Here is a 57,671-nt window from a genome sequence, read left to right on the forward strand (position 1 = left end):
AAGGCGTTGCCGTCGTAGCCGAGCCCGACTCGGATGTCCGATTCCAGCACGCCGTTCGCGAAGATCCGGCGGTTCTCGCCATCGTCCGCACGCGCCCCCGCAGGAGCAGCGGGCAGGAGGGCCAGGAGCGCCAGCGGCAGCATCCGCAGCGCGGTCATCGATCTTTCCATGTCTGTTCGAGATCTCCTTCGAGAGGCGGACCCGCCGTCGGGCGGGATGGCGTCCCCCCTGGCGGCGCGGCGGGCGCCCGCGCCGATCGTGGGCCATATTAGGGCGAGATCGCCGCCGGCCCCAGCCGGGCGGTCGGCCCCCGGCTCGCCCGGGCCGGGTCAACCCTGGACTCTGCATGCGCTTACGCGACAAGATCGCCGTGCTGGCGCTCGTCGCCGCCTGCTTCGGGCTCGCGTTCCTCCGCGTGTCCCTGCTCGGACCGGCCGGCGGCGCGCTGGCTCCCGAGCGGCACCGGGAGCTGAGCATCGACATGCGCGTCGTCGGGCACGGCGACGACATCGTGGTGAAGGCGGCGCTGCCGCTTTCCAACGAGCGCCAGCGCGTCACCGACGAGCTGGTCAGCTCCGGCGATTTCGATTTCGAGGTGCGCGCCAGCCGCGACGCGAGGATCGGCGTCTGGAGGAAACGCGCCGCCCTTGGCCCGGCAACGATCGTCTACTCGGCAACCGTGCGCACCGAGCCGCGCCGCTATTCCCTCGACCCGGTCATCACGCGCCCCGCACACTACCCTCCCGGGCTGCGCCGGTACCTCGAGCCGACCGAGCTGATCCAGTCCGACGCCCCGGAGATCCGTCAGCTTCTCGACGAGCTGGTTCCGGCCCCCGAGAGAAGCAATGTCACCGCCGTCGTCAGGAAAGCCTTCGAGTACGCCAGGTCCACCATCAAGGCGCAGAACTTCACGGGCACGACCGACGCGCTCACCTGCTACCGCCTGGGTGAGGCCTCCTGCGGCGGCAAATCGCGGTTGTTCGTGGCTCTCCTCCGAGCGGCGGGGATCCCGGCGCGCCTGGTGGGCGGCTTGATTCTCAAGGACGGAGCCTGGAGGGCGAGCCATGTTTGGGCCGAAGTCTGGATCAGGGGCCACTGGGTTCCTTTTTGCCCCCTGAACGGCTACTTCGCCGAGGTGCCGGAGCACTACCTCGTCACCTACTATGGAGATCTTCCACTCTTCACGCACACACCGGACGTGAATTTCCAGTATGTCTTTCACGCCCGCAGGATCCTCGCGCCTCCGGCGGAGTGGTCCGTCTCGCGGCGCCTGCTGTCCTCCGGGCTCAATCTGTGGGCCGCTTTCGAGCGAGTGCGGATTCCGGTCAACCTCCTGAAGATCATCCTCATGATCCCGTTCGGCGGGCTCGTCGTGGTCTTCATGAGGAACGTGGTGGGCATCGAGACCTTCGGCACGTTCATGCCGGCGCTGCTCGCCGTCGCCTTCCGGGACACGGGCCTCGCCTGGGGCGTCGCGCTCTTTCTCGCGATCATCGCCCTCGGGACGGTGCTCCGGTTCGTCCTGGGATGGTTCGAGCTGCTCCATACGCCGCGACTCGCGGTCATCCTGACGGCGGTGGTGATGTTCACGCTCGCGGTCGTTCTCTTCGGGGCGGCCACCGGAACACTCCTGCCCACGCGCGCGAGCCTGTTCCCTCTGGCGATCCTGACGCTCACCATCGAGCGGTTCTCCACGATGCTCGAGCAGGACGGCACGCGGCGGGCCCTCACCGTGGCGCTCGGCACGGTGGTGGTCGTCTGCTCGACCTTCGCCGTGATGAACTGGGAGCCTCTCCAGATCGCGGTGCTGACCTTCCCCGAGCTGCTTCTCCTCGTCGTGGCGGCCTTTCTGGTGGCCGGCCGCTGGTTCGGAATCCGCCTGACGGAGCTGCTGCGCTTCCGCGAGCTGCTCTACCCGGCGCGGAGCGTCTGATGGGCGGCCTCCTGGACCGGTGGCGGCGCTTCCGGCGCGAGGTGCTCGGCATCAACGCGCGCAATCTATCCCTCGTCTACCCGCTGAACCCCCGGCGCGAGATGCCGCTGGCGGACGACAAGCTGCTCGCCAAGACACTGTTCGAGCGTGCGGGTGTCCCTGCACCGCGAACGCTGGCGGTCTTCGAGAAGTTCTCCGACCTTCCCCGCGTGGACGGCCTCCTCGACCACCCCCGGGGGTTCGTCGTGAAACCGGCCTCGGCGTCCGGCGGGAACGGGATCCTGGTCGTCAGGAGATCCGAGAGCGGGGAGCTGGTCTCTCCGGGACCCAGGGGAGAGATCGCGGTCGGGTGGCGGGAGATCCGGGAGCACGTTTGCCAGATCCTCTCGGGAATGTGCAGCCCCTCGCGGGTGTGGGAGAGGGCCTTCGCCGAGGAGCTGGTCGAGGCGGACGAAGTGCTGGGATCGATCGGCGTGGGCGGCCTGCCCGACCTGCGCGTCCTCGTGCACCGGGGCGAGCCGGTGATGGCGATGCTGAGGGTTCCCACCCGCCGCTCGCGGGGCAAGGCGAACCTGCACCAGGGCGCCGTCGGTCTCGGGATCGACATGGAGAGCGGGCGGACCACCGGGGGGATCCTCGGAATTCGCCGGATCGACGAGCACCCGGACACCGGCACGAAGCTCCGCGGGATCGCCATCCCGCACTGGCCGGAAGTCCTCCGGTGTTCGCGGTGGGCGGCGGAATGCGTGGATCTCGGCTACCTCGGCGTGGATGTCGTGATCGACCGTGAACGCGGCCCGATGGTGATCGAGGTCAACGCGCGCCCCGGCCTGAACATCCAGCTCGCCAACGGAAGAGGGCTGCGGTCCGTCCTGGCGGCGAGGGAGGCGTCGTGACGCGCGGCCGGCAGGACGCCCTCTTCCTCCTCGCGGTCGCCGTCATGTCCGCGATCGGGGTCGCGCTGCTGTGGCAGTCCGTGCGCCCCCCCGCAGACGCCGGCGTGATCGCGATCCACGACGGCGATCCGCTCCCCTCGGCGCTGCGGGCCGACGCCGACGCGGACGCGACCGTGGACGCGGAGTCGGCGATTCCCGGCGATCCGGAGCCGGCGGACGAGTCGGCGGCGCGGGACACCGGCGTGCCTCGCGCCGTGGCGCAGGCCCGCCGGCTGTGGCGCGCCGGGCGCATCCACGAGGCTGTCGGATTGCTCCGCGACGCTCTGGAGAGCGGCCCCGGCGATCCCGCGACGAAGGCGGAGCTGGGCACGATTCTTCTCGAAACGGGGGCGGCCGAGGAGGCGGCCGATCTCCTCGCCGAGGCGGTCGCGGAAGGCCAAGCCGACGCGCGGACTTGGTTCAACCTCGGGGTCGCGCGTTCCGCCGCCGGCGATCTCGAGGGGGCGCGGCGCGCCTATCTCGAGGCTCTCGCGAAAAAGCCGCACTACGTGAGCGCGGCCTACAACCTCGCGATGACGAGCCTGGCGTCCGGCAACCTGGAGCGCGCCGAGCGGGAGTTCCGGCGAGTCACCGAGATGGACCGTTCGGCCTCCTGGGCCAAGGCGCATTTCCAGCTCGCGTTCGTGCTCGCCCGGCTGGGCCGGACCGAGGAGGCGATCGCCTCGTACCGCCGGGCCATCGCGCTCAAACCGGACTATGCCCCGGCCTACAACAACCTCGCGCTGCTCTTGGAGAAATCCGGCGATGTCGACGGCGCGATCCGCTCCCTGGAGAAGGCGGCGCGTCTCGACCCCGGGATGGCGAGTGCGTGGTTGAACCTCGGGCGGCTGCGGGCGGAGCGGGGAGACCACGAGGGGGCGCTCGAGGCGTACCGAAGAGCGTCGGAGGCGGACCCGAAGCTCCTCAAGCCGCGTCTGAGAGCCGCGGAGCTCCTCGAGGCCCTCGGCCGCCTCGACGAAGCGCGGGAGGCCTTCGCGGAGGCCGCCGCGATCGACACCGACAACGCGCGGATCCTGGTGGATCTGGGCTCGATCGAGCGGAAGCTCGGCGATCTGGACTCCGCCGAGCGGCATCTCTCCGAGGCCGTGCGGCTCGATCCGAGCCTGGCCAGCGCCTGGAACGCCCTCGGCATCGTGCGCGCCCAGCGGGGGCTCTACGAACAGGCGATCGCGGCGTACCGGCGGGCGATCGCCCTGGAGCCGGAGCGGGTGGCCGCCCGTTTCAACCTCGCCCTAGCCCTGGAAAAGTCCGGCCGGCCGCGCGCCGCCCTCGACCGGTTCGAGGAGGTCCTCTCGCTCGAGCCGAAGCACGTGCGGGCCCGCGAGCACCTCGTCCGGCTTTTAGCCCAGCGCGGCGAAGACGCGGCGGCGCTCGAGCAGGCGGAGAAGCTGGCGCGCCTCGCTCCCGACGATCCGTCGGCCCTGTTCGCCGCCGCCTACGGGTTCTCGAAGGCGGGCGATCCCGGGCGCGCGGTCCCCCTGCTGCAACGGGTTCTCGAGCTCGAGCCGGCGAACGCCACCGCTCTGCTCAACCTCGGCGTGGCCTACGCGAAGCTGGGCCGATACGAGGACGCGGTCGGCAGCTACCTCCGGTACCTCGAACGCCGCCCCGACGACGCGAAGGCGATGCGATACCTGGCGAGGGCCTACGAGCGCCTGGGGAACGCCGAACAGGCCGCTCTCTACCGCCGCCGCGCCGAGGCGCTACCGCGGAAGGGCGGCTGAGCCCGGCGCGCGCGAACCTCAGACGACGAGGATCACGTCCACGTCCCCTTCGCGGTCGAGCACGGTCACGCTCGCGCTCGTGCGCTGCCGCGTCAGCGCCACGTGGACCTTTCCCTGGCCCACACGCAGGTTGTGGAGGACGACCTCCTCGAGGAACGGGGGGAGCACCGGGCGGCGGAAGGTCACGCGGGGCGGCTCGGCCGTGATCGTCAGGCCGAGCGTGGCGGCGAGAAGAGCGAACACCGAGGCGCTCGCCCATGCCTGCGGGGCGCAGGCCACCGGGTAGAGCGTCGGCGCCTCCGCCGGCCGCCGGACGAAGCCGCAGAAGAGCTCCGGCAGGCGCGGCATGTCGAGGAACAGCGTGGCGTCGAAAAGACCGGCGAGGATCGGCTGGATCTGCTCCTTGAAGTCGTAGCGGGACAACCCCAGCGCGATGAGGGCGTTGTCGTGGGGCCATATCGAGCCGTTGTGATAGGACATCGGGTTGTACCGCGGCGCCGACATGGCGAGCGTCCTGATGCCCCACCCCGAGAACATGTCGGGATCGCACAGGGAAGCAGCCACCTTCCGCGCCCTCGACGGCGAGCAGAGCCCCGACAGGAGCAGCTGCCCCGCGTTCGAGCTGTGCACGGTGCAGGGGCGCTTGCCGCCGTCGAGCGCGAGAGCGTAGGTTCCCAGCTCGGGAATCCAGAAGCGCTTCTCGACCGCTTGCCGGACGTCCCTGGCCCGCTCCGAGAGTCGGGTCGCCATTTCGCCCCGCCCGAGCGCCCGCGCCAGCCGCGCGCCCGCCCTGAGGGCCGCGTAGACGTAACCCTGGATCTCGACCGTGGCGATCGGCGGCGGCGCGAGGGTGCCGTCCGCGTGCGAAATCGAGTCGTTGGAGTCTTTCCACCCCTGATTCTCGAGCCCGTGGGGCGCCCGGCGCCGGTACTCCACGAGGCCGTCGCCGTCGAGGTCGCCGGACTCTTCGATCCACCGCAAGGCCCGCTCGACGTGCGGCCACAGGGTCTCCATGAACTCCCTGTCCCCCGTCTGGCGGTAGTACAGGCCGGCGAGCCAGACGAACAGCGGGGTGGCGTCCGCGCTGCCGTAGTAGCGGGCGAACGGCACCTCGCCGGTCGCCGCCATCTCGCTCAACCTCAGTTCGTGCAGGATCTTGCCCGGCTCGGCGTCCTGCTCGGGGCGATCCTCCTCCGCCTGGGTGGCGGCCAGGAAGGAAAGAACCCCGCGGGCGATCCCCGGGTCGACCCAGAGCATCATCAGCGCGGTGATCAGCCCGTCGCGTCCGAACGGCGTGTTGTACCAGGGGACGCCGGCGAACGGATACGGCCCGTGTTCGGTATCGGTGACCAGGGTGTGCAGGTCGGCCAGCGATCGATTGCACCAGTGATTGAACTGCTCGTTCGAGGTGTCGATCCGGCAGACGGAGTCCTGCCACGACCTGTAGCGGCGCTCGAGCCGGTCGCGCGCCTCCACGAAGCCGCGGGGTGCCCGCGACGAGCTCCGCGCCGGTTCGAGGAGGACCTCGATTCCCAGATCGACCGGCGTCCTCGGCGGCAGCCTCAGCGTGAACTCCGCCGCCTCCGGCGTCAGCTCCGCCGGCCGTCGCGAAAACCGGATGCGGGTGACGCGCCGCACCCCGTCGAGGCCGTCGTAGCCCAGGACGACCTCCTGCTGCCCGGCGACCTCGCGGCCCGATACCCCGCGCTGCCGGCGGGAAACGCCGCGCACCTCGAAGATGTCGGCGAAATCGGCGGCGAATTCGATGGCGGAGCGCACGACGACGGGCTGGCTGCTGAAGTTGCGGAAGCGCCACCGCTCGAGCAGGATCCCGTCCCAGACCACGAGACCGCGGAACAGGTGGACGGTGCCGCGGGGAAGGGTGCCGCCGTCGAAGGCGACGTCCGGATTGGTCAGGTCGACCGCCGCGAAGGTGTTGTCCTCGCGGAGCGTCGAGCTGAGGAGAAGCGGTCGCGACTCCCCGAAACGGAAATGCCAGCGCGACAGCATCCGCGTGCCGCGGTGGTAGAGGCCCTGCTCCTGGGCGCCGATCGGGAGAATGTCCCCGTAGGGATCGAAGACCGCGAACGTTTCGCCGTGCTTGAGGGTCAGCGTCCGGGTCTCGAGGCGCGGAGAGGTGGCCCGGACGTAGAAGTGCCCCCCCTGATAGATGATGTCGTCCGGCATGGCGCCTCCGGGCGGGCGTCGGGCCGTCCGGGCCTGGTGACCCGGGCGGCCCTCGGCACTCCGCGGCCGTCACGCGACCTGGGGATGGCGCGCCGCCGCGAGCCTCCCGTAGATGTGAAGATAGTCCCGCGCCATCCGTTCGGCCGTGAAGCGTCTTTCGAACTCGGCCCGGCAGCGCCGGCGGTCGATCGAGCCGATCCGTTCGACGGCCCGCACAGCCTCCCGCTCGTCGCTCACGACGAATCCCGTGACGCCGTCCTTCAGGACCTCGGGCACCGATCCGCAGGGCCAGGCGATGACCGGCGTGCCGCAGGCCATCGCCTCGATCATCAATAGGCCGAAAGGCTCGGGCCAGTCGATCGGGAAGAGCAAGGCGGCGGCACCGCCGAGAAGCTCCTGCTTCCCGCGGTCGTCGAGCTCGCCCACGAACTCGACGCCGGGCTCGCGCAGCAGTGGGCGGATCTTCTGCTCGTAGTACTCCCGGTCGGCGCGGTCCACCTTGGCGGCGATCAGGAGAGGGATCCCCGCGCGGCGCGCGATCCGGATCGCGCGGTCCGGCCTCTTTTCCGGAGAGATCCGGCCGACGAAGGCGAGGTGCCGGCCGGGCTCGTAGGAGGGCCGGTACAGATCGGGCGGAAGCCCGTGATACACGGTGCCCACCCAGTTGGCGAACGGGAGAGGCCGCCGCTGGGCGTTGGAGATGGAGACCACCGGATGCTCCCTGAATTCACGGAACAGCGGCTTCAGCTCCCGGATGTCGAGGCGGCCGTGCAGGGTCGACAGCGAGGGCGTCGCGAGGCGCCTCGCCCAAGGGAACGCCAGGTAGTCCACGTTGAAGTGAATGACGTCGAACTCCGAGGCCCGCCGCGAGACTTCTTCGAGCATCAGGACGTGAAGCGCGACGGGATCCTGGCACATCGGGTCGAGTCTCGTCGCGCGGCGGCAGGGCGAGACGAGACGGGCCCGCGTCTGCGAATCGCCACTCGCGAACAGGGTCACCTGGTGACCCTTTCGGACCAGCTCCTCAGTGAGGTACGAGACGATCCTCTCCGTGCCGCCGTAGGCCTTCGGGGGGACCGCCTCGTACAGAGGCGAGACCACCGCGATCCTCATGACCGCCTCCCGAGAACCTAGGAAACTCGTGCAACGCCCGCCGGCGACACGCCGCGGCGCCGAGCGTTTCTATAACGACGGCGTGGCCGGGCGGCAAGTGATCGAGGACAAGCGCGCTCGGGTCAGCTCCCGCCGTCCCCCGAGACCCTCGCGAACAGGGCAGCGAGCCGCTCCCGCGGCGGGGGAAGCACGAGGAAGTCGCCCGCGCCGTTGGCCTTCGCCTCGACGACCAGATCGCGCGTCGGCCGGTCGCTGCAGGCCACCACCATCCTCGGGGGTGCCGGGGTGGAGGCCAGCTTCCGGAGCCGGGTGGCCAGATCGGACGGCGACCGGCTGACGACCAGGAGGACGTCGGGACGCTCCCCGGGCTCGGGCTCGGAGTAGAGGGGCACGAGGCGCGCCCCGCAGGCACGGACGACCTCCGCGAGGGCCACCTGACTCGGGTCGGCCGGCGGTCCCGTGATCTGCACGAGCAGGTGCTCGTAGGTGCGCTCCCCCTGCGGCTCGGGCTCCGCTCCCGCCTCGGCGCCGCCGGGCGCGGCGGCCAGGAGCACCGCACCCAGCCGGTCTTCTCCTTCCGTGACGATCCCCACGGCGGCGGCCCAGTCCTCTCCGCCGCCGCCGGCCGTCAGCACGGCCGGCCAGGCTCCGGGGGTCGCCAGCTCGAAGTCGTCCCCGACCCGGACCTCGAGCCCGCACGCCTTTCCCACGGCGGCCGCGAGGAGCCTGGCGGCCTCGCCGATGGACTGGTGAAGCTCCGGGGGAACTTCCCGGCTCTCGCAGACCTGCTTTTGGGTCTCCTCGTCGGTCATCGCGAGCGCGCCCCCGGCGAGGACGGCCACTTCCAGTTCGAGGGCCAGCAGGGCGATCCTCCCTTCGCCCGCCGAGATCCGGAAGAGGTAGACCGGTCGCTGGCCGAACCCCTCCCGGGCCTCGTCGCCGGCGGGATCGATGCCGAGCTCTCGGCCTGTCAGGGAGGAGAGGCTCTCTCCCAGCGCCCCCAGAAGCTGGCCGGCCCCACAGGGGAGCCGGCCGAGACCGGTTTCGGTCGCCGTCTGCACGGTAGGCCCTCGGGATCCCTTGTCGGCCGGAGCCCCTCCCGCTTGAGGGGCGCGGCCCCGTCCGGGCGGCCCTACACTGGCCGCATGCGGCTCGCGACCACGCACCTCAACGCCGACGCCGACGGTCTGGCGGGGATGGTCGCGCTGCGGCGGCTCTACGGCCCGCTGGAGCTGGTCCTTCCGGGGGGCGTCGAGCCGACCGCGCGCCGCATCTGGGAGGAGCTCTCCCCGGGTCTTCCGGAGATCGGGCCGCTGCCCCCGATCCTCGAGCGACTGGACCGGGAGGGAGCCGATCTCCTCCTCGTCGCGGACACCGCCCGCGCGGAGAGGCTCGGCCCGCTCGGCGACCGCCTGGGGAGGGTGAAGAAGGTGCGGGCGTTCGACACCCACGGGGAGGCCGGGGCCGACCTTCCGCGCGCGCGGCTCCCGCGGGCGGCCTCCTGCGCCGCCGCGCTCGCTCTCCGCCTCCACCGGAGGGGACTCGTGCCCCCCGCCGCGGAGGCCACGCTCTTCCTGCTCGCGATCCACGTCGATTCGAAGGGGTTCACCGCTCCCGAGACCACGGCGGCCGACCACAGAGCGGCCGCGCTGTGCCTGCGCTGGGGCGCCGACCCCTCCGCGATTCCGCGCCTGCTGCCCTCGGGGCTCGACCGGCGCCGGCTGTCCCTGCTCGAGGAGATGGCCCGCTCGGCCCGGATCGTGGAGACCCCCGCCGGCCCCGTGGCCCTGTTGACCGTCGAGCGGGAGCGCTTCGAACCGGACCTCTCGACTCTGCTCGGCCAGCTGCGGGACGCCGAGGGGTGGCCCGCGGCCTTCCTCGTCGCTTCCCTCGGCGGTCGGCTCTACCTGATGGCTCGTTCGACCGGGCAAGTCGACGTGGGAGCCGTCCTCCGCTCCCTCGGCGGCGGTGGTCACCCCAGCGCGGCGGGGGCCACGCTCCGCGGGATGACGCTGCGGGATGCCCGGGAGGTGCTCGCGGAAGCAATCCGAGCGCACCTGGGACGGCGCCCCACGGCCGGAGAGCTCGCGGTGCGCCCCTTCGTCTCGCTCGCGGCCGACCGGTCGATCGGCGATGCGGCCGACCTGATGGACCGTCACGGTCTCAACGCGCTCCCTCTCCGAGCGGCCGGAAAGCGGGAGTTCGTCGGGGTGGTCACGCGCCAGGAGGTCGACGCCGCGCTCCGGCACGGCCTGGCGGAGCGACCGGTCTCCGAGATCGCGGCGCGGCCCCCTGCGTGGGTCGCCCCGGAGGCCGATCTGGCGCAAGCGAGGCGAGCGCTGTCCCGCGGGGGCCGGATCCTGCTCGTTGGCGAGCCGCCCGACCGGGCGGTGGGCATCCTCACTCGGACCGCCCTGCTCCAGGCCGAGGCCGGGCCGGCCCCGCCGGGCGATCACGGTGCCCGGTCGAGGAGGTCCGTACTCGAGCGGACCCGGCGGGCGCTCGGATCCGCCTGGGGGCCGGTCGAGCGCGTCGGGGCGGTGGCGGCCGAACTAGGCTTCGCCGCCCACCTCGTGGGCGGCACCGTCCGCGACCTGCTCTTGGGCCGCAAGGTGCGCGACATCGACGTCGTGGTGGAGGGAGACGCCCTTCGGCTCGCGCAGGTCCTCGCGGAGCGGGAAGGCGGGGAGCTGCGGCTGCACGAGCCGTTCGGCACCGCTCGCTGGACCCCTCCCGGCGGGCCGCCGATCGATCTGGCCACCGCACGGGCGGAGTACTACGAGCGGCCCGGCAGCTTGCCCAGCGTCCACCACGCCGGTCTCAGGCGCGATCTGTACCGGCGCGACTTCACCATCAACGCGATGGCGATCTCGATCGATCCCGCCGAGGCGGGTCTGCTGCGCGATCCCTTCGGAGGCTACGAGGACCTCAAGCGCGGACTGCTCCGCGTCCTCCACGGCCTGAGCTTCCAGGAGGACCCGACGCGCGCCTTCCGCGCCGCGCGCTTCGCCGCGCGGCTGGGTTTCCGCCTCGCCCCCCACACCGAGGGTCTGTTGCGGGGCGCGCTCCGGTCCGGGGCGTTCGATCGCGTCTCCCCCTCCCGTCTCGGGCGCGAGATCGATCGCATCCTGGCCGAGCCGGAGGTCTCGGCCGCGTTGCGGCTCCTCCGGGAGTGGGACCTGATCGAGACGATCCACCCGGCCCTCCGGTCCGACCGGGGGCTGCTGGAGCGGGCGACGGCCGTGCGGAACGCATGGCATGAACTCTCCGGCCTGTGGGCCGGAAGCGGGGACGCGCCGCCGCCGCCGTCCGAGCCTCTCTGGATCGCCCTCGCCGCGGCGATTCCCCTCCGGGAGCGCGAGGCGAAGCTCGACCTGGTGCCGCGCGGCCGGGAGCGCCGGCGGCGCTGGCTCGAGGGGCCGGAGAGGGCGGCGGCCGCTATCGAGCGGGTCGAGCGGGCCGCCGACAGGGCCGAGGTGGCGGAAGCTCTGGAGGGACTCGACGCGGCCGAGCGAACGTTCGCGCTCGGGACCGCCTCCGGCGAACACGTCCGGCGGCGGCTTCGCTGGTGGGAACGGGAGGGGCGGCACATCCGGCCGGCGATCGGCGGAGAGGATTTGATAGGTATGGGGATCCCCCCTGGCCCGCGCCTCGGCCGCGCCCTGCGCGCCGCGCAGAGACTGGCCTGGAACGGCGCCTCCCCGGAGGAGCAGAAAGCGGCGGCACGTGCCTACGCGGAGAGCGGAACGGAGCGCTAGGGACCGCCCGGCGCCGGGGACGGCGCACTCCCCCGGGGCTCGCTCCGGCCAGGGGCGCGGAAGGGCCACGGGTGGCGGTCGAGGTACCGGAGCGCCAGATCGGCGACCCTCCGGTAGCTGCGGGTACCGCCGCGCACTCCGTGAGCCTCCAGGTAGGCGCTGTAGACCCGCCGAACCACCGGCGCCTCCCTTCCGCGGTGCTTCTTGAAGAAATCGAGCATCGCGCGCATGTCCCGGCGGACGCCGGGAGTCCTTCCCTTGGGACCGCGTCCCAGCTCCAGCCACACGGCGAGCCAGCCGGCGTACCGCAGCTCCGGCTCCGGGGCCCGCCACAGGGTGAGCAGCGCGACGAAGCTCGCCGCCTCCTCCCACGCGAACCCGGCCAGGTGGGCCCGCTCGTGGGCGATCACGAAGGGGAGCTGTCCCGGAGGTGCCGGATCGACCACGTTCACCTCGGCCGTGAACGGGCCGTAAACCCCGGAGACTCCCCACCGGAGCAAGAGGGGACTGGCGAGGAACCGCTTCGCCCGCGGGGCACCGATCGCCGGCCATCCCTGCTCCGCGAGAGCCTCGAGCTGGAGGTCGCGCACCCTCCGGTCCACGTCCTCGAATCGGCCGAAGGCGACGACCCCGGAGCCGTCCTCCGGCGAGGCGATTCTCGCCGCGTCGAGCGCCGCGCCGACGCGCTCGATCAGCGCCGGCGCCCTGTCCGCGCCCACCGTACCGCCGAGGCCGAACAGCTCCCGGGGATCGGGGCGCGCGTAGTTGAACCCCCAGAGGATCAAGAACGCGCACCAGATCCAGCCCGCCTCCCCGAGAAGGCGCAGCGCCCCTTCCCCGAGCGCCGCCGCACGCGTCCCGCCCCGGCGGCGGCGGTTGTAGCCCACGGCGGCCGAGGCGATCAGCGCCAGGGGGATCGCGACGAAAACGGGCTCGGCAAGGGAGAACGGGACGCGCGAGGTGATCCGGGAGAGCGGACCCACGAGGGCCGGGTACAGGCCGTGCGCGTAGAGGCGTTCCGTCGCGGCCGGGGCGAGACGGGCGGCGGTGAACGAGAGCAGTCCCGCGACTCCGGCGAACAGGCCGGCGCGGATCCTGCGCGGCAACCGGGCCCGGGAGCGCATGCCGGGCCGAATTATGAGGCTCTCCCCGAGGGGCCGCCGGAGAAGGGAACGGGCTCTTCGACCCTTCGGGCCAGCGAGCTCGACCGGCACAGCAGGAGTCCCGGCAAGGCGAGCAGAGCGGTCGCCGAAAACCATCCCGCGTAACCGAGCGCCGCCACGCCGATCCCGCTGACGGCACCGGTGAGATCGCGCGTCGCGGCGAACAGGGCGGAGAGCAACGCGTACTCGACGGCCGCGCGGCTCTTCTCGCAGACCCTCATCAGAAGGGAGATGAAGGCCGCGGTCGCCAGGCCACCCCCGAGGCTCTCCACCACCGCCGCCGCGAGGACCGAGCCCGTGCCACCGTTCCAGCGGTCGACCGCCGCGTAGGCGAGGTTCGTCAGCGCCTGGGCCCAGGCCATCCAGAACAGAGAGCGGAGGATTCCGAGGCGGGCGACGATCAGACCTCCCGCCACCGCCCCGGCGACGGTCGCTCCGAGGGTCGCCGGGCTGAAGACCATCCCGATCGTCACCGGGTCGACCCCGTGGTCCACCCAGAACGTCCGCACCATCGGCCCGAGCGCGGCGTCCGGCCACCGGTAGAGCAGCACGGTGGCGGCGAGCGCGAGCCCTCCCGGTCTCTTCGCCCAGCGCCACAGCCCCCATGTCAACCGGCGTGCGCCTTCGCGGCGGTCCGGACTCGGAGCGAAGAGAAGGACGCCGGCGCCCAGTGCGGCCATGACGGCCGCCGCGCCCACCAGCACGGCGCTCCACGGAAAGAATCCCGCCAGCGCCACGCCGGCCCCGCCCGCGAGCCACAGGGCCGCCCGGTAGGCCGCCACCCGCACCGAGTTCGCCGGACCTTCCTCTCCCTTTCGGATGATCCCGATCGTGTAGGCGTCCACCGCGATGTCCTGTGTCGCGCCGGCGAGGGTGAACGCCCCGAGCAGGACGGCGAGGAGGGGGAGCCGGCGGGCTCCGGCGGCCGAGGCGGCGGCGAGCGCCGCCGCGCCGGCGGCGAGGCTGCCCGCGATCCACGTCGTGCGCCGTCCGGTCTTGTCGACCAGCGGGGACCACAGGACCTTCAGCGTCCACGGGAGCGCCAGCGCGTTCAAGCCCCCGATCGCCTGCAGGGGAGCGCCGCCGAGCCGGAGCCACACCGGGAGCAGCTCCTTGAAGACGCCGAACGGAAGCCCGGATCCGATCGAGACGAGCCCGACCCAGAACAGCCGCCGCGTCCGGCCCCCCGAAGGGGACTTCACCGGGAACGCCCCCGGTGGTGCGTGCCGGCGGCGGATCCGCCGGACGCTCGTCGCCTCTCGATCCGACCGCCCGCTCGCCCCCCGCGGGCGCGTGGCACCTCCCCGCGGCTCCTGACTCCTCGGCGGTCCGCCGCGCCGGGGCGGGGGACTCTCCCGCGCGCGCCGGCCGCCGGGAGCGGCCGCGCGGCCCGGCCGAGCGCCGGCGGTGCCGCCGGGAGGACGGGGGGGACGCCTCCGCTGCGCCTCCGGCTCGCCGGGACGGCGCGCCCGCCGGAAAACGCGAGCGGGACCGCGGCACGGGAGCGGAACGTCGCGGGGGAGGCGGACCGCGCGGGCGCTTTTGCCCCTCGCGTGCTGGCCTCCAGGTTGGACTTCGCCGATCGGGACATCGGCCCTCCGCACCCGCCGACTCTAGGGGGAAACGGAGCCCCGGGACAACGGAGCCCGCGGCTCGGGGCCCTAGAATGACTCCCATGCCCGTGCTCGGGATCGAAACATCCTGCGACGAAACGGCCGCCGCGGTCATCGACTGGAGCGGAACGGTTCGGTCTTCGGTCGTGGCCTCCCAGGTCGTCGAACACGCCCCGTTCGGGGGGGTCGTTCCGGAGATCGCCGCCCGGCGGCATCTCGAGAACCTCGACCGCGTCGTCGAGGAGGCGCTCGAGCGCGCTGGGATCGCGTTGCGGGAGCTGGAGGGGATCGCGGTCACTCGCGGCCCCGGGCTGATCGGCTGTCTCCTCGTCGGGGTCACGTTCGCCCGCACCCTCGGATGGGCTTTGGAGCGTCCCGTGGTGGGGGTGAACCATCTCGAGGGGCACATCGCCTCGGGCTGGCTGACCGCGCCCGACCTCCCGTTTCCCGCCCTGGCGCTGGTGGTCTCGGGAGGGCACACGGCGCTGTGGCGGGTCCGCGGCGCGGGCGACTACCTTCAGGTCGCGCGCACCAGGGACGACGCCGCGGGCGAAGCCTTCGACAAGGTGGCCAAGATGCTCGGACTGCGCTATCCGGGTGGCCCGGAACTCGACGCCCTCGCCGAGAGCGGTGACCCGCACGCGTTCCCCTTCGGAGCGCTGCGGCTCAAGGGCGCGCCCGGCTTCTCCTTCTCGGGCTACAAGACGGCGGCGCGGCAGCACATGGAGCGAGCCGGACTCGACCCGCTGCAGTCGCCGGACGACCCGCCTCCGGCCGGGGTGCGCGACCTCGCCGCGTCGTTCAGGCACGCGGTGGTGCGGGAGATCGTGCGGGTGGCCCGGAAGGCGATCGCGGAAGAGCGCCCGCGTTCCCTCGTCCTGGCCGGCGGTGTCGCGGCGAACCGGCTCCTCAGGCGCGAGATCACATCTCTCGCCGACGAGTTCGGCCTGGCCCTCGCCATCCCCCCGCTCGAATACTGCGGCGACAATGCGGCGATGATCGCGCTCGCCGGACTTCCTCGCCTCCGCCGCGGCGAGAACGACCTCGAAACGCTCGACGCCGCGGCCCACCTCCCGCTCGGCGGGCCCGAAGCGGCCCGGACGTCGAGGAGGCACCGGTGAGCCGCCCCGGTGCCATCGACCCGGAGACCCTCATGCGAACGGCCTGCGAGGCGGTGCGCGCGGGAGGCCGGGCGCTCGCGCCCTTCGCGTCGCGTTCCCGGGACCTCGAGGTCGAGGAAAAGGCGCTCCACGACCTGGTCACGGCGGCGGACGTGGCGTCGGAGCGCGCCATCGTGGCCCTGATCCGCGAGCGCCATCCCGATCACGCGGTGCTCGGCGAGGAAGAGGCGCGCGCGGGGCTGGACACCGACCGGCCGCGGTGGCTCGTCGATCCGCTCGACGGCACCGCCAACTTCGTGCACGGCTACCCCGTGTGGGGCGTGTCGGTCGCCTGCACCGTCGACGGGCGCGTGGTGGCCGGAGCGATCCTGGATCCGAACCGCGGGGAGCTCTTCGCCGCGGCGCGCGGCCTGGGAGCCCGGCTCGACGGCGAACGGCTCCGGACGAGCGGCCGATCGTCGCTGAAAGGCGCCCTGATCGCGACCGGTTTTCCGTTCCGGCGGCTCGCGCGGCTCGAGCCGTTCCTCGACACGCTGAGGGCGGTGCTTCCGGCAGCCGCGGGGGTGCGCCGGGCCGGTGCGGCCTCGATCGACCTCGCCTGGGTGGCAGCAGGCCGGTGCGACGGGTTCTGGGAGGAAGGTCTCGGTCCGTGGGACATCGCCGCGGGCTCCCTGCTCGTGGAGGAAGCCGGCGGCGTCGTGACCGATTTCACCGGAGGCGACCGTTTCCTGGAGACGGGCGCCGTCGTGGCCGGCCCGCCCGGCGTCCACCGGGAGCTCCGGCAGATCGTCGAGCGCTGCCAGGGAGCCGGGGCATGAGCGGCGGAGCCGTTCGGCTCCCCCCGGCGATGCCGGTCAGACCTCGACCCCCAGCACCCGGCGGAGCAGCCAGCCGACGCCGAAGCTGATCAACGCGACGCCGAGCGAGATGGCGGCCATCTCGGAAAACCGCCGCACGAACGAAAGGCCGCGCGCGGTGGCGATGTAGAAGGTATAGCCGGCGATCACCGCGAGCGCGGCGACGAGCATCGCCGCCAGCGCCGTCGCCGTTCGTTCGAAGACGAAGTACGGTGCCGTGAGGAGCGCCACCGTCGCCACGTAGGCGGCGCCGGTGTAGAGCGCCGAGAGCAGGGGCGTCTTGTTCGCGCCCGCGTCCGCTTCCTCGCGGGAGGAGAGGAACTCGGACGCGGCCATCGACAGGGCCGCCGCCACCCCCATGACGAGGCCGGTGAGAGCGATCAGCCGCGGCCGGCCGATGGCGAGCGACAGCCCGGCGAGGGTTCCCGTCAGCTCCACGAGCGCATCGTTGAGCCCGAGAACGATCGAACTGGCGTACTCGAGCCGCGATTCCCGGAGCATGTCGAGCAGCTCCCGCTCGTGCCGGTTCTCCTCGGCGATCATCTCCACGGCCTGAGGGATGTCGGGCCCCAGGCGCCGGTAGGCCTCGGTCGCGGCCGACTCTCCTCGCTCGAGCAGTTTGAGGGCGAAGGTGAGTCCCAAGAACCGCGCGAGGAACACGTACAGCGCGACACGGAACCGTGAGGGGCGCAGATCGACACCGGTGAGCTCGCGCCAGGTGTCGTGATGCCGCTGTTCGTCGGCCGCGATCCGCTCCAGCACCCTGCGGTTGCCGGGGTCGGCGGCCCGCGCCGCCAGGCGGCGGTAGATCTGGCACTCGGTGATCTCGTTGGCCTGCGCCGCCAGAATGGCGCGGCGCTGCGGCCCGCTCAGCCGGACGCCCCTGCCGGTCGCCATGGAGCCCTCCTGGGAGGGGGATTATTCAACACGGGCCGGGACTTCTCACCGGCTTGCCGGCGCCCGGCGCGGCGTGGGAGACTACCAGCACACCCCGGGGTGTCCCACGTCATGGAATCGTCCGCCCTGACAACCTCGCCTCGCGCCGACGGCCTGGGCGCCGGGAGAAGACCGTGAGCTCTGGCGAACGACCGGCGGGGGCTCTGACCGGCAAGACGCTGGCCGGGTACCGGATCCTCGAACTCATCGGTGCGGGCGCGATGGGGGAGGTGTACCGCGCCTACCACATGCGGCTGCGGCGGACGGTCGCGATCAAGGTCCTGCGCGACGAGGAATTCGCGGGGTACCGATCGCGGCAGCGTTTCATCCGCGAGGTGAGGCTCGCCTCCCGGATCATGCACCCGTACGTCACGACGGTTCTCGACGTCGTCGAATCGGAGGCGGGAACGCTCCTGGTCCAGGAGTACGTCGACGGGCGCCGGCTCGACGCACTCCTCCGCGAGCGCAAGCTGTCTGCCGAGGAAGCGCTCCGGTACGCGCTCGAGCTGTGCGAAGCCCTCTGCGCGGTGCACGACGCGGGGTTCGTCCACCGCGACATCAAGCCGGCCAACGTGATGATCACGAAGTCCGGCCACGTCAAGCTGCTCGACCTGGGCATCGCCCGCCGTATTCGCCCGCCGGCGTTGAGGGCCGTCGAGGCGGACGACCAGACGACGATCGACCCGACGCTCACGGAGCCCGGGGGCCAGCCGGGCACCGTCCCGTACATGTCGCCCGAGCAGGCGCGGGGAGAGCCTCCCGATCCGCGGAGCGATCTGTTCGCTCTCGGAGTGGTCCTCTGGGAGATGCTCACCGGGGAACACCCGTTCGCCCGAGCGAGTGCGCACGAGACGGTCGCCGCCATCCTCACGGAACCGCCCGGTCGGGGCGCCGTCCCGCGCTGCTTCACCGAGTTCCCCGCGGTGCGCGTCGTGCTCGACCGGTTGTTGGCCAAACGGCGGGAGGACCGGTACCCCGACGCCCGGACGGCGGCGGCGGCTTTGCGCGGCGCGCTCCCCGCCGTGACCTCTCCCGGAACGACGTCGGAAGGGTGGCCGGGCACGATCCGGACCAGGCCGGTGCGGTGGATCGGCGTTTCGCTGGCTTTCCTCGCCGTGGCGCTGGCGGCGGCGGGCGCCTGGTGGTGGCGCGAAGCGGCGAGCCGGGCGGGGCCGCAGCGCCCGGCGCTCGCCGTGCTGCCGCTCGCCGACCGGACCGGTGAACCGGAGGGAGACCTCCACGCCGCGATGCTGGCCGGCCTGGTCACCGCCGATCTCGGTGGCCTGCGGTCCCTGCGCACGATTCCACACGAGCGAATCCTCGAGATCCTCGCCGGCGCGGCCGACGAGCCGCTCGCCGCGAAGATCGAGCGCGTGCGGCGGGAAACGTCCGCGCGGTGGGTCGCCGCCGGCACGCTCTGGCGGGAAGGCTCGTCCTATTTCGCGACGTTCGACGTGTACGGCCCGTCGGGCACCGAAGCGGAGACGACCTTCCGGGTGGGGGCGGGCGGCGTCGTCGGCCTCGCGGACCAGGCCGGTCCGCGGATCCTCCGCGCGATCGTCCCCGAGGCGGCGCCCCCGCCGCCCCAGCCGGCCCGGCCCGCGTCCGACGCCGCGGCCCAGGCGGCCTACGAGGGGGCGCAGGCACTGCGCGAGATGCGGCTCTCGCGCGCGATCGGCCGGCTGGAGGAGTCGGTCCGGCAGGACCCCGAATACGCGGAGGGCTGGCTCCTCCTGGCGCGCGCGCTCGACGAGGCCGGATTCGGCGAGCGGGCGCGCCGTGCCGCCCGCCGCGCCGTCCGCCTCCTCGAGGAGAGCCGGGACGGAAGCGATCCTCGTCTCGTCCGGGCCCGCGCGGTGGCGGCGAGGATCGAGCAGCGGCGCGAAGAGGAACTCGAGGCCTGGCGCGCTCTCGTGCGCGATTATCCCGACGACCCGGAGTTCCACACGGAACTCGCGGAAGCGCTGCTGGCCGATGGCCGGCGCGAGGAGGCGCTGGCGGAAGCGGAGCGCGCCGTCGCCATCGAGCCGCGCTCGCCACGGGCTCTGCTCGCGCGCGCCCGGGCGCTGGCCTTGACCGGCGACCCGGAGAGCGCCCGCCGGGACCTCGACCGCGCCGAACGGATCTTCCGGGAGCTCGGCAGCCCCGCGGGCCAGGCCGCGGTGCGCATCGGCCGGGGACACCTCGCGAGATCGGAAGGCGATCTCGCCGGTGCGCTCGAGCTGTACGCGGAGGCGGCCGATCTTCTCCGCGATGCCGGCCTGGAGGCGCGGGCGGTGCAGGCGGACCTGGAGGCGGGATTGATGGCGTTGCGGCTCGGTCGGCTCGACGAGGCGAGGCGCAGGATCGATGCCGCGATCGGCCCGGCGCACCGCTTCGGGACCTACCGGGCGATCGTCCATTCCCGGGCCAGTCTCGGTACCTACGCCTTCGCCGCCGGCGACTACGGCACGGCGGAGCGCGAGCTGCGGGCCGCCCTCGAAACCGCCGCCACACTCGAGAATCCGGCCGTCGCCCTCGACCCTCTGATCAATCTCACCAGCCTCCTGCTCTATCTCGGCCGGAGGGCCGAGGCCCGCAGCCGGGCGGAGGAGGCGTTGTCGGCCGCCCGCAGCCTCGGTCACAAACCCGCCGAGATGCGCGCGCTCACGCTGCTCGCCGAAACGGAGCTCGAGGAGGGACACCTGCAGGAAGGAATCGCCGCCGAGCGGGAGGTGCTCCGTCTGGCGGCCGGCGTCCCGGAGGCGCGCCAAACCCTGGGCTACACCCACAGCTCCCTGGCGCTCGCCCTCGAGGCGGCGGGGAACGTCGGCGAGGCGCTGGAGGAGATCGACGCCGCTCTCGCTCTCGACGCCGAGCACGGGCTGTCCGAGGACGTGGCCGCGACGCGCATCGAGAAGGCTCTCATCCTCGCGCGGTACGGCGACGCCGAGAGCGCCCGGGCGGAGATCGACGCGGTCGAGGCCTCGGGAGTGGCGGAGCAGGACCCGTCCGGCGAGTTGTCGGTGTGGATCGCGCACGCGCGCTCCGTGCTGGCGTGGTCCTCGGGGGACCTGAGCGAGGCGGAGCGGCAGTTCCGGGTCGCGATCGAGCGGTCGCCGACCACTCTGCCGCTCGCCGGCGAGGTGAACCGGTTGGGAGCACGCCTCGCGCTCGCGAGAGGGCGGTACCGGGAAGCGGAGAAGCTGGCCCGCGCCGTTCTCGAGAATCCCGGGGCGGGCGCCCTGGTGCGGAACGATGCGCGGACGCTGCTGGCGCGCGCGCTCGCCGCCGGTGGGAGGATGGAGGAGGCGCAGCGGCTGGCACGGCTCTCGCTGGAGGAGGCCGAACGGTTCGGTGCCCCTCGGCTCGCCGCCTCGGCGGCGGCGGCCCTGCTCGAAGCGGGAGAGGTCGCGGACCGGCAGGTCGTGCGCGAACGGGGGCTTCGCGCGTTGAGGCGGGTCCTCGACGGGATCCCCGAGGACCGGCGGGCCGCGGCGGCGCGTCAGACGGAGCTGGCACGCGTGATCGAGATTCTCGAACGGCGCACGGGAAGGGGCGCCGGGGAGGGTGATGCATGAGCGGTAAGTCGGACGTCGTCGGCAGACCGAGGAAATCGATCTGGGTCGATCCTACGCCCACGGGAACCCAGGTCTTCCTGGACGGGGAGACGGCCTCGCCGCGCATGGTCGGGCCGGGCGACCGGACGCTGAACGGGAACGCCTTCGGCGAGATCGTCGAGTTCCGCGTGGAGGCGCCCCCGGGGACGCCGGTGGCGGACCTCGACGCCGCCACGCTGGAGCTCTCGGGGCCGTTCGGGGGCACGGTGATCCTGAAGGTCGAACGGGCCCTGGACGAGACGATCCGGTGGAGCATGGTGCAGGACGGGACCGAAACGGAGCTGGTCGCTCGCGAGGCGGACGGCCGGTGGCGCGAGGATCTGCTCGGCCCGGCCCAGCAGGGGAGCTTCCGGCGCCGCGGGGCACCTGCCGGCACGACGGAGCCGCTCCCCCCGGGCGCCCGCCTCGTCGTCCGCACCCAGGCGGCGTTCTGACCGCGAGCCCCCGGATCTGCTGGCCGGAGGGCTTCGCCCTCAGAACAGCACGGGATCGAGCAGGGCCCGCGGGTCGAACGGTTCGGTTCCGATCTTCGCGCCCCAGTGCAGGTGAGGGCCGGTCACGCGGCCCGTGGCGCCCGATGCGCCGATCCGCTGGCCGGCGCGGACCGCCTCCCCCTCCCGCACCTCGATCCGGTCGAGATGGGCGTAGATCGTGAACAGACCGGCCCCGTGGTCGATGATCACGGTGTTGCCCGAGTAGTAGAGATCTCCGGCGAGCGCCACGACGCCGGGGCCCGAGGCGCGCACCGGGGTCCCGCGCGCCGCTTTCAGGTCGAGCCCGGGATGGGGATCGCGTGGCTTGCCGTTGAAGAACCTGCGCGTCCCGAACACCGAGGTCGGCTCCCCGGGGACGGGTGCCACGAAGGGGCCCAAAGGGCCGGGCGGCGCGGTGCGGCGAGCGTAGATCCGCTGCAGCCGGGAGCGCTCGCGCTGGAGGCGCTCGCGAACGCCCGCCGGCGGCTCGACGTAGCGCGGAGCGACCCGGATCTCCTCCCGCGGAAAGTCCCGCGCAACCACATCGACGGCGCGGGCGCCGGCCACGGGCCGCCCCGCCTCGGTCCGCCCGGAAACCTCGATCACCGCCGGTCCCGGGTCCGCGTCGAGCGGCACGAGGGCCCAGGACCACCAGCGCGCCCGCCCGCCCGGCGACGCCACGAAGCTCAGCGGGCGGCCCAAGAAATGGCCCCGAAGATCCTCGAGCGGTACCGGCGACGCGACGATCACCCGGAGCGGCTCGCCGGGAGCGATCGCTCGCGCCCTGACCTCGATCGACAGGCCCGCTCCCCCCGAGGCCGCCCCCGCACCGAAGCCGGCGGCGAGCGCCGCCGCGAGCGCCGCCGCCCGGATCACCGGATCCCCTCCTCGTCGAGCCGTTCTCCGGCGAGCCTCGCCACCTCCGCGTAGTAGGCCGCGCCGATCGGAAGAACGGCCTCGTCGAAGTCGAACCGGCTCGTGTGGGGAGGATGGACCTCCGCGCCGGCGCGCCGCGCCCCGAAGCGGACGTAACAGCCGGGGATCTTCTCGAGGTAGCAGCCGAAGTCTTCCGCGCCCAGATTCGGTTCGCTCATCGCAGCGAGACCGGCCTCCCCGCAGATCCGGCGGACCGCTTCGCGGGCCAGCGCCGCAAGCCGCGGGTCGTTGACCACCGGCGGCGTCCCGCCGGCGAACTCCAGCGCGCCCCGGCACCGATGCGCGGCGGCGATTCGCTCCGTGACGCGCCCGAGCGCCGTCTTGATCGCCTCGCGGACCTCTCGATCGAGTGCTCGAACGGTGCCGCTCAGGACCGCGTCGCCGGCGACGACGTTCGCCGCCGTCCCGGCTTCCATTCTCCCCACGGTCACCACCGCCGGGCGTCCCGGCGCGATCTCGCGCGCCACGATCGACTGAATCGCCACGACGAGATGGGCAGCGGCGAGGAGGGCGTCTCTTGCCTCCTGCGGGCGCGCGCCGTGGCCTCCGCGGCCCGACACGCGAATGGTGAACCGGTCCGAAGAGGCGTTCACCGCCCCGTCGGTCACCGCGATGACGCCGGTATCGAAACGCGGATCGATATGCCCGCCGAAGATCGCCGCGGCGCCTTCCAAAACGCCCGCCTCGATGAGGGCTCGGGCTCCTCCGCCCCGCTCCTCCGCCGGCTGCCAGAGCAGCCGGACGGTGCGAGGTGGAGGATCGCCTGCCGCGAGCAGCTCGGCCGCTCCGACGAGCATCGCCGCGTGCCCGTCGTGGCCGCACGCGTGCATGACTCCCGGATGCTCGGAAGCGAACGGCAGGCCCGTCTCTTCCGCGATCGGCAGTGCGTCCAGATCGGCCCTGAGGAGGATCGCGCCCCCCCGACCCGCTCCGGGGACCTCCGCCACCACCCCGTGACCGCCGACGGGTGCGGAGACGGGCAGGCCGATCCGGCGCAGCTCCGAGGCCACCACCGCGGCCGTCCTCTCCTCTTTCCCGGAAAGCTCCGGCCGCCGGTGCAGCGCGCGGCGGAGCGCGACGAGGCGGCCGGCGAGTTCGTCGGCGTTCATGACCACGAAGGCTACAGGCCTGAGCGCCGCCGGGGCAACGCCGCTCAGGGTTCCTGGATCCGGCGGACGATGCCGGGCACCAGACGCCTGGGGACGAAGCGCACCGCGCAGGCGAGGAAGCGATTCGTCCACCCGGGCACGACCAGCCGCTTTCCCCGCATCATGGCCCGGTATCCGGCCCGCGCCACGGTGGCGGCGTCCATCACGCCCCAGCGCCGGAACAGCCGCGACTCTTCCATCCCCGCACGGCGGGCGAATTCGCTCTCCGTCGGTCCGGGGCAAAGCGCGGTCACCGTGACGGGACCGCCGCGCAACTCCTCGGCGAGGGCTTCGGAGAGGTGGAGGACGAACGCCTTCGTCGCGTAGTAGACGGCCATGAGCGGCCCCGGCTGGAAGGCGGCGGTCGAAGCCACGTTGAGGATGCGCCCTCTCCGGCGCTGCAGCATCCCAGGCAGCAGGGCCCGCGTGAGGTGCGTGACCGCGCTCACGTTGAGCTGGATCATGGCGAGCAGCGTCTCGAGGTCGGTGTTGGCGAAGGGGCCGAAGCTGCCGAATCCGGCGTTGTTGACGAGGACGTCGACCTCGGCTCCGCCGAGCTCCTGCACGAGCGACCGCACGTCTTCCTGCCGCGAAAGGTCGCGGGCGAGCGCCTCCGCCCCGACGCCGTGGGCCGCGGTCATCTCCCGCGCCACCGCCGCCAGCCGATCCCGGCTGCGGGCCACCAGAATCAGATCGTGCCCGTCGGCGGCGAGCAGCCGCGTCAGCTCGTAGCCGATGCCGGTCGACGCCCCGGTCACGAGCGCCACCGACCGCCGCCGAGGCGCTCGGCCGCTCATGGAGCCGCTCTTCCCGCAGCGGCTCCCTTCACGAAGCGGACCGCCGCGAGGATCGCCTGGACCATGCCCTCCTCCGAGGCCACGCCGCGGCCGGCGATGTCCATCGCCGTCCCGTGATCCACCGACGTCCGGACGAACGGGAGACCGACGGTCACATTGACAGCTTTGCCCGCGTACAGGAGCTTGATCGGGATGGTCGCCTGGTCGTGGTAGAGCGCGAGAACGAGGTCGAACTCGCCGCGCCGGGCCCTGACGAAGATGCTGTCGGCGGGGAACGGGCCGTCCACCTTGACACCCTGCGCGCGGGCCTTCTCGACGGCAGGCGCCAGGTACTTCGCCTCCTCCACCCCGAACCGTCCGCCCTCGCTACCGTGCGGATTGAGCGCCGCCACGCCGATCCGAGGAGCGCTCCCCAAGAACCGGCGCCACTCGCGATCGAACAGTCGCAGCTTCCGGTAGACGAGCCCGGTCCGCACCTTCTTGAGCGCGTCGCGGAGGGACAGGTGCGTGCTGAGCAGCCCCACGGAAAACTGCTCGCTCCAGAACATCATGCCGACCTGCTTGGCCCCGGTGAGCCGGGCGAGCAGCTCGGTGTGCCCGGGGTCGGTGTAGCCGGCGAGCGCGAGCGCCTCCTTCTGCAGCGGCGCGGTGACGACGGCGTCCGCCAACCCGTCCATCGCGAGCTGCACCGCACGCTCCACCGCGACCGCCGCGGCCCGCCCCGAGTGGACGGAGATCTGTCCGGGGACGAGGCCCTGGTGAACGTGCGCCAGGTCGAGCAGCTGCGGGCGTTCCCACCTCCGGCCGCCGGGCGGCTCCGGAGAGACCGCCGCGAATGGCCACTTCAGCTTCAGCTCCCGCGCCGTGCGCCGGAGGTGCTGCTCGTCGCCGAGAACGAGCAGCCGCGCCGCGGTGGCGGCGCGTTCGTCCGAGACTGCCTTGAGAACGACCTCCGGGCCGATCCCGCAGGGGTCACCCGTGGTGACGGCAAGCAGCGGCTTGTCGGTCGGCCCCGGAGTCTCGTTCTCGGCGCCGCCGCTCCTCATGCGTCGAGATTGGCTTCCGGATCCTTGTAGATGTACTTGATGTGCTGCTTGAAGATCAGGACGTTCGGCTCGGTGTTGCTGTGCACCTTGATGCAGTCCTGGTCATACCACTCGATCCAGCCTTTCCGCTGCTCACCATCGGTCAAGACGACGACGACCGGCGTCTTGGCGTTCATCTGCTTGAGATAGTAGAACTCCTCGGCGTGCGTCTTCTCCGGAGGGGGCGTGCGGCGCCTCGGCGCCTCATTCCCGTGGTGAGAGTTCCGGCCGCCGAACCTCCGGCCGTTTCCTTCGCCGAGCCCTCGCCTCAGCTGTCTTCTTTCCACGGTCTTCGTCTCCATTGGGTTTGGGCAGACGATAGCATGCGCTCCGGCACCCGCTCAACGAGTCCGGCACCAGCCGCGCGTCCGGCCCGCGGGAACCGGCGAACCGCGTGCCGGCGGCCGTTTTTCCGCCTCCCACCCGGGCTAACGGACGACAAAACGGTCGCGGTACTCGTCGGGGATCCTGTCCGCGTAGTCCTTTCTGACCTCGATTCTCGCGGAGGCGATCAGCTCGTCCAGATACTTCCGGTAGGCCTCTTCGAATTTCCTGTCCCTGCAAGCCTTTTCGCAGTCGTCCCGGACCTCCTCGAACGGCTTGACGACCGCCTCTTTCCGCTCCTCGAGCCGCAGGATGTGCCAGCCCTGGTCCGTGCGGACCGGTCGTGAGACCTCGCCGGGGGCGAGCTCCTCGAGGGCGGCCGCGATCTCGGGGCGCAGGTCGTCCGGGTTCACGGGGCCGATGCGCCCGCCGATCGACTTCGACGCCGCCTCGGAGTATTTCTGGACGAGGTCACCGAAATCGGCGCCGGCGGCCGCCTCGGCGGCGATCTTCGCTGCGCGTTCGGCGAGCGCATCGGGATCCGACCCGTTCCGGTCCAGCAGCACGATCTCGCGGAACACCACCGAAGCCTCGGTGGAGAACAGCTCCCGGTGCTGCTCGTAGTAAGCGCGCGCTTCCTCTTCCGATACGCCGAGCGAATTCCGGACCTGCGTGTCGATGACATACTCAGGCATCGTGACGAGAAGGAGCGCCCGCTCCAGCTCCGACCGGTCCATCTGATACTTGCTGCGGAGCACTTCCTCCAGCTCCGCTTCGTTCGCCACTCCTTCGCGCTGCATGAACCGCTTCACCAGGTCCTTCTTGACCGCATCGAGATCGAAGAGCTGCTCCGCCTCCTGCAGCAAGAGATGTCGTTGGATTGCCTGCATCAAGACCGCCTGCCGCACCTCGTTCACGCGCCGGGCCAGCTCGCTGGCGGGCAGCCCTTTGTTCTGGAGTACCTCGGCGACCGCCTGGCGCTCCTGTTCGAGCAGCTCGGAAAGCGTCACGATGTCGTCGTTCACCCAGCAGACGATGTCCTCCACGAGCCGCTCGCCCGACGCGTCACCGGCTGCGGCGGGAACCGCGGCGAGCGCCGTACCGAGAAGGATCGCCGACAGCAGGAACGATCTCACGAGCCTTTCTCCTTCCGGCGCCTCGCGGTTCTCGGGGTCCTGATCCCCTCGAGCTCGGCGAGCCGTCGCAGCTCCTCCTCCTTCAACCTCGACATCTTCTCCGACCAGAGACGGTCCGCGACGCGCTGCCGCTCACCGGCGCGACCGGGATCGGGGTCCCGGTTCCGCGCCTCCAGCTCGAACAGATAGAAGGCGCCGTCGTACTCGACCGGTCTCGAGATCCCTCCCTCGGGAAGTTTGCGCAGGACGTCGGCGACGGGAGCCGGGAGATTGGAGAGCGGACGCTGCTGCAGGGCGCCGGCGTCCGGCGCGGTGCTCATCTCCTTGGCGACCGCTTCGAACGGCTCCTTCCGGCGGACCGTTCGCCGATAGGCCTCCGACGCCGCCTCGCGGGAGTCCACCCTGATCTGCCGGAAGACCGCGAATTCCCGCTGGACGCGCGGCGGCGCCGCGCCCAGCGCCGCGTCGATCTCCTCGTCGGTCACCTTGATCCTGGGCGCGAGAACCTTCTCCTCGTACAGGCGGGCGAGCACCGCCTGCCGCGCGTCGCGCTCCAGCTCCTCGCGGGAATCGCCCTCGGAGGCCGCCTGCGGGCCGAGCGCCTCGAGCTGCTCCCGGATCGCCTCCGCCGGGGCGACCAGCCCCTCCCGCTCCGCGGCACGAGCGAACAGGAGCTCGGCGAGGTACTCCTCGTAGAGCTGCTGCCTCGCTGCTGGATCGATCTCTTCCGCGGGAACACCGGCGTAGCGGCGCACGAAACGCTCGTACTGCTCGTCGGTGAGTTCCTCGCCGCCGATCCGGTCGATCCGGTCGCCGGTCTCCTCCTGCGGGGGAGAGCAGGCGGCGGTGGCCAGCGAAAGTCCGGCCGCGAGCAATGCCGCCCCCGCCGTCAGGTGACGCATCGCGCCTCCCTCGCCGCGCCGCCACCGCGCGGCCCGGTGTCCGATTATCCGCTGCGCGGCCGGTGTCGGCACGGGCCGTCAGCTCGCCAGCTTTTCGAGCGCCATTCGCGCCGCCTCCAGCCTGTCCGGGGCCTGCGCGGGCGGGCGGAAGGTGACCGCGCCCCCGGGCGTGATACCCAGGCTCCGGTCGCGCTGGAGCAGCTGCACGAGGCGTCTCGTGTCGATGCGCGGTCTCGAGCCGAAGCGGACCGCGACCCCGTCGCGGCTCCAGTCGATCGACACCGCCCCCTGTCTCGCGGCCTCGAGCCGAAGCTGCGCCACGCGGAACAGATCGATCACGGGCTGCGGGCAGCGGCCGAACCGGTCCTCGACTTCTTTCCGGAGCTCCTCGATCTCCCGTTCGCTCTCCGCCACCGAGAGCCGCTTGTAGACCGCCAGCCTCTGTCCGGAATCCGGGATGTAGTCCTCCGGCAGGTACGCCGGAACGCCGAGGTTCACGGTCACCGGTTCCGGTGCGGGCGGCTGGGGCTCGCCTTTCAGGCGCCGCACCTCCGCCTCGAGCATCTGCACGTACATCTCGAAGCCGACGGCGGCGATGTGCCCCGACTGGCGGGCTCCCAGCAGCTCGCCCGCTCCCCGAATCTCGAGGTCGAGCGCCGCGATGCGGAATCCGGCTCCGAGCTCGGTGAACTCCACGAGGGCGGCCAGCCGGCGCCTCGCCTCGGGGGTCAGCTCCCGGCGAGCCGGGACGAACAGGTAGGCGTACGCGCGCCGATCCGATCGGCCGACGCGGCCGCGCATCTGGTAGAGCTGGGCCAGACCGAACCGGTGGGCCTGATCGATCAGGATCGTGTTGGCGCGCGGGATATCGAGACCGTTCTCGATGATCGTCGTGGCCACGAGAACCTGAGTCTCTCCGCGGACGAAGGAGAGCATCGTCCGCTCCAGTTCCCTTTCTCCCATTCGGCCGTGCGCACAGCGGATCACCGCCTCGGGGACCAGCTCCTCGAGGCGGGAGGCGACCCGCTCGATCCCCTCGACGCGCGGGTGAACGAAGAAGACCTGCCCTCCGCGTCGCAGTTCGTTCCGGATCGCTGCCGCGGCGAGCGTCGGCGACCAGGGAGATACGAGCGTCTGGATGGCGTGGCGGTTTCGGGGCGGCGTTTCGATCACCGAGAGGTCGCGGACACCGGCGAGAGACATCTGGAGGGTGCGGGGGATCGGGGTCGCGCTCATCGCGAGGACGTGGACCCCCAAGGACAGCCTCTTGATCTTCTCCTTCTGGCGGACGCCGAAACGCTGCTCCTCGTCGACGATGAGCAGCCCCAGGCGCTTGAACCGCACGTCGCCGCTCAGCAGCCGGTGCGTGCCGATCAGGATGTCGACGCGCCCTTCCGCCGTGTCCGCGATGATGCGGCGCGCCTCGGCGGTGGACGTGAGCCGCGACAGCGCCTCGATCCTGACCGGCCACGCCGCCATGCGGGCGCGGAAAGTGGCCAGGTGCTGGACGGCCAGCACGGTCGTCGGCACGAGCACCGCCACCTGGTACCCCTCCTGAACGACCTGGAACGCCGCTCTGAGGGCGACCTCGGTCTTCCCGTAGCCGACATCGCCGCACAAGAGCCGGTCCATCGCCCTCTCCGAGGCGAGGTCGCGCCGGATTTCCTCCCAGGCCGCGCGCTGGTCGGGGGTCAGCTCGTGCGGGAAGGCCTGCTCGAACTCTTCCTGCCACCGGGTGCCGCCCCGGAACGGGCGGGCGCGGACGGTCATCCGGCGCGCGTACAGGTCGAGCAGATCCTTGGCCATCTCCTGGACCGCGCGCCGGACGTGGCGCCGGCGGCGCTCCCAACCGGTCCCACCCAGGCGATCGAGCGGAACCAGCGCGTGGTCTCCTCCGCTGTACTTCTGGATCAGGTCGAGCCGCGAGACCGGGACGTAGAGCCGATCGCCGCCGGCGTACTCGAGGACGAGCATCTCCTCGCCGGAACCCGGGTGGCGCTCCAGACCGGCGTACCGGCCGACCCCGTGGTCCACGTGCACCACACGGTCGCCGGGCTTGAGGTCGCGAAGGTCGGAGACGAACGCTCCGCCGCCGCGCCGGCGTCGGGGGGGAGGAGCGGGCGGATCGGCGCCGAACAGGTCCGGTTCCGCGAGGAGGGTGGCCCCTCCGGCGAACTCCACCCCCTCGTCGAGCCGGAGGTCGGCGAGGAGCAGCTCACCCGGCTCGGGGGACCACGGTCCCTCCCGGTCGACCTCCCTGGCGGCCAGGCCGGCTCCTTCGAGGATCTCCTGGAGACGCATTCGGCGTCCCCGGTTCCGCGCGGCCAGGATCACGGGCCTGCCCTCGCCGGTCCGGCGCCTCAGCTCCTCCTCGAGGGCGTCGAGCCGCCCCTCGAAGCGGACGGGAGGCCGGGCGCGCAGGTCGAGCGGCTCGCGCCCGCTGGCCGGACACGGCAGCTCCCCGATCGTCACCTGGGCGGTTTCCAGTCGGGAGGCGACCGCCTCCGGCGGGACGAACAACCGCCGCGGTGGCGGGACCGCGTCACCTCCCTCGGCCGATTCCCGATGGGCTGCCTCGAGATCCTCCCAGGTGGAGCGGAGTCGGGCGAGCGTCTCCTCCGGCTCCCACACCGCAAGCAGCGCCTCCTCCGCCAGCCGGTGCAGCGGAACGAGGTCCTCCCGGTAGAGCGCAGGGGCTCCCTCCACCCCGGCGAGGAGCTGGTCGACGAGCCGGGGAAGCCCTTCCCGCGTCGCGGGAGCCTCCGCGAGGACCTCCCGCGCGCGCCCCACGAGGCGGTCCAGCAACCGCTCGGCCTGGTCGGGCGCGATCGGTGCCTCGCGCGCGGGGAGCCACCGCACCCGGTCGATGCGCCCCGTCGTGCGCTGGGTCGCCGGATCGAACCGGCGGAGGGACTCGACGATGTCTCCGAGGAGCTCGACGCGGACCGGCGCTTCCTCCTGCGGCGGCCAGATGTCGAACAGACCGCCGCGACGGGCGAAGTCGCCCGGCGCCACGACGACGTCGGCGACCCGGTAGCCGGCTTCGACCACCTCCCGAGCCAGCCGGGGAAGATCGACCCGCCCTCCCCGGGCGATCTGGCCGCCCCACTTTCTTATCTCTTCCCTTCCCGGTACCGGGGTGAGGAACGCGGCGACCGGGACCACGATGACCACGGACGCCCCCCAGGCGAGGGCGTCGAGCGCGGCGACACGCTGGGCGGCGACCGCGGGGTGGCTCGGGATCCCGCGGTAGGGGTCGGCCTCCAAGGCGGGCAGCCGCACCGGTGCCGGATCGCCTCGGACCGGATCGAGCAGCCCCTCGAGGGCTCGGGTCAAACTCCTGGCACCCGCATCGTCCGCCGCCACCAGAAGCGTGGGGCCGCGCCGGGAGCGGACGGCCTCCACGAGCGCGAGCAGACGGGCGGTCCGCGACAGGCTCGCTGCGTGCACGCGCGGACCGCCGCCCGCCGCGCGGGCGAGCCGCCGCACAACGTCGTGTCCCAGCAGTTCCGCGATCCACATCGTGAGCCGGTCCCGGGCGGACGACCCGCCGCCGCGACAGGATGGACCACGCCCTTGCGAGCCGCTACCGCGCAGCAGCCTGGGGCGAGAAGCGGAAGGTGACGTGCCCCGAACGGTCCACCGGTGACGGCGGCGGTACCGGGCGGAACCCCGCCGCACGCCAGACCGCGAGCGCGGCCCGGTTGTCCTCGGCGACGACGAGCCACACGGAGCAACCCCGGTGCATCCCGAGGTCTCCGGCGTGGCGGGCGAGCCGGCAGCCGATCCCCCATCCCCTGGCGAACGGGCGGACCCGAAGGGCGCTGGCGAACAGCCCTTGCTCGAAGGGCGCGACGATGACGCCACCCAGGGCCACCGGGCCGGCGACCGCCACGTAGGCGTGCGCCAGCGATCCCGTGCGAGCCGGGTCCCTCTCGAGGTCGCCGAAGACGGCGCGCCAGCGCCCCGCCGGATCGTCCAAGGCACGGACGATCCGCACCCGGCGCCGCACGGGGCGGCCGGCGGCGCGCCAGGCCCGCGTCCGCTGGACCGCTTCCAGGACCTCTCGAAGCGCCCGCCGCATCACGCCTCGGGCGGTTCGTCAGGCCACGGAGGAGGAGCCCGCGCCGCCCATCGCACGAGCAAGGCGAACGCGGACAGCCACACCAGGATCGTCGCGGCGTTGAGAATGCCGAGGAGGCGGTGAGCCCGGCGAAGTGCCGCGACGGCGGAGAGTTGGTGCCGAAGGGATCGCGCCACCCGTTGCACCTCGGCATCCGGCTCGGGCGCCTTCAGGTACTGCTCGAGCGCGGAGAGCGCCTGGTCGATCCGGCCCCCGAGCTGCAAGGCTTCCAGAAGCTGGGCGAGAGCGTGCCGGTCCTGGGGCGCCTGCCGGAGCCGCGCGCGGTACAGCTCCGCCGCCTGGTCGATATCGAGGAGATCCAAGGCGAGATCCGCTCGCCACATCAGGATCGTCCCTCGATCGGCTTCGCCGAAAGGCACCTGCTCGAGAATTCTCAGGGCCTCCTGCTTTTCACCGGCGAAGGAAAGCCGCGCCGCTTCCGCGAGCGATGGGGGCGGACTCCCCCCGCCGGATGCAAGAGCGACCGCTGCCAGCGCCGCGGGGACCATCACGGAAGCCGGCTCCACGCCACGAGCGAATCTCGGAGCAACAAGTGCTCGAACGGCGTTCCGTCGTCCGTCAACGGCGCGAACCCCGGCCGCCCCGGCCATTTGGCCGCGCGCTGCCAACCCGCCAGCAACAGGCGCCGGAGGTCCTCGAATTCCGAGGCCATCCGGGAAGCGTCCTGAGCGCGCAGCCGGGCCGAGGCACCCGTCAGATCCAGCGGCAGATCTCGGCGCGCGAGAATCAACATGTTCAGGCTTCCCGGGATGCGCTCGACGAAGACTTCGCCGAAGGACGCGCGCACGCTCTCGAGAAGCCGAGGAAGCGCTTCTCCGTCCGCGATGGGCACGATGACGTTCATGCCGAAGACACCGCCGTGCCGGAGCCGGTCCTTGACCGTTTCGAAGAACTCTCTCGTCGCCAGGTGCGATGGGACCTGCCTCGCTCGGGAGAACACATCCAGAACGATCGCCCTGTAGGTCCTCTTCGACACCAGGTTGTACTGCCGCGCATCCGCGATCTGAAGCGACAGGTGCGGATCGCCTCGGTCGAGCCCGAAGAAGCGCTCGCCGATCTCGACCAGCTCGGGATCGATCTCGACGCCGTCGATCCTGAGATCGGAAAAAGGGCCGAAGAAATGTTCGACTTGACGCCCGACGGCTCCCACCCCGTAACCGAGGACGAGCAGATCGAGCCGCTCACCCGGGCGCCATCCGGAGAGCCAAGGCAAACCGAGGAAGTGATCGAAAACCAATCCCCCCGACAGGAAGGAGCCCTCCCGAAGCACCGCCTGGGCGCCGCGCCTCTGGCCTTCCGTCTGGAGAAGAAGCGCGTCGCCGCGCCGGGTCACCCTGGCGTACTGGTAGGGGGTCTCCGTCTCGTAGAGGACGTTCGGGCCGGGAAGCACCGGGCCCGGCGGCACGGCGGCCGAGACGGCCACGAAAACGGTCCCCACCGCTCCGGTCGCTCTGGCCAGCGGACCGCTCCCACCCGCGAGGCCGGGCAGCGCGATCACCAGAAGCGCCAGCGAGGCGAGGAGAACCGTCCGGTGGCTGCCGATCGCCGGGACGAGCCAGAGCGTGGTGCCGAATGTGCCGGCGATGGCGCCCGCCGTGACGGACGCCGAGCATGCGCCCGATGCCCAACCCACCCCGCCAGCCCGGGAAAGAAGGCGAACGGTCATCGGACTCATGGCCCCCATCAAGAACAGCGGGGGCGCGAAGAGAAGGAGGGTGGCGAACAGCGACGCGCGCACGAGGAGAGGCACAGCGGATGACTCGGCGGCCGCCTCGGGAACCAGGAGCGGGCACAGCGCGCGCACGGCCCATGGAACGCCGGCGGACAGCACCGCGGCCAGAATGGCGACCGTGACGAGGGGGCCCAGACCGGGCCGCCTGTCGGCCAGTCTTCCGCCGGCATAGTAGCCCGCGGCGAGCGCGGCCAGGATGACCCCGATGACATTGGTCCAGGTGTAATTCGAACTGCCGAAGTACGGGGCCAGAAGGCGCGGCGCCGCGACCTCGAGCACCATCATCGAGAAGCCACCGGCCCCGGCGAGTGCGAGCAAGTAAGCCGTCAGCAAGCGGCGCTGGCCGGGTCCGGCCTTCCGCCGTGCCGCTGAACTCTCAAGGCGAGCCATCGTCCCGATCTCCCAAGCGAACGCGGATCCGGTGAACGAGCGCCGAGGTGGACACGCCGGGTTCGAGGGGGACCCGGAGGACGCTGCCTCCCCATCCGCGCACCTCCCGCGCGCCGACGATGCGGGACTCCGGCCAGTCGGCGCCTTTCACCAGGACGTCGGGCCGGAGGGCGAGGATCACGGCGAGCGGGTCGTCCTCGCCGAAGGCGACGACGAGGTCGACCGGCTCCAGGGCGGCGAGAAGCTCGGCGCGCTCTGCGAGCGGCACCAGCGGGCGCCCGGGGCCCTTGAGCCGCGCCACCGAGGCATCGTCGTTGACCGCGACGACGAGCGCGTCGGCGGCGGAGCGGGCGGCGGTGAGAAGGCGAACGTGACCGCTGTGGAGCAGGTCGAAGCAGCCGTTCGTCAGGGCGACGCGCCGCCCCTGCTCGGCCAGACGCGCGCGCCACTCCCGGGCCCGCTCGAGCGGAACCGGAATCTCCGGTTCCATTCCCCAACCCCGCGGGCCGCGCCCTCCGTCCATGCGGAGAGCCCTCAGCGCGCCAGGATCGAGCGCCCCAGCTCCGCCTCCCGGAACTTCTCGTAGGGCACGATCTCGCCGTTGTACACGGCGTAGAGCTTCGGCTGCTGGATCACGTCGCCGTTCAGGTCGAAATCGATCCGCCCGCTGACTCCCTGGTACTCGATGTTGAGCAGCGCCGAGCGGATCTGGGTCGGCGCGGGCAGCTTGGCCGCCTCGATGGCGGCGGCGAGCACCTTGGCCGCGTCGTAGCCGTGCGCTGCGAAGGTGTCCGGATCCTCTCCGTAGCGGTTCCGGTACGCCTCGACGAACCGCTGGACGGCGGGATCCTTCGCCCCGGGGTCGAATCCGGTCTGGGGGAACACGAGCCCCTCCGCCGCGGTTTCGGCGGCCTCGATGAGGTCTCGCGTGACCGCCGAGGTGGCCAACCTGGCGATCTTGACTTTCTCTTTCTCGATCGCGCGGAGCAGCGCCGCCATGTCGTCGACATAGGCCGCGATGTAGACCGCCTCCGCGCGGGACTTGGCGAGTTCGCGGGCGATCCGCCGCGCGGAGGCCTCGTCGAGGCTTCCCTCGAAGTCGGCCCGGTAGACGATCCGGCGGGTGGGTGCCTTGTAGTGTTCGGCGAAGACGTCGGCGACCCCCTGGCCGAAGCTGTCCTTGACCGCCACCACCGCCACCCGCGAGAGCACCATGTCCCGGCAGAAGGTGGCCATCCGGTAACCCTCGCCGATGTCGCTCGGGTAGACCCGGAAGAACCAGTCGCCCCCTTCCTTCGTCAGGGTGGGGCTCGAGGCCGCCGGGCTGAGCAGGATCGTCTCGTGCTCGTTGAAGATCGGCACGAGGCGCAGGGCGACGGACGAGGTGGCCGGGCCGATCACCGCGGGGACCCCCTTCTCGAGCAGCTCGTGTGCGGCAGCCTCGGCCACGTCGCCGTTGGTGGCGGTGTCGTGACACTCGAATTCGATGCGCCGCCCTCCCAGCACGCCGCCCGCCTCGTTGATTTCGTCGATCGCGAGCTCGATTCCGCGCTTGATCGGCCGGCCGTACACGGCGGCGGCACCGCTTTCGGGGATCAGCCCGCCGATGTGAATCGGCGCCGGCGGGCCGCAGGCGGCGGCGAGGAGCAGCCCGACCACGGCGGTCGTCATCAGCCCGGGCGAGCGCACGGTGCACCTCCTTCGGAGCACCGCCGGAGATCGGGGCGTCAGGAGGTGATCTGGGTCGCGGAGATCCTCGCCAGGTGTTTGCTGAGGCGGAACCTCACGATCTCCGGGTCGGTCTCCGGATGGGGCTCTCGGAGCATTCTCTCATAGTGGCTGACCTTGCTGCGAGCCCTCTCGGCGTCGATCTCGTGGGCCAGCTCGCAGGTCTCGGCCAGCACGGTCACGCGGTCGGGCAGGATCTCGGCGAACCCGGAGCTGATCGCCATCACCTCCGTCCGGCCGTCCCCGCGCGCGATCGCCACACCCGGCGCCAGGCCGGCGAGCAGGGGAGCGTGTCCGGGCAAGACGCCGAAGGATCCCTCCTCGCCCTGGAGAATGACTTCGTCGACCTCCCGGGAGAGGACCCTTCGCTCCGGGGTGACGATCTCCAGTTTGAGCTTCTCGGGAATCACCGCGCTCTCCTCGAAGTCCCGGCCGCCCGATCCGGCACGCCTCAGGCGGCCTGGCTCTCGCGGATCTTCTTCGCCTTCTCCACCGCCTCGTCGATCGTCCCGACGTACAGGAAGGCCTGCTCGGGCAGATCGTCGTGCTTCCCCTCGACGATTTCGCGGAAGCCGCGGATCGTGTCGGCCAGCTCGACGTAACGCCCCTCGAGCCCCGTGAACTGCTCCGCGACGAAGAACGGCTGGCTGAGGAACCGCTGCAGCTTCCGCGCCCGCGACACGGTCAGTTTGTCCTCTTCGCTCAGCTCGTCCATTCCCAGAATGGCGATGATGTCCTGAAGCTCCTTGTAGCGCTGCAGGACCCGCTGCACCTCGCGCGCCGTGTTGTAGTGCTCCTCGCCCACGATCCGCGGGTCGAGGATCCTGCTGGTGGAGGTCAGTGGATCGACCGCGGGGTAGATTCCGAGCTCGGCGATCTGCCGGCTCAGCGTGGTCGAGGCGTCCAGGTGAGCGAAGGTCGTGGCGGGAGCCGGATCGGTGTAGTCGTCGGCGGGAACGTAGATCGCCTGGACCGAGGTGATCGATCCCCGCTTGGTGGATGTGATCCGCTCCTGCAGCTCGCCCATCTCGGTGGCGAGGGTGGGCTGATAGCCCACTGCCGAGGGCATCCGTCCGAGCAGCGCGGACACCTCCGATCCCGCCTGGGTGAATCGGAAGATGTTGTCGATGAACAGGAGAACGTCCTGTCCCTCGTGGTCCCGGAAGTACTCCGCCACGGTGAGACCGGTCAACCCGACCCGGAGCCGCGCCCCCGGCGGCTCGGTCATCTGGCCGTAGATCAGCGCGGCCTTCGATCGCTCGGGGTCTCCGGCCACGATGACCCCGCCCTCCTGCATCTCGAGCCAGAGATCGTTCCCTTCGCGCGTCCGCTCGCCGACGCCGCTGAAGACGGAGAATCCGCCGTGCTTCATGGCGACGTTGTGGATCAGCTCCATGATGAGGACGGTCTTCCCGACGCCGGCGCCTCCGAACAGACCCGTCTTGCCGCCCTTCATGTAGGGCTCCAGCAGGTCGATCACCTTGATCCCGGTCTCGAACATTTCGATCGTCGTCGACTGCTCTTCGAACGACGGGGGATGCCGGTGGATCGGCCAGCGCTCGGCGCCCTCGACGGGTCCCATCTCGTCCACCGGCTCGCCGAGCACGTTGAGCACGCGTCCCAGCGTGGGGCGCCCCACGGGGACCGTGATCGGCGCCCCGGTGTCGACGGCCTCCATTCCGCGCACCATCCCGTCCGTCGGGTTCAGCGCGACGCAGCGCACACGGCCTTCGCCGAGATGCTGCTGGACCTCCAGCGTCACGTGGACCGGGATCCCCGACTCCTTGCCCTCGTCGTCGACCTTGATGGCCGTGTAGATCTCGGGCTGGTGCCCCTCGGGGAACTGGAGGTCCACCACCGGGCCGATCACCTGGATCACTTTCCCGACCTTCGCCATCTTCGTCCTCGCCGTGAGCGTCAGCCCAGCGCCTGCGCGCCGCTGACCACCTCGATGATCTCGGTGGTGATCGCCGCCTGCCGGGCTCGGTTCATCATCAGCGTCAGTTTCGCGATCATCTCGTCCGCGTTCCGCGTCGCGGAGTCCATCGCCGTCATGCGCGCCGCATGCTCGGCCGCGATCGATTCCAGGAGCGCGTGGTAGACCAAAAACGCGAGGTAGCGAGGCAGAAGCCCGCGCAGCAGCCGCTCCGGAGACGGTTCGTACAGGTATTCGGAGGCGGCAGCTTCCTCGCGCTCCGCCTTCTGCAGGCCGGCGAGTGGGAGGAGCGGTTGCACCACGACGCGCTGGGCGATCGTCGTCTTGAACTCGTTGAAGACCAGGAACACCCCATCGACGAGGCCGTCGACGAACCGCTCCTCGACGCCGCGAGCGAGATCCACTGCGAAGGTGTAGTCCATGCTGCGGAAGACGTCCTGATGACGCTCGCGGACCTTCGCGCTCCGGCGGCGATAGTGGTCGACCGCCTTCTTGCCGACGAGGGTCAACTCCACTTCCCGCCCGGCATCGGTGTGCCGCCGCCACTCGTTTTCGGCGGCCCGCAGGATGTTGGCGTTGAACGACCCGCACAAGCCCTTGTCGCCGGCGATGACGATCAACTCGACCTTGCGCAGCTCCCTGACCGCGAGGAGAGGATGCCGGCCCGGCTCCACCCTCCTGGCGACCTCCTCGATGACGCGGCGGAGCGAATGCGCGTACGGCCTCGCGGCCAGCATCTGCTCCTGGGCCCGACGCAGCTTGGCCGCCGACACCAGCTTCATCGCTCGCGTGAGCTGACTGGTGTTCTTGACGGAGCGGATGCGGCGCTTGAGATCGCGTGTGCTGGCACCGGCCATCGATCAGCCCTCGGCCAGCGCCGCCGCGTAGCGCTCCCGGAACTCCCCGAGCGCGCCGCGGATCATCTCCGCCAGCTCGTCGTCCATCTTCTTCTTCGTCCTGATCGCCTCCAGGACCTCGGGCCGGCTGTTGTCGAGGAACTCGTACAGCCGCCGCTCGTACTCGGCGATGCGCGAGACCGGAATCTCGTCGAGGAACCCGTTCGTCCCCGCGAAGATGATGACGATCTGTTTCTCCACCGGCAGCGGCGAGTACTGGTCCTGCTTGAGGATCTCCTGAAGGCGCTGCCCGCGGGCGAGCTGCGCCTGGGTCGCTTTGTCGAGATCGGATCCGAACTGGGCGAACGCAGCGAGGTCGCGGTACTGCGCCAACTCCAGTCGCAGGGTACCGGCCACCTTCTTCATCGCGGGGATCTGCGCGTTGCCGCCCACTCGGCTCACCGACAGGCCGGCGTTGACCGCCGGGCGGACGCCGGAGTGGAACAGGTCGGTCTCGAGATAGATCTGACCGTCGGTGATCGAGATCACGTTGGTCGGGATGTACGCCGAGACGTCGCCGGCCTGGGTCTCGATCACCGGGAGCGCCGTCAGCGACCCGCCGCTTTCCGGCAACACCCGCAGCTCGTAGCCGTCTCCCAGCTCTTCGAGCTTCTTCTGCGCCTCGTGCAAGCCGGGAACCCCGTGGTAGAGCACCCCGTCCACACCTTCGCGGGTGTCCGCGGGGGCGTCCTTCTTGACGATGATCCGCGTCTCCCGGAGTTTCGCCGCCCGCTCGAGAAGCCGGGAATGCAGGTAGAACACGTCGCCGGGGTACGCCTCCCGCCCGGGGGGCCGCCTGAGCAGGAGCGAGATCTCGCGGTATGCCGCCGCCTGCTTGCTCAGATCGTCATAGACGCACAGAACGTGACGGCCTCGGTCGCGGAAGTACTCGCCCATCGCGCAGCCGGAATAGGGCGCGAGGAACTGCATCGGCGCCGGATCGGAAGCCGCCGCGACGACGACGATGCTGTACTCCATCGCGCCGTATTCCTCGAGCGTCTTGACGACCTGCGCCACGGTGGACTGCTTCTGGCCGATCGCGACGTAAATACAGATGACGTCCTTGCCGCGCTGGTTGATGATCGTATCGATCGCGATCGCGGTCTTGCCGGTCTGGCGGTCGCCGATGATCAGCTCACGCTGGCCCCTGCCGATCGGGATCATCGAGTCGATGGCCTTCAGGCCGGTCTGGAGCGGCTCGTTGACCGGCTGGCGGTAGACGACGCCCGGCGCAAGGCGCTCGACCGGATTGTGCTCGGTCGCCTCGATGGGACCGCGCCCGTCCACCGGCCGCCCGAGAGCGTCGACGACCCGCCCGAGCAGCGCCTCCCCCACCGGAACCTCGATGATGCGCCGCGTCCGGCGCACCTGGTCGCCTTCCTTGATCTTCAGGAAATCGCCGAGGAGAACGGCGCCGACGGAGTCCTCCTCGAGGTTCAGCGCGATTCCGTAAACGTCGTGGGGGAGCTCGAGCAGCTCGAGGTAGGCCGCCTTCTCGAGGCCGTAGATCCGGGCGATGCCGTCCCCGACCGCAGTGACGGTTCCCACCTCGGCGACGTCGATCTTCTCTTCGTAGCCCTCGATCTGCTGCTTGAGGATCTCGGTGATCTCGCCGATGTTGAACTCCATCGCTCACTCCCGGGCGGGCGCCGGCCCTGCGCCCGCCGAACGGCTCAGCCGGCCTGCGACGCCGAGATCATTCTCGAACGCAGCCGCGCCAGGCGGGTCTTCAAGCTCCCGTCGAAGACCGTGGTGCCGATCTTCGCCACGATGCCGCCGAGCAACGACGGATCGACGCGCTTTTCGACGAGGAGTCGGCTGCCCGCCGCGCGGCTGAGGGCGGCCACCAGGCGCTCCTGGAGATCCGCGTCGAGCGGAACCGCCGAGATCAGCTCCGCCCGCCGCACGCCCGAACGCGCTTCGTGCACCTTCTCCACCGCTTCGGCGATCTCCGGGAGCAGAGGAAGACGCTCGTTCGCGGCGATCACCTCGAGGAACCGCCGTGTTCGCTCCCCCGCGCCGAGGCGCTCGGCGATCGCGGCGATGACGCGCCCCTTGGAGTCCGCCGAGACGACCGGGTTCTTGAGGACGCGGGCCAGCTCCGGAACCTTGCGGACGAGTTCGGCGATGCGGGCGACCTCCTCCCGGACCCGCCCCAATTCCTCGTCGGAGGGGACCGCCTCGGAAAGCGCCTGCGCATAGTGCTGGGCCACGAGGCGCACGCTCGACATCGGGGAATCTCCGTCGGCGCCGGCCCGGCGCCTGGCCTTGGGAACCTACCGGTGGGACGTCGCCGCGGCGCCGACACCACGGCCACCGCCGCACGGCACGCAGCAAAGGCGTGGATGTTAGCCAGGGCGCCTAGTGCCGTCAACCCGGACGGGCGCCGGAATTGCCCCCCGATCGGTCCGGCTTAGATTCGAAGACGGGGCTGGAAGGAGGTGCCGCCGTGGACGCCACGGTCCTTTTCGTCGACGACGAGCCGCACGTCCTCGAGGGGCTCCGGCGGGCGATGCGGGGCGAGCCTTATCGGGTGCTCGTGGCCGGATCGGGGCGCCACGCACTCGAGATCCTGGGCCGCGAGGAGGTCGATGTCCTCGTCACCGACGAGGAGATGGACGGGATGCGAGGCTCGGAGCTGGTCGCGAGGGTGAGACTGCGCCACCCGGACACCGTCCGGATCCTCCTGACGGGCCGGGCCAGCCTCCCGGGGGTTCTCCGGGCCGTCAACGAAGGGGAGATCTACCGCTTCCTGACCAAGCCCTGCAACGTGGAGGAACTGAAGGCGGCCCTCCGCCAGGCGGTGGTGCACCGGCGTCTCCTCGTCGAGGGGAGACGCCTGCTGGCCATGGTCCGCAGGCAGCGGGCCCTGCTCGAGCGGCTGGAGCGGGAGCACCCGGGGATCACCGCGCTGGAGACCGACCCGGACGGCGCCCTCGTGATCGATCTCGCGGAGATGCCGGCCGACGAGCTGGTCCGGGAGATGAGGCGCGAAAGCGAGCGCGCGACCGCCCAGCCCGCGACTCCCTGAACGGTCCCGGCTCAGGCCCGGGGAAAGCTCCCCGCCTCTTCCGGCGGCTCCCCCGTCTCGAGCCACGCCACCAGCCTCTGGTAGCGTTCGATCTCCTCGTCGTCCGCCGGGAAGAACAGCCCTCCGCACACGCCGTCGTCCCGTGCGCTGGTCCGGAGGTTCATCACGAGCAATTCCCCCTCGATCGTGAGATCCCCGACGACCAAGGTCACCTCCGGCAGGCAGTCGCCCGGCTCGAGAAGGGGCAGGGGCCTCGAGAAGGTGAAGGAAATCCCGGAAGCGCTGATGTCGCGCAGGGGCAGGTCCACGGGCCGCGGGCCCAGGAACGGGTAGAGAAAGCGCACGCGGCCCGAAACGCCGGGGGGAAGGCGGAAGCGGCGGTGCTTCCGGCGGCACGCGATCACGGGTGGGAGCATCGGAGTCGCTTCTCCTGTCGGCTTTTCCGGGCGATCCGCCCCCATGCCGGAATCTAGGCGTCCGGCCTCGCCCGGGCCAGAGGCATCGGAGGGTGGCGATGGGTTATCGTCGCCGCGTGCGCGGTACGACCTCCGAACGGGCCGAGCTTCCGGCGGCAGCCGGAGCGCTAAGGCGGTCCCTTCTGAACTGGTTCGAACGAAACCGGAGAGATCTGCCGTGGCGCAACCGCCGGGATCCGTTCGCGGTCTGGGTCTCCGAAATCATGCTCCAGCAGACGACCGCCGCCACGGCGGCCCGCTACTACGGTCCCTTCCTCGAGCGGTTCCCCGACGTCGCTGCCCTGGCCGCGGCCCCCGAGGACGAGGTGCTCGCGGCGTGGTCGGGTCTCGGTTACTACCGGCGGGCGCGCCGCCTGCGTCTCGCCGCCCGCCGCATCGTGGCGTCGGGGGGCCGGTTCCCGTCGACTTCTCGCGAGTGGCTCCGGCTGCCCGGTGTCGGGCGCTACGCCGCCTCGGCCATCGCGTCGATCGCCTTCGGCGAGCCGGTCGCGGCGGTGGACGGCAACGTGCGGCGAGTGCTCGCGCGGCTCCTGGCCCTGGAAGGCGACCCCGCGCGAGGCAGCGGCGCGCGCCGAATCGAAGACGCCGCCTCTCGGCTCGTGGCCGGTGCCCGGCCCGGCGACGTCAACGAGGCTCTCATGGATCTGGGGGCGACGACCTGCAGGCCCCGCCGGCCGGACTGCGCGCGCTGCCCCTGGCGCAGGTGGTGCCGCGCGCTGGCGGACGGCTCCCCAGAGAGGTTTCCCCCGCCACGGACCCGCCCGGACGAGATCCGCGTCGCGCGCGCCGCCGCCCTGCTCCGCGGGCGCGGTTGCGTCCTGCTGCGCCGGGGGCCGCGGGGAAGCCTGAACGAGGGGATGTGGGATCTCCCCGGGGCCGAGCTGTGGCGGTCCGGGCCCGGCGCTTCGCGGGGAGGCGAGCCCGAGTCGTGGTCTCCCCGGATGGCGAGGCGCTTTCGGCTCGCGCTGCGCCGGGAAACCGGGCTCGCGATCCGCCCGGGCCGGCTCCTCGGAACCTTCCGCCACGTCATCACGCGCCACCGGATCCGCTTGTTCGTCGTCGAGGCCCGCCTGGAAGCGGAGCCCGCCGGCGACGGGTGGGCGTGGTTCTCTCCTCCCCGCCTGGCCGGGGCTGCTCTCACCAGCGCCGCTCGCCGGGCCCTCCGGGCAACCGGAGTCCTGACAGAGCGTTGAGATCCGGGGGCGGCCGGCGCGAAGAGGGGCTGGCCGTGGCCGCGACCGGGGGTTGCGAAGGGGTGGCGCGGCTCTGCCGCGCCGCGTCAAACAGCGCAGCGCCCAGCGGACGGCCGATGTCGGCGGTCCGACAACCGGCGTTGCCGCGTCGCGGCAGCCCGCGGCCGGGCCTCAGGAGCTCGCGCCGCTGGCACGCAGGAGCAGGGAATAGAGGCGCTGGAGGTCGTCGTCGTTCGCGAAACGGATCTCGATCCTCCCGCGGCCCGCTCGGGTCTGATGGATGGTGACGCGCGACTGGAGGGCGCGGGCCAGCGTCCGCTCCGCCGCAGCGACGTTGGGGTCGCGCCGAGAGGCGGCGTCCCGCCGCCTCAGGCCGGCGAGCGGGTCGGACGCGCGCCTCACCTGCTCTTCGAGCTCGCGCACCGACCACCCGCGGGCGACCGCCTTTCGAGCCAGAGCCACTTGCGCCACCGGGTCGCGGAGTCCCGCCAGGGCCCTGCCGTGCCCCATTTCCAGGCGCCCCTTCTCGAGAAGCTCCCGAACCTCCTCGGGCAGCTCCAGGAGCCTGAGGTAGTTGGCCACCGTGCTCCGGGGCTTGCCGAGCCTCTCGGCCACCTCCGTTTGCGACAGGCCCAGCCGGCGGACGAGTTCCCGGAAGGCGAGCGCCGTTTCGATCGGTCCGAGGTCGTCGCGCTGGAGGTTCTCGATGAGGGCGATCTCGAGGAACTTCTCGTCGGGAAGGTCCCGCACGATGACGGGGACCCGCGCCAGACCCGCCTTTCTCGCGGCGCGCAGCCGGCGCTCGCCCGCGATCAGCGTGTAGCGGCCGTCGGGGTCCTTCCGGACGAGGAGCGGCTGGAGGACCCCCGCGTTGCGGATCGACTCCGCGAGCGCGTCGATCTCCGCCTCGTCGAACTCGCGGCGGGGCTGCTGCGGGTTCGGACGGATCCGAGCGATCTCGACGTCTTGCGGGGCGCCGCCGAGGTCGACGCCGCCCGGGGGCACGTCAGGAATCAGGCTGCCCAGCCCCTTCCCGAGCGCCCTTCTCTTCGGCTCTCCCTTCACGGTCCAGGATCTCCTTCGCCAGCTCGAGGTAGGCGGCCGCCCCCTTCGAGCGGGAGTCGTAGAGGAAGATCGGCTTGCCGAACGAGGGGGCTTCGCCCAGCCGGATGTTGCGCGGGATGACCGTCTCGTAGACGGCCCCCCGGAAGAACTGCATCACTTCCTGCGCGACCTGACGCGAGAGGTTGGTGCGCTCGTCGTACATCGTGAGAAGAACGCCCTCGACCTCCAGGCGAGGGTTGAGCGACCGTTTCACCCGCCTCAGCGTCTCGATGAGCTGGGTGACCCCCTCCAGGGCGAGGTACTCGCACTGGATCGGGATCAAGACCGAGTCCGCCGCGGTCAGGGCGTTGACCGTCAGGAAGCTCAGGCTCGGGGGGCAGTCCATCAGCACGAACTCGTAGGCGTCTCTCACCGACCGCAAGAGATCCGCCAGGCGGAACTCGCGCCTCGGCAGGCCAGCGAGCTCCACCTCCGCCCCCGTGAGTTCGTTTTCCGAGGGGCAGAGGAAGAGGTTCTCCATGTCGGTCGGGAGCAGGATCTTCTCGAGGGAGACGCCTTCGATGAGGGAGTCGTAGATGGTGGCGCGGGCGGGATCGCGTTCGAATCCGAGCGCCCTCGTCGTGTTCGCCTGCGGGTCGAGGTCGATCAGCAAGGTGCGCCGGCCCGCCATCGCGAGCCCGGCCCCCAGGTTGACGGCGGTGGTGGTCTTCCCCACGCCCCCCTTTTGATTGGCCACGGCGATGGCGCGCCCCATGGTTCCCGGCCGTCCGTCCTCTCGAAGCGGCGAGGATAGCACACCGGTCGCGCGGGCCGGGACCTCCGCCGGCCCCAACTCGCTCCCGTCTCGGTGTTCCACGTGGAACGTCGCCAGAGAGGACCCGGGCGGGGCGCCGGCCGAGCGGCTCGGCCCTTCCCTCCGGCCGGCCCCATCCTCTCGCGCGGGAAGGATCGCGAGGCGATGCCGGGACGGCCGCGCATCTCGAACGGCGCACGTGGCCGCGCGCCGGCCTGCGATCGCGCAACTGTTCCACGTGGAACACCTCGCCGCACCGCACCTCCCACGGGGACGAGGAAGGACGGGCCCGGCGCGGGCTCTTCCCCGGCAACCGTTCGGAGGTGCACCCTCGATGGTGCGCTACGTCGGCCAACTCGATGAAAGGCGGGCACCTTGCGCCGATTTCGCGCGAAGCGGGCGGTTCGGCACGGCAACCGCGAAGGGCTCATCGAGTTGCGACGAAAAACGCACCATTGGGGAAGCACCTCGCAACCGCTCCACGTGGAACATCCCGGGTCCGCCCTTGGGGCGGCCCGAGGCCGGCTCCGACTCGGATGGCGGGAGCCGCCGGCCTGGAGGTGTTCCACGTGGAACATCTCTCGTCCGGCACGCGCCGCGACGCCGAAGAGGATCCCGCACGAACCGCGGGACGCCGCCGCGCCGGCGGTGTTCCACGTGGAACACTGAACACTCCCCCGCGCCCCGCGGCTGCCGCGCGGGTGTCGGGAGGGTCCGATCCGGCGCGCCGGAGCTGGCCGGCCCGCCGGTGTTCCACGTGGAACACCCGGACCCGCGTCCGGCGGGTGAGGATCGCCGGCGCGTCGGCTTGACCGGAGGCAAGGCGTGGTTTTGACTCTCACCTTCCGGAAGAGGAGGAGCGGGTGACGAGGAACCTTCCCCCGGTCGTCGTGATCGGCGGCGGCCATGCCGGTGTCGAGGCAGCGGATGCGGCCGCGCGGCTCGGGGCCGACGTGGTCCTCGTGACGCTCCGGCCGGAGGCGCTCGTCCGCCTTTCCTGCAATCCCGCCATCGGCGGGATCGGGAAGGGGCACCTGGTGCGCGAGATCGACGCGCTGGGCGGCCTGATGGGGAGGGCGGCCGACGCCGCGGGGATCCACTTTCGGGTCCTGAACCGGAGCCGCGGCCCGGCCGTGAGGGGGCCTCGGGCCCAGCAGGACTTCGAGACTTACCCCGCGGTGGTGCGGAGGCTTCTGGGCCGCCACGGGCGGGTCGAGCTCCTCGCGGGGGAGGTGGTGGGCCTCCGGTTCGACGGCGATCGCGTGAGCGCGGTCGAAACCGCGGCCGGAGAGGTCATCGAGGCGGCCTCGGTCGTGGTGACGACCGGGACCTTCCTGGGCGGAAAGCTCTTCCGAGGCGAAGAGGAGGAGCCCGGGGGACGCGCCGGCGAGCCGCCGTCCGTTGCCCTCTCCGAAGCCTTGAGGATGGCGGGTCTCCGCCTCGGGAGGTTCAAGACGGGTACGCCGCCCCGCCTCCTCGCCCGCTCGGTCGATCTGCAGCGATTCGAGGTTCAGCCCGGCGACGAGCCTCCCGAGCCGTTCTCGTTCGCGAACCTCGCGCTCCCGCGGTTCCGGCCCCCGATGCCGCAGGTGCCGACGCACCTCGCGCAGACGAACCCCCGGGTCCATGCGGTGGTGAGGGCGAACCTCGACCGTTCGCCGCTGTACACCGGGCGGATCCGGGCCAAGGGTCCCCGCTACTGCCCCTCCTTCGAGGACAAGGTCGTCCGTTTCCCGGACCGCGACCGCCACCTCCTGCACCTCGAGCCGATGGGAATCGAACATCCCTGGATATATGTGAACGGACTTTCGACAAGTCTTCCCCCCGAAGCGCAGGAGGAGATCGTCCACGCCATCGAGGGCCTGGAGGATGCCGTCATCGCCCGCTACGGCTACGCGGTGGAGTACGACTACGCGCCGCCCACCCAGTTGCACCCCACCTTGGAGGCGAAGACTCGGAGGGGCCTCTTCCTCGCCGGGCAGATCTGCGGCACGACGGGATACGAGGAGGCGGCCGGTCTGGGGTTGGTCGCGGGCGTGAACGCGGCACTGAGGGCCATGGGGCGAGACCCCTGGGTCCCGGACCGCTTCGACAGCTACCTCGGCGTCATGGTCGACGATCTGACGACCCGGGGCGTTCTCGAACCGTACAGGATGTTCACCTCGCGCGCCGAGATGCGGCTGTCGCTCTCGCCGGACACCGCGGATCGGCGGTTGCGCCCCGTCGCCGAGCACCTGGGGCTCGTCAGCCGTGCCGACCTCGAGCGGACGGAGCGCAGATGGGAGGCGATCCAGGCGGCGCGCGCCGCGCTGGAGCGGCGGGGACCTCGGGGCTCGGCGGCCCAGCGCCTTCGCCGGGGCGAACCGCCCGAGGAGGTCCTCTCCGAGGTGGAGGCCGCCCGCCGCCTGCCGCCCGCGGACCGCGCCACCCTCGCCGCCTCGGTCCGTTACGAGGGCTACCTCGAGCGGGAACGGAAGGAGGTGGCGCGCCTGCGCCAGGCGGAGTCGATCCGCCTTCCCCGGGACTTCGACTTCTCCCGCATTCCGGGGCTGTCTCACGAGGTGCGCGAAAGGCTGGCGGAAGTCCGGCCCGCCTCCCTGGGGCAAGCCGCCCGCATCCCCGGGGTGACGCCGGCGGCCCTAGCCCTGCTCGCCGCCGCGGTGGGCACCCGGCGGCACGCTGCACCGGCGTGATCGCGCCGGATCGGGAAGCGCTCGGAGCGGCGCGGCGCCTGCTGAGGCGGCGCCCCGAACTTCCGGAGGAGGTCCGCGAGCGGCTCGCGCTCCACTTCGGGCTGCTGTACGCGTGGAACGCGCGAATCAACCTCACCGCGCTCCGCGACCCGCACGTCGGGGCGGTGCGGCTCCTCGAGGAGTCGCTCGAGGCCTTGCCCTGCTTTCCGGAGCCCGCGGGGACCCTGGCCGATCTCGGCTCGGGAAACGGCTACCCCGGACTCGCTCTGCTTTGCGCTTTGCCCGGGTGGTCCGGGTATCTCGTGGAATCGGTCGAGCGGAAGGCGGCCTTCCTCAGCGCCGCCGTCCGAGAGGTCGGGCTCGGCGACCGGGTGCGCGTCCTCCACCAGCGGATCGCTTCTCCCCGGGACGTGCCGGATCGGGCCGGCACGGTCACGATGCGCGGTTTCCCCCGGCCGGTCGACTGGATCGCCCGCCTGGCGGCCGGCGAGCCTCCGCGCCGAGTCGTGGCGTGGCTCGGAAAGGCCGACGCGGTGGCCGCTGCCCGTCGCGTCGGGGGTTCCCGCCGCTCCCGCGTGATCCCTCTCGGTGAGGGACGCGGGGTTCTTCTCTGCGTGGAGCGGCTACGGGGCTGAGGGGAGCCGGTCACTTTCCGATGCAAAAGCGCGAGAAGATGCGCTCCAGAATCTCCTCCGGACCGACCTGTCCGAGGATCTCCCGCAAGTGCCCCACCGCTTGGCGCAGCTCGAGCGCCGCCAGCTCGGGTTCCCCTCCCGATCCCAGCAGGGTTCCCGCGCGCTCGAGGGCCGCCCGCGCCCTGTCGGCGGCGTGGCGGTGCCGCTCGTTCGCCAGGGCGACGCTCTCCAGCGGCGCCTCCCCGGGCGCCTCGAGCCGCCGGGCGATCTCGGCCCGGAGCCGGTCGATACCGGCCCCGGTGACGTTGCTCACGACGAGAGATCCGGGGACGGGAGGCGCGGCCGGCGGCCGGTCGCCGTGAGTCGCGACGAGCAGCTCGCGGGGGCCGGCCGGCGCGGGACGCTCACGCGTGGTGAGAGCGTAGACGCGAAGGACGAGGTCGGCCTCGCGTGCGGCCTGCCAGGCCCGTTCCTGCCCCGCCGCGTCGGCCTTCGACACCGCCGCGCCGACTCCCGCTGCGTCGACGAGCCGCACGGGCAGGCCCTCGATCACGACGACCTCCTCCACGAGGTCGCGGGTCGTCCCCGGCTCGTCGGTGACGATCGCCCGGTCCGAGCCGACGAGGTTGTTGAACAGCGAAGACTTCCCGGCGTTCGCCGGCCCGTGGAGCACCACCAGCGCTCCCTCCCGCACCCGCCGCGCGATGGCGCTGCGCTCGAGGAGCGCTTCGAGGCGGCCCGCGAGCTCCCGCGATTTGGCCCCCAGCCGTTCCGGGTCGGGCCGCAGCCGCTCCTCCTCGTCCGGGAAGTCGAGCCCCGCCTCCAGTTCCGCGAGGAGCGAAGCCACCTCCTCCGCGAGAGGCTGCAGCGCGCGCGCCACCTCTCCGCGGAGCTGGCGCGCGGCGAGATGCGCCTGTTCGACGGTGGCCGCCTCCACGAGGTCGGCGATCGCTTCCGCCTGGGTGAGATCGAGCTTGCCGTTCCGGACGGCCCGCACCGTGAACTCGCCGGGATCGGCCGGGCGAGCACCCGCCCGGCGGCATGCGGCGAGGAGTTCCCGCACCACCGCCGGCGAGCCGTGGCAGGTGATCTCCACCATCTCCTCGCCGGTGTAGCTCCTGGGCGCGGGAAACCAGACCGCGACGGCGGTGTCGAGCTCGCGGCCCGATCGATCGGACAGAACCGTCAAGTGCGCGTAGCGCGGGCGGGGCCGGGCGGGGAGGGACGGTGCGACGCGCCGTGCGACTTCCAGCGCCCGGGACCCGCTCAGGCGAACGACCGCGAGGGCCCCGCGCCCCGGCGGCGTCGCGGGTGCGACGATCGTGTCCCCTTCCTTCTGCGCCATCGCGGTGCTCCCTGCGGCCCGTCGCGCCGCGCCCGCGGATTGTCGTCCGGCCAGCCTTGACGCGCACGCGACCGCGGGGGAGAGTTGGGCTCTCGCGCGCCACGGGCCCGCGCTGCGATCCGGAGGCAGACTCGATGCGACCGCTCTGCAGAACGCCGCTCGCGCTCGCGCTCGCCGCCTGGCTCGCCGCCGCGCCCGGTGGGGCGGCGCTCGCCCAGTCCTCGACCGCGGGCCTCCGGGGAGTCCTCCTCGACCAGGAAGGACTTCCCGCTGTCGGCTTCCAGGTGGGATTGCGGCGGGCCACAGGGGACCTCTTCCTCTCCCCGCCCACCGGAAAGGACGGATCGTTCGCGCTCGCCGGGCTTCCACCGGGACGCTACGAACTGACCGCGTTCGATCCCCGCGGCGAGGAGTTGGGCGTCACGCGGAAGCAGGTTCTTCTCGAGGCGGGGCGGTACGAGCGCGTCGAGCTTCGCCTCTCCGGTCCTCCGCATCCGCCCGGCCGCGCACCGGCACCCGAACCGGCGGCCGAGCGGCCGAAGGCCGGGCGCCTGGTCACGATCGGAATCCCCGTCGCCGCGGCGGTGGTCGCCCTTCTCGTCGCGGGCGGCGGAGGCGAAGCGCCGGTGTCACCCTCGTCCCCGTGAGACGGACAGCCGCGCGGCGCGTTCCCGGCGCGGGCGAACCCGCGGACGCGGCCGCTGTCGATCACGGCCGGGCATCGACTCCCGCGCCCCCGACGCTCCGCCCTCGCGCGGCGGGGTGCTTCTCCTAGGGGGCGCAGCTTCCGCTCCTGCGCCCTCCGGTAGCCCGTCGCCGGGCCGGCGAATCGCCCACCGTCCGAACGGCTCCCCCGGAGATCCCGGCCGCTCCGCCACCTTCGATCTCTCCGCCGGCGCCCTCTGCCTCCGCCTCGGGACGCGCTCGGCCGATCGCCGCCACGCCGGCCGGTCCGGTCGACCCGACCGCGGCTCCCGCTCCGGCCGGAACCGCCTCCGGCTGGCGCTCATCGGCCCCGGCCGCCGCAGCGGCGCCCCGGCTTCGTTCAGCACCGGCCCCGCTCCCGGCCGCACCGGCGCGGCCGCTGCCGCGGATGGGGAAGCGGGGAGGGTTCCTCCAGCGCGGCATGCCGCAAAGATGACGGGAGCCGCGCTGCTGCGGAAGGGCCGATCGGCGGGTGCGGCCCGGAAGCGGGAGCCCGGGCCGGGCGCACCCACGCCCGCCCGGCGCGAACGCGCCCGCCGGGCAGGCATCCCGAGGCGGGCCCGGGAAAGCTCACCGGGCGCACGAATCGACCCGGTCGGGCGGGTAGCAGGCGGAGTCCGGGTGAGGGCGCTCGGTGCCGGAGGAGTCGGGGCCGAAGCTCCCCTCGAAACCCCCGTCGTTCGGAACGACGAGGAAGAAGTCGGCGGGGTTCGGGCCCGCGGGAAGCACCGCGCTCGTTCCGGAGACCGAGCAGAGGCCCGGTTCGGGTGCGGCCGAGCCGATTCCCGCGCGAAGGTCTCCCCGGTAGAGCCCGTAGGCGGTCCCGCCCCCGCAGTCCGCCTGCCACGAAAGCTCCAGGTCACCCGCCGGCGTCCTCGCCACGGTGACCCCCTCGGCCGATCCCGGAGACGGCACGGAGAACGGCTCGCACGAGGTGCGCAACACTCCCCGCAGCTCGACGTCGTCGACGTTCCAGCCCGACCACATCAGCCCGCCGTCCGTCACGAGATGGAAGCGGAACCGGAAAGACGGGTTCCCGTCGGCCCACTGGGAAACGTCGTAGGCGGGGAGCACCCAGGCGCCATCGTCGTTTCCATCGCTGGCGCTGAAGATGGGCACCCACGTCTGGCCGTCCGCGGAGACCTCGACGGAGGCGGTGTCGCCGGGCGCGACGGTGAGCCAGCGCTCGAAGCGAAGCTCGACGGAGGCCGCTCCCGAAGCGTCGATCGGCGGCGAAGTCGCCGTGGAATCGACGAGCGCCTCGTAGTTGCCGGGCCAGCGTCCCAGTCCGCTCAGATCGTTGCCGAGGACGTTCGCGCCTTCGAACGCGGCGTCCGGGTCAGGGCTCGGGGGATCGCCCCCCGGGGGAGCCGTGCCGCCCCCGAGACCCTGGGGCGGACCGATCTCCCACTCGCCGCCGCCTTGGAAGCTCCAGCCGGTGTCGGTCTCGAATCCGTCGCTGAAGAACGTCTGGGCGGGACCCGCTCCGCCGACGAGCAACCGGATCACGCCCTCTTCGTCAGGATAGACGTTGGCCGGATCGGATGACCGGATCGACACGAGGTCGAAGACGATCTCCTCGCCGCAGGGGAAATCCTGCCCGATTCGGAAGCGGTAGGCCGGCTGCCCCGCCGCGGTGGCCCCGACCGCGATGTCCCCGTAAGCCGCGCTCCCGGTGAGGATCGAGACCGGCCCCGGGGTCGCCGCCCCGACGCGGAGGTCCGCCTCGGCTCCCACCGCGGGTTCGTTGCCGTCGTTTCTCATTTCTACGGTGAACTCCCAGGTCTCCCCGGGATCGAGCGCACCATTCCCGTTGCCGGTGACCTCCACGAGTCCGACGTAGTCCTGATACCGCAAATCCGGGCCCGTTACGGTGATCGACTTGTCCACGGTTTGGGGACAGTCGGCGGAGTCCCGGACCTGGAGGCGAACGATTCCCTCGTAGGGGACGTGGTACGTGTGCACCGGGTCGGCCTCGGTGGAATCGGTGCTGCGGTCGCCGTCGAAGTCCCACGCGTAGCTGTAAGGGGGCCCCGCTCCGCCGCTCACGGTGCTGTCGAACAGCACCGCTTCACCGACCCGCGCGGGATTCGGCGTGATCGTGAAGTCGGCCGTCGGCTTGACGCAGCTCGAGCCGGTGGCGCCGGTCACGACGAGCGAGAAAACCGAGTCCGCTTCCGGCGTGTCGAGGTACTCGTCCTGGTTGATCTCCGCCGCCGTCACCTCGGCCGTCCAGATCCCCGGCTCCGGATTGCGGACGAACACGTTCTCGACGGTGTTGATCGTGTCGGGCGCTCCACCGTGAATCGACTGCGTGCCGACGTCGAGGCCGTGGTTCCCGTAGTACACGGTCCCCGACGGCGAGGTCACCTTCAGACTGAGGTCGTTGATCCTGTGGAGCGTCGCGGCCGTGGTGCCTGGCGGATCGGGGTAGACGAGCGTCACCCGGAGCTCGGCCTCCCCCGCCGCGACGTCGAGGTCATAGCTGGCCGTTTCGTTGAAACCGAGCGGCCGTCCCCAGTCGACGATGAAGCTGCGGTCGGCGGTCTGCTTGGCGTACACGAGATCGGGGCGGCCCCAGCCTTGGTGCATCCGCGTCAGATCGTCGGAGGTCCCGCTGAACGGGTACTGCTGAGCCGTGTTGATCAGCAGCGCCTTGATCGTCGAGAAATGAGGCTGCCTTTCGAAGACGGTCGTTCCCGTGGGGTGCGTGTTCCAGACGTCTTCGGACCACATCTGCACCAAGATGCCGAGCGCACCCGCAACCTCGGGGGTCGCGGCGGAGGTGCCGCCGAAGTTCGACGTGTAGCCGTTGCCGGTCGTCGTCGTGTAGATGTGATCGTACCAGTAGCAGACATCGGGTTTGATCCGCCCGTCCTCCGCCGGACCGATGGAGGCCCCTCCTCCCCAGTTGTCGTCCGAAGTGTCGAGCGTGTCGTGGTGCTTGATCCCGCCCACACTGATGATGTTCTTGGCCCAGGCTTGCGGACGGCTGTCCTGGTTGCCGGCATTCGACTGCGACTGCGTGATGGCGATGTCCAGCCTCCAGATGATGTCGTCCATCTCGTGCGACTTGCTGTTGTAGCTCCTGGTACGCGCGCTGCCCCAGGAGTTGGTCTGGAACGAGGCGTAGTACGGCGGTCCCTTCAGCTCCTGCGTCTCGGCAAAACGGTCGCCGAGGTTGCCGTAGTCGGCGAAGATCCCCTGCGCGCACGGGAGGTGACCGGTCGCCTTCGCCTTGCCGTCCCCGTCGCGGTCGCCGTTTCCGAACACGATTCCGTAGGTGCTGGTTCCGTGGCTCGCGGTGTCGTGCGGGCCGTGAAGCATGATCCCGTCGAAATCCTGGTGCGTGTCTTCGATGCCGGCGTCCATCACCTCGCCGTGCACGCCCTGGCCGCAGTAACCGAGGTTGTTCTCGATCCAGTTCGTCCCGGCGTCTTCGCGCACGAGATCCATGTCGGTCTCGGGCGCGCTCCAAGGATCGATCCACACGACGTCGTCGTGGCGCGCCATCGCGGCCAGCTGGGAGGGGGTCACCGTCAGCTCGACGATGTGGCCGTTCGGCCACGCCGCATCGATGCGGGCCCCGAGACGCCGGGCCGCCTCCACGATGCGCCGCTTGCCCGGCTCACCCCACTCCGCCGCCATGACGTTGACCCGCAGCCGATCGTCCGGCGACGCGCCGGAGAGCCACTCCCGCACCTCCCGCGAGATCCGGTACCAGGGATGGTAGGGAGCGATTCTCGCCACGAAGGGCAGGCGCGCGACCGCACGGACCGCCGCCTCCCCAGCCCGAACCAGGTGGGCGTTGTGGGGGAAATAGGCCAGGATCCGGCCTCCGGCGGCCTCGACCGCCGACCGCCATTCGGGGATGCTCACCGTCTCGAACTGAACCAGCCAGAGGCGCGACGCGGCGTCGGCGGCGAATCCGGGCGCCGGTGCCGGAAGCGGTTCGTCCGGGCGCGTGGCGCCGTCCCGCAGGCGCAACTCGGTCTCGAGGCGCCGGGACGCCGTCCACTCGAGGGGCTCGCCCCGCGCCACCGAGAACCACCGTTCCCCGTCCTCGGACCAGGTGGCGAACAGAGCCGACCCGTCGGGGGCCGCGCCCGTCCGTCCCGGGCGGACCGAGGCGCGCGTTTCGCGCAGGGTGGCGCTGCGCACCGTCCCGTTCTCCTGCCACGTGACCTCGATCCGCGTCGTGGGGCCGTCCTGGTGGATCGTCAGCGACGGGGCTTCCGCCGCCCGCGCCGCGGCGGGCGCGAGGACGAGGGCGAAAGCGGCGACGATCCGGTGGAGCCGTCCTGGAATCATCGGGGACCTCCTGGCCGCTGCCGGGTGAGCGGGCCGGCCGTAATGTACTCTCATCGGTCCGGGGAGGATCCGGCAGCGGCGGGCGGGACACCCGGCCGGGGCTCCGGTCCGTCACCGATGGGGGAAGGCGATGACCGACAGCGAGCTGTATCGCGACCATCTGGCTCGTTTGGATCAGATCGTGACGGAGGCCCTGACCCGCTGGCCGGGAGACGCCGTGCTGTTCCACGCCGGGGAGGAGCGAACCTATCCGGGCGACGACCAGCCGATCCCGTTCCGGCCGTCGGGGCACTTCGCCCGCTGGGTCCCGCTGCCGGGCCCGGGGCACTTCGTCCTCGCCCGTCCGGGACGCCGGCCGCTGGTGGCGCGGTTCGCTCCGCGCGACTTCTGGTTCGAGCACGCCGTCCCCGAGCCGTCCTACTGGCAGGAAGCCGTCGACCTCGTCGAGTTCGAGTCGGCGGACCGGGCCGCCACCCTCCTCGACGGAACCGGCCGCGTCGCCTACGTGGGCGGGTTCCCCGACGCCGCACGGCGTCTCGGTTTCGAGGAGGAGCGGATCAACCCGCCGGAACTCGTCGCCGTTCTCGACTGGCACCGCGCCGTCAAGACCGCTCACGAGGTGGCCCTGGCGGAGGAGGCCGCGCGGCGGGCCGCTGCCGGGCACGAGGCGGCCCGGCGGGCCTTTCTGGAGGGGAAGCCGGAGCGGGCGATCTACTGGGCTTTCCTCGAAGGCTCGGGCATGCTCGAGCGGGAACTCCCTTTCGAGCCGATCGTGGCGCTCGACGACCGCGCGGCGATCCTGCACTACCAGAACAAACGGCCCCGAGCGACCGGCCGCGTCCTGCTCCTCGACGCTGGCGCCGGTTGCGACGGCTTCGCCTCCGACATCACGCGAACCACCACGTCTCCGGACGCCGCCCCCGAATTCGTGGCCCTCGTCGGCGCCCTCGACCGACTGCAGCGCCGCCTCGTCGCCATGGTCTCGCCGGGACGCCCGTATCCGGAGATCCACGCGGCGGCGGTGGAAGGGGTGGCCGCGATCCTCGTCGAAGCGGGGGTGCTGCGCCGGCCCGACCCGTCGGTGGCCCGCAGGTTCTTCCCGCACGGCGTCGGACATCACCTCGGCTTTCAGGTCCACGACGTGGGCGGGCATCAGGCGGGCCCCGCAGGCGGCACGGTGGCGCCGCCCGACGAGGATCCGTTTCTCCGCAACACCCGCCGGCTCGAGGAAGGCCACCTCGTGACGATCGAGCCGGGAATCTACTTCATCCGCGACCTTCTCGAGCCATTGCGCTCGGGTCCGGAGGCGGATCTGGTCGATTGGACTCTCGTCGACCGGCTCGCCGGCCACGGGGGAATCCGGATCGAGGACGACGTCCTGTGCACGGCGGAGGGACCGCGCGACCTGACCCGCCCGCTTCTCGACTGATCCGCGCCGCCCGCGGAGGGCTCAGGAGCCGCGTTTCGGCGCGATGTTGAGCTGGCGCTTGAAGCCCTTCCCGGTGGAGAAGGTCCTGATGCCCTCTTCGCGGGCCAGGGCGAGGTGCACCACGCGGCGCTCGTACGGGCCCAGTGGGGGCATCCGCCGGCGCTGCCCTGTCCGCCGCACCTCCTCCGCAAAGCGCTTCGCCTGCTCGATCAGCTCCGCTTCGTGCTTCGCCCGGTACCCGGCGGCGTCGATCGAAATGGCGGCGTCCCGGCGGCCGTCCCGCAGCAGGATGCGGTTCACCACGTACTGGAGCGCGTCGAGGCCGGCGGCCTCGTCCTCGGTCAGCAGGCTCGCGTCCGCGCCGACCAGGTTGACCCGCATCCCGACCTCGTTCTCGGTCACGCCGTCGATCTCGAGATCCAGGTCGAAACCGGTGACGAGGGCGCGGACCACGTGCTCCACCACCGCCCGAGGATCGGTGACCTCGGGACCGGGAACCAGCGGGGGCAGGTCCTCGGCCGCCGCTCCGCGCTTCCGTCCGCGGTCGCGCCGCGGCCGCTCCTCGCGCGCGCCGGTGTCGGGAGCCGGGCGCGCTCCCGGCTGGGGCCACGCCTCGATCTCCACCATCGCCGAACCCGGCTCGTCGAGAGGGCCCACGACCGGCCTGTGCAGCACCTCGTAGCCGATGTCGCGCCGCGCGAGTCCGAACTTCTTCCGCGCCGCCGCGAGCGCTTCTGCGAGATCCCTGCCCGTGAACCGTTCGCGTTCCTCGCTCACCTGCCGTTCCCCCTGCGGCCGCCTGCTTCAGGCCGCCCGCGCCTCCGCCTGCCTGTTGATGACGAGCTGCTGCAGGATCGAGAGCACGTTGTTCGTCAGCCAGTAGAGAACCAGTCCGCTGGGAAGCCAGACGAAAAAGTACGTGAACATGACCGGCATGAACAGCATCATCCGCTGCTGGGCCCGCTGTTGCGGGTCTTCCACGCGGGCGGTGCTCAGGAGCTGCTGCAAGAACATCGTCGCGCCCATCACGATCGGGGTGACGAAGTAGGGATCGGGCGCCGACAGATCGCGGATCCAACCGAACAGCGGCGCGCCGCGAAGATCGATGACCACCGTCAGCACCGAGTACATGCCGTACAGAACGGGAAGCTGGAGCAGCAGCGGAAGGCAGCCGGCGACGGGAGCCATCGGGTTGACGCCCTCCTTCTTGTAGAGGGCCATCATCTCCTCCTGCATCCGCCGCCGCGATTCCATGTCGCGCTTGTCTTTGTACTTTTCCTTGATCCAGCGGATCTTCGGCTGGAGCTTGGCCATCTTGGCCTGCGTCTGGCGCATCTTCACCAGCGACCGCTGGGTCAGGGGATAGAAAGCGAGTTTGATGAGGGCGGTGAGGAGCACGATCGCCGCG

The 57,671-nt window shown here is 71.7% G+C and carries 46 protein-coding genes (1 of these 46 running past the window's edge); 15 read left to right on the forward strand and 31 right to left on the reverse strand.

Annotation, left to right across the window (positions count from 1 at the left end):
* Positions 1-346: 346 nt before the first annotated feature.
* The 3 genes from D6718_01075 to D6718_01085 are packed head-to-tail and all read left to right on the forward strand — an operon-like array spanning position 347 to position 4,613.
* On the forward strand, positions 347-1,933 hold the full coding sequence (locus D6718_01075; GenBank protein ID RMG48662.1) for a transglutaminase: 1,587 nt from the start codon (positions 347-349) through the stop codon (positions 1,931-1,933).
* Positions 1,933-2,829 carry a hypothetical protein gene (locus D6718_01080; protein ID RMG48663.1) on the forward strand — a complete coding sequence of 299 codons (897 nt, stop codon included), beginning with the start codon at positions 1,933-1,935 and terminating at the stop codon, positions 2,827-2,829. Before D6718_01075 ends, D6718_01080 begins: the two co-directional genes overlap by 1 nt.
* Positions 2,826-4,613, forward strand: a complete 1,788-nt coding sequence (locus D6718_01085; protein RMG48664.1) for a tetratricopeptide repeat protein — start codon at positions 2,826-2,828, stop codon at positions 4,611-4,613. The genes D6718_01080 and D6718_01085 overlap by 4 nt, the downstream gene beginning before the upstream one ends.
* A gap of 18 nt (positions 4,614-4,631) precedes the next feature.
* Here D6718_01085 and D6718_01090 read toward each other — a convergent pair whose 3' ends face one another.
* The 3 genes from D6718_01090 to D6718_01100 form a co-directional block, all read right to left on the reverse strand.
* Positions 4,632-6,800: an amylo-alpha-1,6-glucosidase gene (locus tag D6718_01090; GenBank protein RMG48665.1), complete on the reverse strand. Its 2,169-nt coding sequence runs from the start codon at positions 6,798-6,800 to the stop codon at positions 4,632-4,634.
* A gap of 69 nt (positions 6,801-6,869) precedes the next feature.
* On the reverse strand, positions 6,870-7,913 hold the full coding sequence (locus D6718_01095; protein ID RMG48666.1) for a glycosyltransferase family 4 protein: 1,044 nt from the start codon (positions 7,911-7,913) through the stop codon (positions 6,870-6,872).
* A 122-nt stretch (positions 7,914-8,035) separates the two neighbouring features.
* On the reverse strand, positions 8,036-8,974 hold the full coding sequence (locus tag D6718_01100; protein ID RMG48667.1) for a hypothetical protein: 939 nt from the start codon (positions 8,972-8,974) through the stop codon (positions 8,036-8,038).
* Between the two features lie 84 nt (positions 8,975-9,058).
* Between D6718_01100 and D6718_01105 the strand changes: the two genes are divergently transcribed.
* Positions 9,059-11,671 carry a CBS domain-containing protein gene (locus D6718_01105; protein RMG48668.1) on the forward strand — a complete coding sequence of 871 codons (2,613 nt, stop codon included), beginning with the start codon at positions 9,059-9,061 and terminating at the stop codon, positions 11,669-11,671.
* Here D6718_01105 and D6718_01110 read toward each other — a convergent pair.
* Positions 11,668-12,930, reverse strand: a complete 1,263-nt coding sequence (locus D6718_01110) for a DUF3810 family protein (GenBank protein RMG48669.1) — start codon at positions 12,928-12,930, stop codon at positions 11,668-11,670. The genes D6718_01105 and D6718_01110 overlap by 4 nt on opposite strands.
* A gap of 1,579 nt (positions 12,931-14,509) precedes the next feature.
* Here D6718_01110 and tsaD point away from each other — a divergent pair.
* Both tsaD and D6718_01120 read left to right on the forward strand, forming a co-directional pair.
* A complete protein-coding gene (gene tsaD, locus D6718_01115) occupies positions 14,510-15,568 on the forward strand; it encodes a tRNA (adenosine(37)-N6)-threonylcarbamoyltransferase complex transferase subunit TsaD (protein ID RMG48670.1) in 1,059 nt (352 codons plus the stop codon).
* Complete coding sequence (locus D6718_01120; protein ID RMG48671.1) at positions 15,565-16,386, forward strand: inositol monophosphatase; 822 nt, start codon at positions 15,565-15,567, stop codon at positions 16,384-16,386. Before tsaD ends, D6718_01120 begins: the two co-directional genes overlap by 4 nt.
* Before the next feature lie 36 nt (positions 16,387-16,422).
* Here the strand turns inward: D6718_01120 and D6718_01125 are convergent, their stop codons facing one another.
* Positions 16,423-17,322, reverse strand: coding sequence for a rubrerythrin family protein (locus D6718_01125; protein RMG48672.1), 900 nt, complete (start codon positions 17,320-17,322; stop codon positions 16,423-16,425).
* A gap of 173 nt (positions 17,323-17,495) precedes the next feature.
* On the opposite strand from D6718_01125, the gene D6718_01130 reads away from it, so the two are divergent.
* Positions 17,496-20,921 carry a serine/threonine-protein kinase gene (locus D6718_01130; protein RMG48673.1) on the forward strand — a complete coding sequence of 1,142 codons (3,426 nt, stop codon included), beginning with the start codon at positions 17,496-17,498 and terminating at the stop codon, positions 20,919-20,921.
* Positions 20,918-21,394 carry a hypothetical protein gene (locus D6718_01135; protein ID RMG48674.1) on the forward strand — a complete coding sequence of 159 codons (477 nt, stop codon included), beginning with the start codon at positions 20,918-20,920 and terminating at the stop codon, positions 21,392-21,394. Before D6718_01130 ends, D6718_01135 begins: the two co-directional genes overlap by 4 nt.
* 39 nt (positions 21,395-21,433) lie before the next feature.
* Here D6718_01135 and D6718_01140 read toward each other — a convergent pair whose 3' ends face one another.
* From D6718_01140 to atpH, 18 genes are all read right to left on the reverse strand, one after another.
* On the reverse strand, positions 21,434-22,309 hold the full coding sequence (locus D6718_01140) for a M23 family metallopeptidase (protein ID RMG48675.1): 876 nt from the start codon (positions 22,307-22,309) through the stop codon (positions 21,434-21,436).
* Positions 22,306-23,478 carry an amidohydrolase gene (locus D6718_01145; GenBank protein ID RMG48676.1) on the reverse strand — a complete coding sequence of 391 codons (1,173 nt, stop codon included), beginning with the start codon at positions 23,476-23,478 and terminating at the stop codon, positions 22,306-22,308. Before D6718_01145 ends, D6718_01140 begins: the two co-directional genes overlap by 4 nt.
* 44 nt (positions 23,479-23,522) lie before the next feature.
* Positions 23,523-24,314: an SDR family oxidoreductase gene (locus tag D6718_01150; GenBank protein ID RMG48677.1), complete on the reverse strand. Its 792-nt coding sequence runs from the start codon at positions 24,312-24,314 to the stop codon at positions 23,523-23,525.
* Entirely contained in the window at positions 24,311-25,360 is a 1,050-nt protein-coding gene (gene pdxA, locus D6718_01155; GenBank protein ID RMG48678.1) for a 4-hydroxythreonine-4-phosphate dehydrogenase PdxA, read from the reverse strand. Before pdxA ends, D6718_01150 begins: the two co-directional genes overlap by 4 nt.
* Positions 25,357-25,701 carry a hypothetical protein gene (locus tag D6718_01160; protein RMG48679.1) on the reverse strand — a complete coding sequence of 115 codons (345 nt, stop codon included), beginning with the start codon at positions 25,699-25,701 and terminating at the stop codon, positions 25,357-25,359. The genes pdxA and D6718_01160 overlap by 4 nt, the downstream gene beginning before the upstream one ends.
* 126 nt (positions 25,702-25,827) lie before the next feature.
* Positions 25,828-26,859 (reverse strand): hypothetical protein, encoded by a 1,032-nt coding sequence (locus D6718_01165; protein ID RMG48680.1) that lies wholly within the window; start codon positions 26,857-26,859, stop codon positions 25,828-25,830.
* On the reverse strand, positions 26,856-27,761 hold the full coding sequence (locus D6718_01170) for a hypothetical protein (GenBank protein RMG48681.1): 906 nt from the start codon (positions 27,759-27,761) through the stop codon (positions 26,856-26,858). The genes D6718_01165 and D6718_01170 overlap by 4 nt, the downstream gene beginning before the upstream one ends.
* A 78-nt stretch (positions 27,762-27,839) precedes the next feature.
* Complete coding sequence (gene mfd, locus D6718_01175; protein ID RMG48682.1) at positions 27,840-31,283, reverse strand: transcription-repair coupling factor; 3,444 nt, start codon at positions 31,281-31,283, stop codon at positions 27,840-27,842.
* 64 nt (positions 31,284-31,347) lie between these two features.
* Positions 31,348-31,845, reverse strand: coding sequence for a GNAT family N-acetyltransferase (locus D6718_01180; GenBank protein ID RMG48683.1), 498 nt, complete (start codon positions 31,843-31,845; stop codon positions 31,348-31,350).
* Positions 31,845-32,411: a hypothetical protein gene (locus D6718_01185; protein ID RMG48684.1), complete on the reverse strand. Its 567-nt coding sequence runs from the start codon at positions 32,409-32,411 to the stop codon at positions 31,845-31,847. The genes D6718_01180 and D6718_01185 overlap by 1 nt, the downstream gene beginning before the upstream one ends.
* The gene (locus D6718_01190) at positions 32,393-33,970 is read right to left on the reverse strand and encodes a hypothetical protein (protein RMG48685.1); all 1,578 of its coding nucleotides are present in this window, start codon (positions 33,968-33,970) and stop codon (positions 32,393-32,395) included. Before D6718_01190 ends, D6718_01185 begins: the two co-directional genes overlap by 19 nt.
* 43 nt (positions 33,971-34,013) lie before the next feature.
* Positions 34,014-34,550, reverse strand: a complete 537-nt coding sequence (locus D6718_01195) for a D-glycero-beta-D-manno-heptose 1-phosphate adenylyltransferase (GenBank protein ID RMG48686.1) — start codon at positions 34,548-34,550, stop codon at positions 34,014-34,016.
* 11 nt (positions 34,551-34,561) lie between these two features.
* Entirely contained in the window at positions 34,562-35,716 is a 1,155-nt protein-coding gene (locus tag D6718_01200; GenBank protein RMG48687.1) for a hypothetical protein, read from the reverse strand.
* 38 nt (positions 35,717-35,754) lie between these two features.
* A complete protein-coding gene (locus tag D6718_01205) occupies positions 35,755-36,210 on the reverse strand; it encodes a F0F1 ATP synthase subunit epsilon (GenBank protein RMG48688.1) in 456 nt (151 codons plus the stop codon).
* Complete coding sequence (gene atpD, locus D6718_01210) at positions 36,207-37,652, reverse strand: F0F1 ATP synthase subunit beta (protein ID RMG48689.1); 1,446 nt, start codon at positions 37,650-37,652, stop codon at positions 36,207-36,209. The genes D6718_01205 and atpD overlap by 4 nt, the downstream gene beginning before the upstream one ends.
* A gap of 20 nt (positions 37,653-37,672) precedes the next feature.
* The gene (atpG, locus tag D6718_01215) at positions 37,673-38,548 is read right to left on the reverse strand and encodes an ATP synthase F1 subunit gamma (protein ID RMG48690.1); all 876 of its coding nucleotides are present in this window, start codon (positions 38,546-38,548) and stop codon (positions 37,673-37,675) included.
* A gap of 3 nt (positions 38,549-38,551) precedes the next feature.
* A complete protein-coding gene (locus D6718_01220) occupies positions 38,552-40,216 on the reverse strand; it encodes a F0F1 ATP synthase subunit alpha (GenBank protein RMG48691.1) in 1,665 nt (554 codons plus the stop codon).
* Positions 40,217-40,260: 44 nt separating this feature from the next.
* Positions 40,261-40,818, reverse strand: a complete 558-nt coding sequence (atpH, locus tag D6718_01225; GenBank protein ID RMG48692.1) for an ATP synthase F1 subunit delta — start codon at positions 40,816-40,818, stop codon at positions 40,261-40,263.
* Between the two features lie 218 nt (positions 40,819-41,036).
* On the opposite strand from atpH, the gene D6718_01230 reads away from it, so the two are divergent.
* Positions 41,037-41,618 carry a response regulator gene (locus D6718_01230; protein ID RMG48693.1) on the forward strand — a complete coding sequence of 194 codons (582 nt, stop codon included), beginning with the start codon at positions 41,037-41,039 and terminating at the stop codon, positions 41,616-41,618.
* Between the two features lie 11 nt (positions 41,619-41,629).
* Here D6718_01230 and D6718_01235 read toward each other — a convergent pair whose 3' ends face one another.
* Positions 41,630-42,034, reverse strand: a complete 405-nt coding sequence (locus D6718_01235) for a hypothetical protein (protein ID RMG48694.1) — start codon at positions 42,032-42,034, stop codon at positions 41,630-41,632.
* Between the two features lie 98 nt (positions 42,035-42,132).
* Here D6718_01235 and D6718_01240 point away from each other — a divergent pair, with 98 nt between their 5' ends.
* On the forward strand, positions 42,133-43,287 hold the full coding sequence (locus tag D6718_01240) for an A/G-specific adenine glycosylase (GenBank protein RMG48695.1): 1,155 nt from the start codon (positions 42,133-42,135) through the stop codon (positions 43,285-43,287).
* Positions 43,288-43,458: 171 nt separating this feature from the next.
* On the opposite strand, the gene D6718_01245 is transcribed toward D6718_01240, so the two are convergent.
* Positions 43,459-44,352, reverse strand: a complete 894-nt coding sequence (locus D6718_01245) for a ParB/RepB/Spo0J family partition protein (GenBank protein RMG48696.1) — start codon at positions 44,350-44,352, stop codon at positions 43,459-43,461.
* Complete coding sequence (locus D6718_01250; protein RMG48697.1) at positions 44,294-45,106, reverse strand: ParA family protein; 813 nt, start codon at positions 45,104-45,106, stop codon at positions 44,294-44,296. The genes D6718_01245 and D6718_01250 overlap by 59 nt, the downstream gene beginning before the upstream one ends.
* 575 nt (positions 45,107-45,681) lie before the next feature.
* On the opposite strand from D6718_01250, the gene D6718_01255 reads away from it, so the two are divergent.
* Genes D6718_01255 through D6718_01265 form a run of 3 tightly spaced genes read left to right on the forward strand, consistent with a single transcriptional unit; the run spans position 45,682 to position 48,473 of the window.
* Positions 45,682-45,957 carry a hypothetical protein gene (locus D6718_01255; protein ID RMG48698.1) on the forward strand — a complete coding sequence of 92 codons (276 nt, stop codon included), beginning with the start codon at positions 45,682-45,684 and terminating at the stop codon, positions 45,955-45,957.
* A gap of 51 nt (positions 45,958-46,008) precedes the next feature.
* Complete coding sequence (gene mnmG, locus D6718_01260; protein ID RMG48699.1) at positions 46,009-47,838, forward strand: tRNA uridine-5-carboxymethylaminomethyl(34) synthesis enzyme MnmG; 1,830 nt, start codon at positions 46,009-46,011, stop codon at positions 47,836-47,838.
* Positions 47,835-48,473 carry a 16S rRNA (guanine(527)-N(7))-methyltransferase RsmG gene (locus tag D6718_01265; GenBank protein ID RMG48700.1) on the forward strand — a complete coding sequence of 213 codons (639 nt, stop codon included), beginning with the start codon at positions 47,835-47,837 and terminating at the stop codon, positions 48,471-48,473. The genes mnmG and D6718_01265 overlap by 4 nt, the downstream gene beginning before the upstream one ends.
* A 10-nt stretch (positions 48,474-48,483) precedes the next feature.
* Here the strand turns inward: D6718_01265 and mnmE are convergent, their stop codons facing one another.
* Entirely contained in the window at positions 48,484-49,818 is a 1,335-nt protein-coding gene (gene mnmE / locus D6718_01270) for a tRNA uridine-5-carboxymethylaminomethyl(34) synthesis GTPase MnmE (protein ID RMG48701.1), read from the reverse strand.
* A gap of 134 nt (positions 49,819-49,952) precedes the next feature.
* Here mnmE and D6718_01275 point away from each other — a divergent pair, with 134 nt between their 5' ends.
* Entirely contained in the window at positions 49,953-50,465 is a 513-nt protein-coding gene (locus D6718_01275) for a carboxypeptidase regulatory-like domain-containing protein (protein RMG48702.1), read from the forward strand.
* Positions 50,466-50,589: 124 nt separating this feature from the next.
* Here D6718_01275 and D6718_01280 read toward each other — a convergent pair whose 3' ends face one another.
* Positions 50,590-50,946 carry a hypothetical protein gene (locus D6718_01280; GenBank protein ID RMG48703.1) on the reverse strand — a complete coding sequence of 119 codons (357 nt, stop codon included), beginning with the start codon at positions 50,944-50,946 and terminating at the stop codon, positions 50,590-50,592.
* Between the two features lie 147 nt (positions 50,947-51,093).
* A complete protein-coding gene (locus D6718_01285) occupies positions 51,094-54,834 on the reverse strand; it encodes a hypothetical protein (GenBank protein ID RMG48704.1) in 3,741 nt (1,246 codons plus the stop codon).
* A gap of 130 nt (positions 54,835-54,964) precedes the next feature.
* Here D6718_01285 and D6718_01290 point away from each other — a divergent pair, with 130 nt between their 5' ends.
* On the forward strand, positions 54,965-56,263 hold the full coding sequence (locus tag D6718_01290; GenBank protein ID RMG48705.1) for a Xaa-Pro dipeptidase: 1,299 nt from the start codon (positions 54,965-54,967) through the stop codon (positions 56,261-56,263).
* A 21-nt stretch (positions 56,264-56,284) separates the two neighbouring features.
* On the opposite strand, the gene D6718_01295 is transcribed toward D6718_01290, so the two are convergent.
* Both D6718_01295 and D6718_01300 read right to left on the reverse strand, forming a co-directional pair.
* Positions 56,285-57,040 carry a hypothetical protein gene (locus D6718_01295; GenBank protein RMG48706.1) on the reverse strand — a complete coding sequence of 252 codons (756 nt, stop codon included), beginning with the start codon at positions 57,038-57,040 and terminating at the stop codon, positions 56,285-56,287.
* Positions 57,041-57,067: 27 nt separating this feature from the next.
* Positions 57,068-57,671 carry the 3' portion of a membrane protein insertase YidC gene (locus tag D6718_01300; GenBank protein RMG48707.1) on the reverse strand. The gene runs 1,151 nt beyond the window's last position, so only the last 604 of its 1,755 coding nucleotides appear in the window; its start codon lies off the right edge, out of view; it ends in the stop codon at positions 57,068-57,070.

Source organism: Acidobacteriota bacterium, assembly GCA_003696075.1.
Classification (GTDB): Bacteria; Acidobacteriota; Polarisedimenticolia; order J045; family J045; genus J045.

Coding starts and splice junctions, on each gene's coding strand:
- atpH (RMG48692.1), bottom strand. CDS start 40,818: ATGTCGAGCGTGCGCCTCGTGGCCCAGCACTATGCGCAGGCGCTTTCC.
- D6718_01095 (RMG48666.1), bottom strand. CDS start 7,913: ATGAGGATCGCGGTGGTCTCGCCTCTGTACGAGGCGGTCCCCCCGAAG.
- mfd (RMG48682.1), bottom strand. CDS start 31,283: ATGTGGATCGCGGAACTGCTGGGACACGACGTTGTGCGGCGGCTCGCC.
- D6718_01180 (RMG48683.1), bottom strand. CDS start 31,845: ATGCGGCGGGCGCTTCGAGAGGTCCTGGAAGCGGTCCAGCGGACGCGG.
- D6718_01240 (RMG48695.1), top strand. CDS start 42,133: ATGGGTTATCGTCGCCGCGTGCGCGGTACGACCTCCGAACGGGCCGAG.
- D6718_01290 (RMG48705.1), top strand. CDS start 54,965: ATGACCGACAGCGAGCTGTATCGCGACCATCTGGCTCGTTTGGATCAG.
- D6718_01150 (RMG48677.1), bottom strand. CDS start 24,314: ATGAGCGGCCGAGCGCCTCGGCGGCGGTCGGTGGCGCTCGTGACCGGG.
- D6718_01075 (RMG48662.1), top strand. CDS start 347: ATGCGCTTACGCGACAAGATCGCCGTGCTGGCGCTCGTCGCCGCCTGC.
- D6718_01275 (RMG48702.1), top strand. CDS start 49,953: ATGCGACCGCTCTGCAGAACGCCGCTCGCGCTCGCGCTCGCCGCCTGG.
- D6718_01145 (RMG48676.1), bottom strand. CDS start 23,478: ATGAACGCCGACGAACTCGCCGGCCGCCTCGTCGCGCTCCGCCGCGCG.
- D6718_01250 (RMG48697.1), bottom strand. CDS start 45,106: ATGGGGCGCGCCATCGCCGTGGCCAATCAAAAGGGGGGCGTGGGGAAG.
- pdxA (RMG48678.1), bottom strand. CDS start 25,360: ATGAGGAGCGGCGGCGCCGAGAACGAGACTCCGGGGCCGACCGACAAG.
- tsaD (RMG48670.1), top strand. CDS start 14,510: ATGCCCGTGCTCGGGATCGAAACATCCTGCGACGAAACGGCCGCCGCG.
- D6718_01170 (RMG48681.1), bottom strand. CDS start 27,761: ATGCGTCACCTGACGGCGGGGGCGGCATTGCTCGCGGCCGGACTTTCG.
- D6718_01090 (RMG48665.1), bottom strand. CDS start 6,800: ATGCCGGACGACATCATCTATCAGGGGGGGCACTTCTACGTCCGGGCC.
- D6718_01235 (RMG48694.1), bottom strand. CDS start 42,034: ATGCTCCCACCCGTGATCGCGTGCCGCCGGAAGCACCGCCGCTTCCGC.
- atpG (RMG48690.1), bottom strand. CDS start 38,548: ATGGCCGGTGCCAGCACACGCGATCTCAAGCGCCGCATCCGCTCCGTC.
- D6718_01285 (RMG48704.1), bottom strand. CDS start 54,834: ATGATTCCAGGACGGCTCCACCGGATCGTCGCCGCTTTCGCCCTCGTC.
- D6718_01080 (RMG48663.1), top strand. CDS start 1,933: ATGGGCGGCCTCCTGGACCGGTGGCGGCGCTTCCGGCGCGAGGTGCTC.
- D6718_01125 (RMG48672.1), bottom strand. CDS start 17,322: ATGGCGACCGGCAGGGGCGTCCGGCTGAGCGGGCCGCAGCGCCGCGCC.
- D6718_01160 (RMG48679.1), bottom strand. CDS start 25,701: ATGGAGACGAAGACCGTGGAAAGAAGACAGCTGAGGCGAGGGCTCGGC.
- D6718_01220 (RMG48691.1), bottom strand. CDS start 40,216: ATGGAGTTCAACATCGGCGAGATCACCGAGATCCTCAAGCAGCAGATC.
- D6718_01280 (RMG48703.1), bottom strand. CDS start 50,946: ATGCCGCGCTGGAGGAACCCTCCCCGCTTCCCCATCCGCGGCAGCGGC.
- D6718_01110 (RMG48669.1), bottom strand. CDS start 12,930: ATGGTTTTCGGCGACCGCTCTGCTCGCCTTGCCGGGACTCCTGCTGTG.
- D6718_01195 (RMG48686.1), bottom strand. CDS start 34,550: ATGGACGGAGGGCGCGGCCCGCGGGGTTGGGGAATGGAACCGGAGATT.
- D6718_01135 (RMG48674.1), top strand. CDS start 20,918: ATGAGCGGTAAGTCGGACGTCGTCGGCAGACCGAGGAAATCGATCTGG.
- D6718_01255 (RMG48698.1), top strand. CDS start 45,682: ATGGCGGGAGCCGCCGGCCTGGAGGTGTTCCACGTGGAACATCTCTCG.
- D6718_01105 (RMG48668.1), top strand. CDS start 9,059: ATGCGGCTCGCGACCACGCACCTCAACGCCGACGCCGACGGTCTGGCG.
- mnmE (RMG48701.1), bottom strand. CDS start 49,818: ATGGCGCAGAAGGAAGGGGACACGATCGTCGCACCCGCGACGCCGCCG.
- atpD (RMG48689.1), bottom strand. CDS start 37,652: ATGGCGAAGGTCGGGAAAGTGATCCAGGTGATCGGCCCGGTGGTGGAC.